The sequence below is a fragment of the Peribacillus sp. FSL K6-5616 genome, assembly GCF_038008245.1.
GTDB lineage: Bacteria > Bacillota > Bacilli > Bacillales > DSM-1321 > Peribacillus > Peribacillus frigoritolerans.
The window spans coordinates 5,065,001-5,122,671 of record NZ_JBBOYT010000001.1 but is presented as its reverse complement, the minus strand read 5'-3'; the positions used below and the strand labels follow the sequence as shown (position 1 = coordinate 5,122,671).

Below are 57,671 nucleotides of genomic sequence, written 5' to 3'. Positions count from 1 at the left end.
GATTGACATAAAAAAAATGTTCCTCCTTAGAAATGTTAAAAAAATCTCTTCACCCTATATTATAACGAAAGTAAAAAAACAGTGTCAATATTAGTCACTATCTTCCTTCCCTTTTGGAAGGGTAAAAATGATTTCACCCTTTTCAGACAAGAAATAATCCCGTCTTGCTATTTTTGCTATATAATCGTCGTCATTAAGCTTTACGATTTCTTCCTTAAGAAGGGTCTCGTCTTTTTTCAATTCAGCTAACTTTCCCTTCAATTCTTGCTTTTGCTGAACTTTCTCATCCAGTGCAACATTTTGCGTTATGAGGGTGGAAACGGCAAAAATCAAAAAGACAGCGGCGAAAACTGAGTAAAGAGTTAATCTACGCATTAGACCACGCTTCTTTTTTTCTACGGTTTGTACTTTTTTCTCTTGTTGAGCGACGTAGGGATTTTCTATTTTTGCCACTTTCCTTTTACGCAGGCTACTCATTTTTTATCGCTCCTCATTTCTTTTTATTTTTCCATCCATTTAGCGTTCTAAATATAGAATTCTTTATTTTCAATAAAATCCCTTTTCCTTTATTATAAAACTTCCCGACGTTTTTCGTAACAAAAACCGGCAATAAATTCCATATATAAGTCAGAATCCATTTTAATGGTCTCCAGAATATATTCAAAATAAAGAGAAGTATTTTCCCCGCCCATTTCAATAAGGTCAAAACGAACTTACCTATCCCGATGATGATGGCTAATATGGATACTATTACCCACTTTATCGGTAGAAATATCAGCATGTGAACCGAATTTGCTATAAATCTCGCCAACTTTATCACAAGTATTATCAAAAACTCCAAAAAACGTTGATAGAATCCTTTGAAAAGTGCTTGATAAGCTGAAAAACCGCATAATAAGGCCAAAAATAAATAGAGGCGAAACTCTCCCTCATTCACTAAAAACAAAACATAAAAAATAAGGAGACCCTGAATGATCCAGAAAAGGAAGTCATGGATGAATACAATCCATCTTTTCCTTTCTGAACGATTCAGGAACCGGCTATACGTATCCAGGGCAGCTCCAAAGCCACTGCCCATGCCTATCATTGCAAGCAACGTATAAAATTGGATCGTTAAAGTCATTTGAACAACTTGCCAAAGAATCCTTTAGCTTTCTCCCCTGATTGCTCATCTAAATAAACAAGGTCGAAAATCTTTCCCTTAATGGAAACGATGCCTTTATCCACGTCCAAATTCTTCATTTGCAAGTTTTGGCCCCGGATAGATAAGAATCCCATTGACGTTTCGAGCAGAAACTCTTCATTATCAAAGCTTTCAACTTGTTTGACACCGGTAATATCAAGTAAACGGCGGCCTTTCATCGTTACATCATGCTCTTGGGTCGTTCCCTTTGTGTAACCAGCATTCGGATCAATATATTGGCTCATTTCATCATCCCTCACAGTACCACTGATTTTGTACAAGTGTATGTCCGTAAGAGTGGAATTAGAACCAAGCCTGTCCTTACTCCTCCGCTAGCTTTTCTTCCTTTACGATGGTATACATATCTGCAGCCGCTTCTTTTTTCGTCGTTTCTTGAATTTTATCGACACGTACCGTAACAAGCTTTTGACCGAATCTGACTGTCAGCTCATCGCCATCTTTCACATTAGAACTTGCTTTGGCCTGTTGTCCGTTAATCGTGATTCTCCCTTTATCCGCAACCTCTTTCGCAAGTGTGCGGCGCTTGATCAACCTTGAAACCTTTAGGAATTTATCCAATCTCATCGACATTCAAATCTCTCCCTTAATTAAAGTCCTTTAGCTTTTGCTTCATCCCAATATGAATCCAATTCTTCCAATGTATAATCCTCAAATTTTTTGTCTGCCCTTTGAATGCACTCTTCTATATATGTAAAACGCTGGTGGAATTTCTGGTTTGCTTTGTAGACGGCTTCTTCCGCTTGTATGTCATAATAACGTGAAATGTTGACAAGCGCAAAAAAGAGGTCGCCCAGCTCTGATTTTATTCTTTCGGCATCCCTGTTCGGACTTAATATTTCCTCTTCCAATTCCTGCACTTCTTCCCTGACCTTCTTCCAGGCTTCGGAAACCTCATCCCAATCAAATCCAACCTTCGCAGCCCTTTTTTGATACTCTTCGGCCCGAAGTAAGTTTGGCAGCGATTTCTCAATACCATCCAGTATGGATTTCAGAGCTTTTGATTCGCCCCCCTTTTCACCTTCTTTGATTTTTTGCCAGTTCACCAATACATCTTCCTCACCGTTCACTTCAACATCTCCGAATACATGAGGGTGGCGCCGAATCATTTTTGCCGTAATGCCTTCAATCACATCATCTATCGTGAACATGCCCTCATCTTCACCTATTTGTGAATGAAGCATCACCTGAAGCAGGACATCCCCAAGTTCACCAACCATACCCTCATCGTCACCTTCATCGATGGAATCAATCAGCTCATATGCTTCTTCTATTAGATATTTCTTCAAGCTTTCATGAGTTTGTTTCTTATCCCACGGACATCCGTCAGGACCTCTAAGTTCTGCGATGACCCGCCGCAGCTTAGAAAACTCCCTATATCGTAAAGCTTCATCTTTAACTGGCGGAACATAAACACTCGTCAAGTTACTTAACTCCATCTGACGGTCGAGTTCGAAAAGGGCACATTTTGTCACTTTTTCCTGACTGCTGCCTGCCGCAGTTACGATATATACCTCGTAGTCATCCGGTAGCTTTTCCATCAAAGTCAGCTTCACATCGGATGCACTGAATGCGTCATATACCTGTCCGATTATCATATGCTGGGTAATGTGTAAATCATCCGGTGAAAGATCTGTTCCATCCAATAGCTGAAACCCTTCAATTGGATCGATCCTAACAGCCTGAAACAACGGGTCAAGGAAACTTTGCCCGCCTTCGAGCTTAATGGCTATTCCAAGAGCCGGACCCTTTTCAAGCAAAAGCTGTACCGTTTTTTCCGCAACCATCGGATGCCCCGGAACTGCGTATAAAACGGAACGGTTCGAGGCCTCGTCTAATAATGTTTCGGCAATTTCTTCATATACGTCTTCAAATTGGTCGTGCTTTTCATATATCCCGTCAAACGCCGTGAAATTTATTCCTTCCCTTTTCAAATCCCCGATTACCGGATGATCAGCCGTTCTGACGTAGCATTGTTCCGTTTGAACCAATTTTTTATAAATCCCTAGTGGAAGCTGCTCTAAATCCCCAGCACCAAGGCCTATTATCGTAATCTCATTCATGGTTTCGTATACTCCTATTCGTTATTATAAATCGTTTAAGCTTTGAACCTGCAGGTATAAGTGAAAGTTCTTCTTCACCGAATAAGCCTGCACGAATGGCGGTCATCAGAAACACGGCTGCACCGATCCCTACACCGATCAAAGCTTGGACCGTAGCCAACAACCGGCTTTCGCCCGAGGACATCCATTCGAATAAACAATTGAATAAAACAACCGCCGCACCCATGTAAACCGTACTCTTCAGGATTATTAGCACATGCCGCTTTTCAATTAATGTCTTTTTGATATGTACTCTCAATACCACATAAAATAATACCGTCATGATCATATACGCAAGTACTGTTGCCGAGGCTGCTCCCGCGATTTTGTAATGGGGCACCAGAACAAGGTTCAAAGCCCACTTGCTGCCCACCCCCACAATCGTGATGATCACCGGCACGAACGAATGACCTAAACTTTGAATCACTGCCGCTTCCGCCATTATGAGGGATGTGAATAAAATCGATAAAGAGAATATTGCTAAAGTAATCGTCCCTTTAACATCAGTGAACAGCATATGATTGACAGGCTTCATCGTCACCACCAGCCCGATCGCAGCAGCGACCCCGATCGTCGCACTTACACGAAGCGCCAATTTGATCTTATTCAATAATTCAAGTTGACTTTTACTCTGAACGAATCCGGATATGACAGGTACTAGCGCCAATGCAAAAGAATTAGCCACGACTGTACCTAGCTGAAGCAAAGGCTGTCCTCGATCATATACCCCTTTCCATTCTTTGGCTTCCCTTTCCCCCATCCCCGTTTCCCTTAGCAGGGAATACAGGTGCAGTGAATCGACAAACTGAAACAAGATAAGGATCAAACCAGTAATGCAAAAGGCCAACCCTTGGAAAACCAAGGCTTTGGAAATTTTGATGAAATTCACCGGTTTGATTCTCATTCGTAAAAAAAGCTTCCATTCTTCTCTTAAAATAACGAAAGCAATAAGCAGTACCAAGCCAGTAATGCCGCCTGTTATCGAACCGAGGACCGCCCCCTTGCCGACAACATATTCAGAGTAGCCCTGATGCACGAATATTGTGGAAAGGACCAGTATCGTCAATACCCGGATGCATTGTTCAGCGACCTGCGAACTTGCCGTCGGTAACATGTCGTTTATTCCTTGAAAATAGCCTCTTAATACAGAAGAAATCGGCATTAATAAATAGGAATAGGCAACGATCCTCAGCAGACCGGCTAAATGCGGATCCTTCATCCATCCTGCAATCCAATCGGCGCCAAGGAATAGTGCAGCAAACATCATGACACTTATCGAACTTAAGACGACGAATGATGTCACCAATATGTCCTTGACCGCAAAGTTATTTTTGGAAGACTCCCGTTCTGCAATAAGTTTGGATATGACTACCGGAAAGCCGATTGTCGATAATGTAAAAGCAACACCGTAGAAGGGATAAACCTGTTGATAGATATAAAACCCGATGTCACCCGCAATGTTCTGATAAGGTATGCGATAGGCCGCGCTCAAAACTTTTACGATAATCGCTGCAGCACTCAAAATCAGCGCACCTCGAAAAAGTTCATTTGATGTTTTATTAGGCTTTTCAGCCATTCTTTTTCCCCTTTTCACTCATATGTGGTAGTTATTATAGCATAATTCTAATGGTTATTTTTCAATCCCAGCAATACTGTAAATCATTTTCCATATTCACCTCGAAAAATATTCTCCCCCTCTTTATTTCCGCCCCGATCCGGTTAACCTTTTAGAAAGAGCAAAAAGGACAGCGCGAATGCTGCCCTTTCCATCTTTTAAGATATGAATGCATGTCCAAGGTTACTGTTCCATTTGTCTCGCTAGGAAGCTTGCTGCTGTTTCAACCGATTTCTGTTCCACTTCACCAATGGTGCTGTCTTTAGAGAAAATCAAGACGGCACCAATCGGGTCGCCACTCGCAATGATCGGAGCTGCAGTATAAGATTGGACCTCTTCATCATTGGAATCAACGAATGAGACTTGTCCGTTCGGAGACTCCAAAACAGGATTTCTTTCTTCCATGATCTTTTCAACTAGGTCACTAACACTTTTGTTTAAGTATTCTTTTTTGGAGCCGCCTGCCACCGCAATGTAAGTATCCCTGTCACAAATCATAACTGGGTTTCCAAGGCTATCATATAGTGCTTCTGCATATTCCCTTGCAAAATCGCCTAATTCACTAATTGGAGAGTATTTCTTTAGGATGACTTCACCATCTCTATCCACAAATATTTCCAGTGGATCTCCTTCACGAATACGGAGTGTCCTGCGAATTTCCTTCGGGATGACGACTCTTCCTAAATCATCAATTCGGCGAACGATACCAGTTGCTTTCATCTAATGTTGCCTCACTTTCATCTAATTGATTTGATAAATCCTCATTTTGTAGCAAAATCATCACCAGCTATTGTACTTAGTATTTTTCTAATGGTAAGTTCTATGCACTTTGAAAAAATTTTTCTTTTTGTTGCATTTTTTTACCATGGTACCTAAAAAAATTTCTTCAAGAGGACAATCATCAATTCTAGTTTTTAGTGGCTTGCGTCTCTTTTTTTACATACTGTAAACCCTTGGCCATCTCAAATAAGATATTGAGCCATTTGCTTTGTTCCACGCCTTTTATGTGCAGGACCAGCTTCATTCGATTGCCGTCCATACCGAAGCCCACCATACGGCCATACTTCGATCCCAGCTCGAACACTTTTTGTCCATCCACATCGCTGCTGACCTTTTCCCTAAGGAGAATGCTGATTTCCTGCTTTAATTGTTTAATGCTTTCAATTCCGGCCTTTTCTGCATATACCTTCATTTCGGCAATCATGAATAAATAGGAAACCTCTTCTGGATACTCTCCGAAACGATCGATCATTTCATCCTGTAATTCTTCCACTTCTTCAAGTGAAGCGATACCTCTGAACCTTTTATACATTTCTATTTTCTGATGTCCATCCATTATGTAGGCATCAGGGATATAAGCATCCACTTCAACGTCAATTTCCAGTGTGTTCTTCTCTTCGGCTGGTTGGTCATTGCGTTTCGCATCCACCGCTTCTTTCAGCATTTGTGAATACAGATCAAAACCAACCGAATCGATGAAGCCATGTTGTTGAGCCCCTAGAATGTTTCCAGCTCCCCTGATGGATAAATCACGCATCGCGATTTTGAACCCTGAACCCAATTCTGTAAATTCCTTAATGGATTGAAGACGCTTTTCTGCCACTTCCGTCAACACTTTATCTTTCCTATAAGTGAAGAATGCATATGCCACCCGATTGGATCGACCTACACGGCCACGCAGCTGATAGAGCTGTGAAAGTCCCATTCTATCCGCTTCATTCACGATAAGCGTATTGACATTCGGGATATCAACACCCGTCTCTATAATGGTTGTACTTACCAAAACATCATATTCGCCTTCCAAAAAGCCGAACATGACGGCTTCCAGTTCTTGCTCTGTCATTTGCCCATGAGCATAGGTAACACGGGCATCGGGCACAAGCATGGAAATTTCTTCTGCTTTTCTTGCTATATCCTCTACCCGATTGTAAAGGAAATAAACCTGACCACCCCTGGCCAATTCCCGTTCTATCGCCTCCGTTACCAATGATCCATTATACTCCATGACATAAGTTTGGATCGGAAACCGGTTCTCAGGCGGTGTTTCGATGACGGACAGATCCCTCACGCCCAGCATCGACATATGAAGGGTCCTCGGAATCGGTGTCGCAGTCAAAGTCAGTACATCCACATTAGTTTTTAACCGTTTGATCTTTTCCTTATGTGTAACGCCAAAGCGCTGTTCTTCATCAATGATAAGCAATCCCAAATCGCGGTATACGATATCTTTGGATAAAATCCTATGCGTGCCAACCACAATATCCACCGTACCGGCCTTCAATCCTTTTATCGTCTCCGTTTGCTGCTTTTTAGTCCGGAAGCGGCTCATATGGCCAATCGAAATCGGATAATCCTGAAAACGCTCCCTTAATGTTTCATAATGCTGCTGGGCAAGGATTGTGGTCGGAACTAGAAACGCAACCTGCTTCCCATCCATTATGGCTTTAAAAGCGGCCCGGATCGCCACCTCTGTCTTCCCATAACCAACATCGCCGCATAATAAACGATCCATCGGCCGTTCCCGTTCCATATCCTTTTTGATTTCGACTATGGAACGTAATTGATCTTCCGTTTCGTTATAAGCGAATGATGTTTCGAATTCCCTCTGCATATCACCATCAGGGGAAAAGGCATAGCCCTTTGCCGCTTCTCTTTCTGCGTATAACTTGATTAAATCATCGGCAATGTTCTCAACGGATGATTGAACCTTGCTTTTGACACGTTTCCATTCCGTTCCGCCTAGCTTATAAAGCTTTGGCTCTTTTCCTTCAGAACCGACATATTTTTGGACAAGATCAATTTGGTCGACAGGAACATACAATTTATCATCCGCTTGATAACGAATATTCAGGTAATCTTTATGGACCCCATTTATTGTAAGGGTTTCAATACCTAAGTATTTACCGATACCGTGGTTAACATGAACGACATAGTCACCGATCTTCAGTTCGGAATAACTCTTGATTCGCTCTGCATTCGATAGTTTCTGTCTCCGTACCGATTTCTTTGACTTCTTATTAAACAATTCCGTTTCCGTAATGATACTGAATTTTTGCATAGGCAATTCAAAGCCACTATTCAGACTGCCCCGTAAAATCTGTACTTTACCTGGAAGGATGCTGTCAGCATTAAACAGTTCTGCTGCCTCTATATCATAGTCGGCTAAAACCGAATGCAGCTTTTTTACCCGTTCTTCATCCTGTCCAAGTATGACGACTGTATATTTCCCTTTTTTCCAACGTTCCAGTTCAGCTTTGAACACATTCATCTGTCCATGGAAATTTTGCATTTGTTTACTGGCAAAATTCAGGATATTCTGAGGATTCGTATGCGGTACATGCCGTAAAAACAATGAAAGGTATACAAACGGCCTGCTGGATTTCATTATTAATTCCTGCATGGGATGGGCTAATTTAATGTCATGGATAATTTGTCCCTGACTTAAAAGGTCCGTGTACCAACCAGCCTCTTCCTTTTCCAAAGAATCATTGATTTCCTGGATTCTACTGATTTCATCTAAGAAAACCAAACCATTTACCGGTAAATAATCTATTAAACTAGCTGGATCTTCATACGCTAAACTTAAGTATTTAAAGATTTTGTCGGGTATATTCCCCATTTTCAGCTGTTCAAGTTCATAACTGATCGTTTGGACCAGCTGTTCCTTGGTTTTCTCGTCCTTAAGTTTCTTCAAGCTTTTACTTAATCCGCTCTCGAGCCTAGTTATGATTCTTTCGATATGCTCCGTCTCTAGCAAAGCCTCACTGACGGGACCGATCGTCACTTTCTTGAGTTTTTCGATGGATCGCTGATCTTCACTTGAAAAAGTCCTTATTGAATCTATTTCGGTATCGAATAATTCAATTCGTATTGGATTAGGCTCGGTGATCGGGTAAATATCGATGATACCGCCCCTGATACTGAATTCACCTGGAGAAGCAACCATTTCAGACCGGTTATAACCCATGGCAATGAATTTATTAAGCGTTGGTTCAAGCTCGATGTCTTCCCCTAGATTAAACGCTAGCTGATGCCTTTTCCAAATATCCTTTGGAGGAAGCACACGACGCACCCCAGGAATCGGGGCAATGACAATCCCTTTCTTTCCCTCTGCCCAAAAATTCAATGCCTCAACACGCTGGGCCCTTAATTCCGGGCTTGCAACACTCAAATCAGCCGCAATCAATTCATTGGCTGGATATATATACAATTCTTCCTCGGGAATGAAACTTGATAAGTCCTCATGGAATTTTTGTGCTTGCAATAAATTATGGGTAACTAATAAAATAGGCCTATTCGTCTTTTCATATACGGAAGCCAGCAATAGCGATCTCGAGGAACCTGTGAGACCAGAGACGATTTGCTCCTTAAGCCCTTCATCGATGCCGGCTATTAACGAATGAACATCATCTTGTTTGGAGAACAAGTTCTGCAATCCATTCATTTTCTTTCCCCCCTCTCTTTAACGTGCGAAAAACCATTTGCTGTATTTGAACTTGGCCATCACCAAGATCCTCTTTATTAACGGCAACTTTTATGTGCCCTGGTATTCCAGACAAACGGAAAAATGCTTTGGATTTTGTCCAAAGCCCTCTCCCGCTAATGAATAATATAATCGTTTTCATATAAATCAGGGTTTCTTTGCAGCGATTCATGGCAATCTTCACATATCGCCCTTACATGCATATCCCCTTCAGAATCATAAACGATCATCTCTTGTCGCTCTTCATCGGTAAGTTGATTAAAACCTAACTGCTCCGTACTCAGTGAGTGTGCCTCGATTGAGCCCAGCTTAGTTCCGCAATGTCGGCATCGATAATGGAGAGCCATTTGGTAACCCCCTATTTTTGTAATAGTGTTAGTATGTACAAAAGTATAGGGTTTTTATTCAGCGAAACAGGAAGATATTATTCTTTACTTATATCTACTCTCTGCTTATTGGTTATATTCGTTCATGACCTGTATAAATGGTTTTTCCAACCAAGATTCACATGAAGCTGCGCTTTTTTCGATCGTTGCCCCGACATGATCCCATTCTTCAGGCGAAAAACGCCCTAATACATAGTCAGATACCGGAATGCGGCCAATCGGGCGGCCAATGCCTATTCTGATTCGATTGAATTCCTGTGTACCCAAATGGGCAATTGAAGATTTTATCCCGTTATGACCGCCTGCACTTCCTTTTTGACGAAGGCGAAGCTTTCCTGGAGGCAAATCAAGGTCATCATATATTATGACCACATCCGCGATATCCACCTTAAAGAAATGCATGACAGCCGAAATGGATTCTCCTGACAAATTCATATAGGTTAAAGGTTTAAGCAATAAAACTTTTTCTCCCTTTACCATTCCTGAACCATATATCCCCTTATGTTTTGCTTGATCAAGAGGGATCGACCATCTCCTGGATAACTCATCTATTACTTCAAATCCGACGTTATGCCGGGTTTTTTCATATTGTTTACCGGGGTTCCCTAACCCTACAATAATTTTCATGATTCACACTCCGTCATTACGGTTATTTAGGGAGTTACACTGGGACGAAGTTTTTCCAAGATCCATCGACCTTAGAAAAATAGTACCCTAATTTCAAGCTGGACTGCAAGCGACCGGAGAACTAATTAGGTAAAATCCAAATTAAAGGATTCCATTACGAAAAAAAATCTGTCCGATTTAAATGGATGCATCCAGAGATTGAAAAGACGTAACTCGTTAAGAGCTACGCCTATTATATCATGATTCACTTGTTTAATCCCGGCATCATGACTCTGGTGATGCCTTGGTTTCCCTGCCTTCTTCATTTTCAGGGATACCGCCATCCTGCTGTTCGCCCGTACTTATTTCCTCTTCCTGGCGAGGAGCCAAAACAGATGCAACAACTTCTTCACCATCGTGGCCGATTGTAACTTGCTTATTCGTTTGGATATCGGATATGTAGATTGTATCCCCTACCTGAAGTTCGGTAACGTCAACATCGATGGAGTCAGGAATGTCATTAGGTTTAGCCGTGACCGTCACTTCATGAAGAGACTGCTGGAGGACCCCACCGTCTTTCACGCCTTTACAAACACCGACAAGGTTAATGCGAACTTGTGCCTGTAATTGAGCGGACATATCCACAATTAAAAAGTCTGCATGATAAATGGAGTTTTTTAGTGGATCCTTTTGATAGTCAGAGAGCATGACTTTATAACTCTTACCTTCCAAGTCCAAAGAAATGATCCCATTACGGCCTATTTCCTTGATTGTCTTTTGAAGCTCGATATTATTGACGGAAATGGCCGTACTGTCATTTTTATTGCCATATACTATCGCAGGGATTTCGCCGCTTTCCCTCAAATTCCTTAAATTAGAGTGTTTTGAATCCGTACGTTCTTTTGCAGCTAATATATTACTCATACATCCTCCGCCTTCCTGAATATGAATTACAAGTTTCTCTATATTTAACATTTCCCTAAATGTTGAATCATTAAACATGAAAGGTAAAATCCGCTGGGAGCAAGAAGGCGATAAACATATGGTAAACATAGGAATTCTCTGCAAAATCTTTTTTCATTCTTTTTTCTCTAATTCAAGCGTGAATCGCTTTTTTTTCCATTTTTCCCTCAACTTGCATCACTCGGTCAAGGATTTGGGCTGCTAGTGATGAGTATTGAATACTATCCTTTTTCCGTGGTCTCGGCAGATTGATTTCCTTATTCATGACGACTTTTCCTTCTTCGATTAATATGACACGGTCGGCAAGCATTACGGCTTCTTCAACGTCATGTGTAACAAGTAAGGCAGTAAAATCCCTTTTCCTCCATAGTTCTTCAATCAGCCTTTGCATGCCAATTCTCGTCAAAGCATCCAATGCCCCTAGCGGCTCATCCAGGAGGAGAATATCAGGTTGGTTAACCAATGCCCTCGCTAATGCAACCCTTTGTTTTTGCCCCCCAGATAAAACGGACGGCCAATCATTTGCTCGATCTGCAAGGCCCACTTGCTCCAGTAATTCCATAGCGTTCGACTTCCAATCCCCTTTCAAGCCTACACCAATATTTTGAAGGATTTTTTTCCAAGGAAAAAGCCTGCCATCCTGAAACATCGTCCGTGATGATTTATTTAATCCATTCAATGGTTTTCCATTCACCAGTATCTGCCCGCCCGTCGGCTTTTCCAGTCCTGCCACAAGACGAAGCAAGGTGCTCTTTCCACATCCGCTCTTACCGACAATGGCTATGAATTCTCCCTTTTTAAATGTCAGGTCCATCCCCTTTAATACTTCAAACTCCCCAAAATCCTTTCTTACACCCTGCAACTCCAACGAATTACCATTTTTCATGTTAATGACCTCCTCATTGGTATGACGGATGCCACTTTAAGCATCTTTTTTCAATTATTTTGGCCGCAACGTCCGATATTTTCCCTAATAAGGCATATAAGAGAATACTAAGAACAACAATATCCATCCTCATGAATTCACGGGCATTCATAGCCATATATCCAATTCCGGAATTAGCGGATATTGTTTCTGCGACAATTAATGTTACCCACATGATTCCAAGTGAGAAGCGGATTCCCACCAAAATGGATGGAAAGGCTGCAGGGAGAATCACATTCCAGAATAAAGAAAAACCACTCAACCCATAAACCCTCGCCGCTTCGATTAATCCCTTATCCACCGATTTAACACCATGAAATGTATTTAAATAGATAGGAAATAGAACCCCTAAAGCGACAAGGAAGATTTTCGCTTCTTCATCTATACCAAACCATAGAATCACCAGTGGTATTAAAGCTAAATGCGGAATATTACGCAACATCTGAAGCGAGGTATCGAATAAGGTTTCAGCAATGGATGATAATCCATTTAATAAACCAAGTACAAAACCAATGATCCCGCCTATTAAAAAGCCGATGAAGGCACGCTGAGCACTGATGCCGATATAATCAATAAGTTCACCCGTCCCCAGTAATGCAACACCTGCTTGAAACACTTCAGTCGGGGCAGGCAATATCCGTTCCGATAGAATCCCCCACAAGGACAGCAGCTGCCAAGTTACCAAAAGGAGAATGGGCACAAGCCATGATATAAGGTGGAACTTATTGAACTTTTTGTTTAACTTCATCTTCAATTTCACTTCCTTTTGTAGGGTAGTGGTCATTAGCCAATATTTCCCCGAATGGGCTCGTAGCTTTTGAAACGGGTCCTTGCAGCCTCTCAACAGGGAGTAAAGGGAATAATAATTCTGCAACTCTGTACGCTTCTTCAAGATGAGGGTATCCAGATAAAACAAAGGATTCTATTCCGATTTCTTCATATTCCTTCATTCTGGCAGCAACATTTTCTGCACTTCCGACTAGTGCCGTACCCGCTCCCCCGCGCACAAGACCTACACCTGCCCATAGGTTAGGGCTGATTTCAAGCGAATCCCTGTTTCCGTTATGGAGCTGCGACATCCGCTTCTGGCCCACTGAGTCAAATCTTTCGAAAATCTTTTGTGAATTTTCAATCATTTCGTCATCCACATACTTAATGAGTTCCTCCGCTGCCTGCCAGGCTTCTTCTTCCGTTTCTCTCACAATGACATGCATGCGAATGCCGAATCTGACTTCACGTCCGTACTCTGCTGCTTTTTTACGTACCTTTTCAATTTTTTCAGCCACTTGCACCGGCGGCTCACCCCAAGTCAAGTACACATCAATATGCTTTCCCGATATATCGATGGCTGGATCGGATGAACCTCCGAAATAGAGTGGTGGGTACGGTTTTTGTACAGGTGACAACAGAATATTTCCACCTTCAACCTTTAGGTGCTCCCCTTCATAGTCCACACTCTCACCAGACATTTCCTTTCTCCAGATATCGAGAAATTCATTTGTTTGCTCATAGCGTTCCTTATGATTTAGAAACACGCCATCACCTGCCAATTCGACGGGGTCCCCCCCAGTTACAACATTTTCATTTCCCCCTTATTGTTTTTTAAGATCTGCTGAAGCATCCAGGATATTAATCTTGCTTGGGATTAATTTAAGATGGTAAAACGTATCGGCAATCTTTTGTTGATCATCCAAAACCCCATTGGAAATCTCCTCAAGTCCATATTCTTTTCTATTTAATGTTTTTTCCAATGCCTCCACACTCATTCCAATTTCCGGAGATAGAAACTCAGCGACGTCCCTTGGGTTTTCTTCAATCCATTTATCAACTTTTATCAGTTCTTCTTTGATAATCTTCAAAGCCTCTTCATTCCCGGCAAATGAATCAGTTGCCAAAAAGAATTCCCGATTCGCCACCAGTCCTTCTCCATCCTGAATCGTTTTCGTTTCAAGTTCCAATTCCGCCGCTGATAAAAATGGATCCCATATTACCCAGGCATCTATTTGGTTTCCTTCAAAAGCAGCCCTCGCATCAGCCGGTGGCAAGTAGACGGGCTGAATGTCATCAAGAGCAAGACCTGCTTCCTCTAACGCTTTGACCAATAAATAATGAACATTGGAACCTTTATTCAAGCCAACCTTCTTTCCCTTTAAATCTTTCACATTTTTAATGGGTGAATCCTTTTGTACAACTATAGCCTCTCCTGATGGGTTTGCCGGCTGATTGGCAATATAGACAAGCGGAGCATTGGCTGCTTGTGCAAATATCGGCGGTGCCTCCCCTGTGTGCCCAAAATCAATACTGCCGACATTCAAGGCTTCAAGCAGCTGAGGTCCTGCAGGGAATTCAGTCCAATCGACTGTATATCCCACTTCCTTTAAATGTGTTTCCAGCTCCCCTTTTGATTTTAAAATATTTAATGTCCCGAATTTTTGATAACCGATTCGAATGGTCTTATCCGATTCTTTTGCATCAGCAATTGTGGAACTGTTCTTTTCCTGCCCGCATGCACTTACTATCAGCATGATGATGCTGAAGATGGACAGCAGCCATATCTTTCGTTTTTTCTTCATATTCTGCACACCCTTCTTAAACTATTTATATAAAAATAAAAGGCTCCTTTTCTTTACCAATAGGACAATAGGGCAAAAAGATGCCTAATGTTCAATGGTAAGTGAAAAGGAGCCTTCGGTAGTCCGATCGGCGTTAACCAGTATTAACTTTCATAGTTTTTCATTCCATGAATATGAATTGTATTTTGTATGGTTATTTTATTATTACTATTCTCATCTGTCAACTAAGAATTAAATATTTTCTGAAACTTTTAAACAAAAACACGGCGAGCCCGAAAAGGCCCGCCGTGTTTTCGTTTTATTTTGTTATCAATCGAATAATGTACTGACTGATTGTTCCTCATGCACACGAATGATTGCCTCTGCAATCAAAGGTGCTACAGAAAGACCAACAATTTTATCGATTTTCTTATCTTCAGATAGGGCAATCGAGTTAGTCACGACCAATTCCTTGATCGTTGAATTTTGAATCCTTTCGATGGCAGGACCTGAAAGGACTGGGTGTGTACAACAAGCGTACACTGCTTTAGCACCATTCTCCACAAGGGCATTGGCCGCTAATGTAATAGTTCCTGCAGTATCGATGATGTCATCAATCAGTATTGCTGTCTTCCCTTCAATATTACCAATGATGTTCATGACTTCAGCCACGTTCGGTCTTGGACGGCGCTTATCGATAATGGCGATCGGTGCTTTTAGGCGATCGGCCATTTTACGGGCACGTGTTACACCACCATGATCCGGGGAAACGATGACGATATCACTTAAATCTTTTTCCTTGAAGAAATCAGCTAAAATCGGAACGGCAACAAGGTGATCGATCAGAATATCGAAGAAACCTTGAATTTGAGGTGCGTGAAGATCTAATGTGATTACACGGTGGGCACCAGCCGTTTCTAAAAGATTTGCGACAAGTTTAGCTGTAATTGGTTCACGCGCACGCGCTTTGCGATCTTGGCGGGCATAACCGTAATATGGCATTACAATATTGATCGTTTTAGCTGAAGCACGTTTAAGAGCATCGATCATAATTAAAAGTTCCATTAAATTTTCATTGACTGGTTGGCTTGTTGATTGGATTACGAATACATCACAGCCACGGATACTTTCTTCAATATTAATTTGAACTTCACCGTCACTGAAACTTGTTACGCTACATTTTCCAAGTTCAACACCGATTGCTGCAGCAATTTCCTGAGCTAAATCGAAGTTTGAATTTAAAGAGAATACTTTTAAATTAGGATCTAAATACTGATTTGACATGATGACCTCCGTCGGTTATTTATTAAATTTCAAATTCTTGACATAATCTTCTTTGTTAACTTGACGAGCCCGGGCAACGGATAGGGCTTGCTGCGGTACATCTTGCGTGATGGTTGAACCAGCAGCTACATATGCCCCTTCTCCTACTGTCACAGGTGCAACCAGATTAGAATTGCAGCCTATGAAGACATTGTCTTCAATCTTCGTCAAATATTTATTTTTCCCGTCGTAATTCACGGTAATAGATCCACAGCCTATATTAACATTCTCCCCAACCTCTGCATCACCAATATAACTCAAATGTGAGGCCTTGCTTCCTTTGCCAAAAACGGTCTTTTTAATTTCGACAAAATTACCGATCTTAACGGAATCCTTAATATCTGATTGAGGTCTAACATGTGCGAATGGACCGATTTTAACAAAACTTCCAATACTGCTTTCGTGCACAACCGATTGGAGGACTTCCGTTCCATCACCAATTTCACAATTACTGATTTCCGTATTCGGGCCAATCAAGCAGTCCTGCCCGATGATACTTTTTCCTTTAATGAATGACCCAGGGTTAATGACTGTATCCTGTCCGATTTGTACATCCGCTTCAATGAAAGTTGTTAGCGGGTCGATGATCGTTACACCGTTCCTCATATGCTTTTCATTGATGCGTTTCCGTAAAATTTGCTCAGCCTGCGATAAAGCCACACGGTCATTCACACCCAATGTCTCCTCGAATTCACTGGATTGGAAAGCCGTCACCACTTCGCCTTCTTCTTTTAAGATTTCAATAACATCCGGTAAGTAATATTCTCCCTGGACATTTTCATTCGAAACCTTTTGCAGCGCGCTGAATAATGCTTGGTTGTCGAAGCAATATGTACCGGTATTTATTTCCTTAACATATCTTTCTTCTTCCGAAGCATCCTTATGCTCGACGATTTTTTCTACAAGTCCGCCTTCACCGCGGAGGACCCTTCCATAGCCAGCAGGGTTATCTGCATATGCTGTTAAGATTGTAGCTTTCGCCTGACTTTGCTCATGTAAGGCTATAAGCTCTTTCATTGTTTCCGCTTTAATCAGAGGCGTATCACCGCAAATAACAAGGGTCGTGCCACTTTTTGCGGATAAAACGCTTTCCGCTTGCATTACAGCATGTGCCGTACCTAATTGCTGTTCTTGTAAGGCATACTTGCATGAATCACCAAGTTGCTCTTGAACCTTTTCAGCACCATGGCCGATGACTGTTACAATATCTTCTATTTGAAGTTGATTGACTTGATCGATAACATGTTGTACCATTGGTTTCCCGCAAACAGGGTGCAAAACCTTATAAAGCTTAGATTTCATCCTAGTACCTTGCCCAGCGGCCAATATTATTGCATAGCGATTACTCATAACAGGCCTCCATTTTCACCTTTTTATCCACTAAAAATATTATCTCAAATAGTGATTCTTTTCAAGGTAACAATTAAAAGTACATATAATTGTCAACCAAACGGGTGAAAAATTTCCGTTATCCGACAGCTTACAAATGTCAGCATTGGGACTTGGAGCATTATTTGACATCATGAAATGAATGATATATGCCCGGTCAATGTACAGAAACATGTCTCCTCCCCTTTATCCCAAAACTCTGCCACGACCGCGCCATGCCCTATGTACAAGCCACCTGGCAGCACTGCACCCGTTGTTAACTCCCATTCCGAGATCAGGTTACCGATTCATGTCATTAGAGAGATCCCCTTACAGGAATTTCAATTTCCGGTTGATCAAAAAGGTTTTAAAAATAAAAAGGATGGGTACTTAAACTTTAGATAACACCGTAAGTTTTACAGCAAATATCTGTATGATGAGCGGATGAGTTCTAAACTTATCTGTTTTTGAATAAATAAAAAAGAGCACTACTTATGAAGTAGGCTCTAGATGCACGAATTATAAATTTAAAGTTTAAAAGTAAGGTTATTTTAAGAAGCACCTGCTCCAGCTTCCTCTAATTCAGTTTCAAGTTCTCCCAATCGATGATATTCTGTCAAGACAGCTTCTTGAATTTTCCCGCGTGTCGAGGAATTGATTGGATGAGCGATATCCCGGAATTCTCCATCTGGAGTTCGTTTACTTGGCATTGCTACAAATAAACCATTGTTTCCGTCGATCACACGAATATCATGAACCACAAATTCATTATCCAGTGTAATTGATGCGATAGCTCTCATACGACCATCCGTATTCACACGGCGTAATCTTACGTCAGTTACTTCCATTTAAGCTCACCATCCCTTTTTGTTGTTGTTAAAACTTAAAGTACATATTCAACAAAAAAACGTGAACTCCTTCTATTATCTGTAATTTTTTTAGAAAATTCAGCCTAGTTTTTAAAAACATTAAAAATCACCCATATATTACAGGGAAATTACCCATTACGAATGCCCTGAAAAATAAAAAAAAACGCCCGTTTATTTAACGAGCGCTACCACTTCTATTTCCACTAGTGCATCTTTAGGAAGGCGAGCAACCTCTACACAAGAGCGGGCAGGTTTGTGAGCAGAAAAATATTCTCCGTATATTTCATTAATCGAACCGAAATCGTCCATACTTTTAATGAATACTGTAGCTTTAATGACAGTTTCCAATGAAGCCCCAGCTTCTTTCAATACGGCTTGGAGATTCTTAAAGACCTGGTGTGTTTGTTCCTTGACATCCCCTGTCACCATTTCACCAGAAGCAGTAAGCGGGATCTGTCCAGAACTGAAAAATAACGTATCCACGATCACGCCTTGTGAATATGGTCCGATCGCTGCCGGTGCTTCATCAGTATGTATCGTTTTCATGAAATCATTCCCCCTATTCCTTTTTCGTAAAATAATTCCCACGGCTGACCTTGATTTTCTTGTCTCTTTCGACCACCTGTGTCAACTTGATTAAAGAAACATAGTCCTCGACAAGGCACTCCTCCGTATGTTCGGATTCGACCAGCACCGCAATTCCGGCAACTGTTGCCTTAAATTCATCCAATAGACTGACCATACCGTTAATGGTACCCCCAGCCTTCATGAAATCGTCTACAATCAATACATTCGAACCCTCAACCAAGCTTCTCTTAGAGAGTACCATAGTCTGGATCCTCTTTGAAGAGCCAGAAACATAATTGATGCTCACTGTAGAACCTTCCGTTACTTTATTATTCCTACTTACAATGACAACTGGAACATTCAAATAATTTGCCACGGCGTATGCTAATGATATCCCTTTGGTTGCCATCGTCATGATGACTGAGACATTTTTCTTGGCATACATTGAAGCGATTATCCTTCCAACCTTATTCACGGTTTGCGGATGTCCTAATATGTCTGTCATATATAGATAACCGCCAGGAAGTAGCCTTTCGGGACTAGCGATCGTATCGCATAATCCGTCAATGAAGGCATTGACCTCTTCTTCCTTGATGGAAACAATATATTTCACTCCACCGGCCGCACCTGGAACGGTTGTTAAAGAACCTATTCCCCGTTGTTCAAAGGTATCTTTGATGATGGTCAAATCTTCACTGATCGAGGACTTTGCCGAACTATATCTTTCAGCAAAATAAGTCAGCGAAACTAATTCCCCTGGATGTTCTAATAAATAATTGGTCATATCGACTAGCCTCTCGCTGCGACGAAATTTCATTGAGACACCCCCTTTGTGAATTCCGAATATTATATTGCAACTATACCACTAATGTACGTTTCTATTCAAGATTGTTTCGATCACCCAACAAACGGACCGCATAGACCTGATCACAGAATCCGCGAAGACCATTGTAAATCCTCTGCATGCGCGAATCATGTTCCACCAAACCAAAAACGGTCGGACCGCTTCCGCTCATCAAGACCGAATCTGCTCCAAATGTCTTCATTTGATCTTTAATGTTCGCAACCTCCGGGTATAACTGCAATGTCACTTGTTCAAGAACATTCCCCAACCCTTCACATACATCGTGATAATTGTTTTCCATAATAGCCGAAATCATTCCAGGTACATCCGGATGCTCCATTTTTGAAGTTTGGAGCCTTTTGTATATATCGGCAGTCGAAACGCCGATCGTCGGTTTGGCCAAGATGACCCAGCACTTTGGCGGTGCAGGAAGATGCGTGATTTTTTCCCCGCGCCCTCTGGCCAATGCCGTACCTCCATATACACAAAATGAAACATCAGAACCAATTTCAGCTCCGATTTCCGCAAGTTCATCCATGGAAAGACCAAGCTTCCACAGTCTATTTAAGCCTCTTAAAGTTGCTGCGGCATCACTGCTGCCACCAGCAAGTCCTGCGGCTACAGGTATATTTTTCTCTATAGTTATGGAAACACCTTTATTGATTCCAAAACGTTCCTTTAGAATAAATGCAGCTTGATAAGCCAAATTCCGATGATCATCCGGAACAAATCGATTATGGGATAGAATTTGAATATGATTTCCCTTTATTTCCTTTAGTTCAATTCTATCGGCAAGGTCGACTGTCGTCATGATCATTTCCACCTCATGATACCCATCAGGCCGTTTGAAAAGCACATCCAAAGCCAAATTAATTTTAGCCGGGGCTTTTTCCATAAGCTTCAATATGTCCACCTACTTTAACGTTCTTAAAAGTTCTTGTCCTATTCTATCATATTTGTTTATATTCTAAAGGTTTTTTCATCGTAATTTCAATGTAATGAAGCTAAGATTGGCCCTTAGAGGAGAATAGACACATGTAGGCACATTGGGGAGCAGCCACTTCCTGCATCCCAAAAGACTTGCTACATATCCATATAGCATTCACCGATACATAAAAAAACCAGACTCCTTAACTACAATGTAAGCAAAAATGAATAGAGCTATACATTGTATAAAGAGTCCGGCTTCCATCAACATGACGGCATGATACAATTAAGTGTTTTATCTTACTCTTTGTTCACCAATTGACGTTGTGCTTTTTCGATAGCAAGTTTTACCATGTTTCCTGCGTCCCTGGCCCGGATTCCTCCCCAGCCTTCTTTCTGGACAACATCGTAAAATCCAAGTTCCTTAGCCAATTCCTCTTTAAGATCATTTGACATAATCCCTTTTTTCCTGCTCAAGCGAAGCAACCCCTTTCACATGCCGTCACATGCCTAGTGTTTGCAACATACGCTATTTCATTACATCCTTTTTAAGCCTTTATTGGGACTCACAGGATATTTTATGCAAAACAAAAAGCAGCAAACAAAATTGTTAGCTGCCTCGTCTAAGTTACATCTCTTGTTGTTTGTTTAAAAATGTTAGTTCTACGGTTTCCGTTAAAACATCCGCATAGCTGTAAGATACTCTTTCAAACGCATTTTCATCTTGGTCGAGCTCAATTACAAAAACAGCCGGATAAGTTTCCGCCAAAGTTCCAAATCGTTCTACAGTCTTTCTTCTTCCACCGTTTGCTTTTAAGAGCAATCTTTTACCCAGGTTTGAATCAAGTGCAGTTTTAATATCAGCTAGAGTTTTTGGCATTTTCGGTCCACCTCACTAAGTTAAGTATATCACAATTTACAAATATACGCAAACAAAATAATAAATTATATCAGCACTTAAAAATGTAGTCAATATATTTTTATCTGAAATTCGGCAAAATCGCGAACAATTTTATTATATCCTGGGAAATGAAAAATTATGTAAACGAACTATTCCATTATTTATTAAGCCGAATTTTCGTAATTAAATCATTGCCTATGAACATTGCTCTACAAATAACCCATTTTTTTGTGAGGATATCCGAATTCTCCCCCTACCAAAAGCAAGCTGCATTCTTTCAAAATGCAGCTCGTTCATTCTTCCTGAAATGGCTTGAAAGGCAACCCGGTCCGTAACACCCCTTTTGTCTCAATTCCCCCCAGCCCCTTCTCTCCCGTTAATGTATTCCGAAGGACATCCCATACATGAATATGATCGGAAAATGGCGTAAAGCTTATCTTTCCGACGATATAAACCGGATCAAGAGCATGTATATTAACACGGGAAGGAGAACTTGCGAAATTTGCCCCCGCTTGGATCAGCGATTCAAAATGCGACTGACAAGCCCCGGCAAATATAATCAGTTGGTCTAAATGAGAAACCCTCCTTCGCGCTTCTCTAACTGTCTGTACAAAATCCTTTGAGTGACGGTAAGCATTAATATCGGACATCGGTCCTTTTGATTTTGAATAGGCATCATGACCGGTGACAACAAGAATGTCCGGCCGATAATGATCCAGCAACCCCCCGATCCTTTGGGGCATTTCCTTTTCATTGCAATAGATGCCATTGACCGGAATACCGAATTTCTGATATAGATCCATGCATTTCCTCAAGTAAGATGCATCCCCATCAACATGGAGCACCCTCCCTGGTATTTGGAAATATTCACCGCTATACCGATAGCCATTACTGGATTGATAGCCGTTTTTTTGTTGTTGCAGCTCTAGATCTTGCGTTAATAAGCGGTCAGATTGTTCTTGTAGTACTTCATTCGACCTTTGTCGATCATTTCTTTCATTATCATTAATAATCATTAAATCTTGAAAAGGTGCATCTGCAATCAGTCGGATATCTTCCCCATAAAGAATAGCTTCACGCCTTCCGTCAATATCACGGATATCAATTACCCGGAACAACACGTCGCATTTATAAGAAACCCGACCAACAATATCGTTTATTTGAATATTCATGGCCCCACCCCATGAGAAGACTTATTTTCAGCCCGCCCTAGTTTATTTTCATTCTTAAGTTATGCGAACCAATCTTGAATGGTGAAAGGTGGATATTGGTTACATTTTCGGGTATGTTCCATCATGATGGGCCAATTTCAAAATAAAAAAAGCCGGAAGCTGGGAGTGACCCCATTCCGACTTGAATCTTTCACGTTTTCTTTATTTGAAATTCGGCAATAACGCATCACTTAAGCGGCCAAATTCTTTGATGCTCAGTGTTTCGCCCCGTCTGGAAGGATCCACTTCCGCGGCTTCGAGAGCGGCAAGTATGTGTTCCTTTTTCGATTTACCATCTGGCATCTGACTGGTTAAGTTATTTAAAATCGTTTTCCGACGCTGTGCAAAGCACGCCCGGGTCACAGTGAATAGGAAATCCTCATCCAGGACCTCGACGATTGGCTTCACGCGCCTAGTAAGGCGGATTACAGCTGAATCAACATTAGGCTGAGGCATGAATACCGTTTTTGGTACGATCATCACTGTTTCGGCTTCTGTATAATATTGAATGGCAATGGATAAAGAACCATATTCCTTTGTCCCAGGTTTTGCGGCAATTCGGTCAGCCACTTCTTTTTGCAGCATGCACACGATGCCTCTAATGGGCAAGTCCTCGGACAATAGCTTTAAAATGATCGGCGTCGTGACATAGTATGGCAGGTTTGCAACAACCATCAAGTCCGAGAATCCAGCAAATTCATCCTCGATGACCTTCTTGACATCAGCCTTAAGAACATCCCCGTGAATGATGTTTACATTGTTATAAGGAGACAGTGTATCCGATAAGATGGGCAGTAGACGCTGATCAATCTCAAAGGCCGCAACCTTTTTGCTGCTTTTCGCCAGTTGTTCCGTCAATGCCCCGATTCCCGGCCCAATTTCGATGGCGCCGCTTTCCTCTGTCAAATTGGCATGTTCGACAATACGTTTCAAGATATTCGTATCGATTAAAAAGTTTTGGCCTAAGCTCTTTTTAAAGGAGAATCCGTACTTCTTTAATATTTCTTTCGTTCTGACAGGGGTTGCAATATCCTTATTCATTTTTTTCCTCCTGAATTATCTGTACCATCGCTTTCTCAAAAGCCTCAGTTGATATTTGGAACATTTTTAGTCTCTTATATAACTGTTTACCATTGGTAAACCCGATTTTTAACATAGATCCAAGTTTTCCCCTTCGTTCCTTGGCACCGGATCCCCCGATTAAACCTGCATCTATTAAATCCTGCTGTGAAATCTCTTCCGAAGCCTCTTCGTCCATTATTTGGGCATCCTTTAAAGCATTACGAATTGCCTCAGGAGAAGCATGCTCCACACCAATTCCTCTACCTGACTTAGGAAGGGCTTCCTTCTTCGTTAAAAAAGCGTGTTTACACCCTTTTACTTGTTCTGAAATGATATTCCTGATTTTTTGACCAGGAAAATCAGGGTCAGTGAAAATGATGGCTCCACGTGTCTTTTGTGCAAGCCTCACCTGTTCAATACAGGACTCATTCACCGCTGATCCGTTGGTTTCTATTGTATCAGCATTAACAGCCCTTTTTATCGCCACCGTATCGTCTTTTCCTTCTACAACAATAATTTCTTTAATCTTTTTCATGGTTTCCTCCATACAGAAAAGCGCAAGCGCTTTGATTAGCTCTTGGATAAACGTAACCGATCCCCCGTAAAAAACTTTTTTGGGTAGAGAATCCAGTCTAGATCATTTATGAAAGTTTACACGCATATATTGAAATCTTATGGAATGGCGAGACGTCTATCTTATTAAAACAGTTTTACATGGGGTTTTTCAACAAATGGAAAATAAAACGCAAAAAACAGGAGACGAATTCATCTCCTGCGAGAGAAACCTTATTAGTCCAATACGCGAATCTTTACTCTCTTTACACCCCAGCGATAGGCATCATTTTTTGAAGAAAAGAAGACGTCAATCCTATTTCCCTTTATTGCTCCGCCTTTATCAGCTGCTACAGCATAGCCATATCCCTCTACATATACTTTCGACCCCATGGGAATCACGCTTGGATCGACAGCAATGATTTTCGCACCCGGATTACTCTTTAGATCTACTCCTGTGGACGTGACTCCGGAACAGCCCTTACAACTGGCAGTATAAGCTGTTGAAGATACGTATATTTCTTTTCCACTTGAAGAACTAACGTTAGTTACTCCCCGTGATGCCTGCGCAACAGTCGTTCGAGTTCCGACCGTTACAACTTTATCCTGCTTTTTATTAACTACTTTTTCTGAAAGTAATTCTCTTTTGACCTCTTTGCCATTTTCTTTAACAACTTCATATTTCTTGGAAACGAGTCCGTCTTTTCCTTCTTTGACAATTTTCTCTTTCCCTTTTGATAAGGAGTCATCTTTTTTAGTTATGACAGCAAAGTCAACTGGTTCTTCCACTACATCGGTGACTTTTTCAATTCGAACTACGTTTACCGTATTCTCAGCTTTAACTTTTTCGGTTAATTCTGGCTCAACTCGATCCAAATCATTGAGTTTTACTCCTTGTTGCTTTAAAAAGTCAGCGACAGTAGTCGAAGTTGACCATACCTGCTTTTCGTCTCCACCCACCACTAATTTCAGTGAAAAGGCTTTGTCTATGGCAACTTCCATATTCGCTTTCAGTTTCGTACTTTTTGAAGGGGTGATCTTATCCTGTTCCTTCACACTTAGGTTTTGGTCTTTTAAAAGTTCATCTACCGTATCTGCGGTGGACCAGACTCCCTTCTTCTTACCATCCTGTACCATGACGATTTTTTGTGCAGGCTTCCAAACCACCTCCAAATCACCATCAACCTTTGTGGTTCTTGATGGGTGGACATAATCTGCGGCTTGAACGTTAATCTCTAAATCTTCCAACATATCATTTACAGTAGCCGCGTGTGTACGCACTACCTCTTTTTTTCCATCTAGCATGATTGTTACTGTATCCTTTGTTCCTTGATATATAAGTATTCCCAATGCTGTAGAAACAAGAATAGCACTGCAAATGGCCATTGCCATTCTCTTCTTCCCAAAAGGTTTGGGAATAAGGTTTTTCATAGTTTTTAATAGAATGAAAAACTCCTCCTTCCTCCCGGTGATTATATAGACTTAGTTATCAAGCTGTCAACCCATTCACTTCTCATTCAGGAAATTACTACCTATTATGCATATTCCATAATGAAAAGGAAAGGGCGACTTCTCGACATAATAAGCCTATAGTTGGAGTGAAATTTGTAGAAACCTTAAAAAATTGCGATTTTAGCTAGCAAACCCCGGGAGATATTGTAAAAAAAAATGTCAGTTAATGCCGAATAATTTCTTGGCATTCTCCGTTGTTGCCTGGGAAACTTCCTCTATTGTAAGTTGTTTGATTTCTGCAATTTGTTCAGCGACAAGTTTCACATATGAAGGTTCATTACGCTTCCCTCTATAAGGATGGGGAGCCAAGTATGGACAATCGGTCTCAATCAGTAAACGGTCTAAAGGTACGGCTGCTGCCACTTCCTTTGGTTTTTTTGCATTCTTGAAGGTCACAGGGCCTCCCAATGAAATATAAAAATTCATATTGATGCAATCCAAAGCCGTTTCTGCACTTCCGCTAAAGCAATGCATGATGCCCCCAACCCTTGATGCCTCTTCTTCCTTCAGTATGTTCACGATATCCGCGGTCGCTTCCCGATTATGGATGATAATGGGCAGCCCCACCTTTTTTGCCAATCGAATCTGCTTCCTGAACACCTCCATTTGAACATCTTTCGGAGATTTATCCCAATGATAATCCAGGCCCATCTCCCCAATGGCCACAACCTTTGGATGATTGGATAATTCCTCGATCCATTGTAAGTCGTCTTCCGTCATATCTATAGCATCCACAGGATGCCATCCGACTGCGGCATACATGAAATCATAAGTTTCTATTAATTCCATTGCCCTTATAATGGTAGGCCGGTCAAAACCAACGACTACCATATTATCGACCCCTGCTTCCTTAGCTCTTTCTATTACGTCTTCGAGATCCTCGTTGAATTGTTCCGCATTAACATGTACATGTGTGTCAAATAACATTATTTTTCTTCCTTTCTAGCACTATTTTATAAAAAAATGAAAGTTTTATGTTTCACATTTAGGTAACAAACTGATTACAAAAGAGGCTGTATGCCCAATTAATAAATGTAGAACCAAAAACTAAACCTATATTACGTTACTTTTTCCAAAAGCATAAAGAAAAAAACATAAAAATGTTTCATATGAAACACCTTTATGTTTTCATCCGTTTATTTCACTTTTGAACCATTTGGAATCGATGAATCTATTGTAGCGACTGAGAGCACATCATCCTGGCTTCCCGCCAAAATCATTCCTTGAGAGAGCTCGCCACGAAGTTTAACAGGTTTCAAATTCGTGACGCATATCACTTTTTTGCCTACTAAATCTTCTGGTTTATAGTGCTGTGCAATGCCTGATACGACTTGCCGTTTCTCATAACCCAAATCAAGCTGAAGTTTAAGAAGCTTATCCGCCTTCTTTACAGGCTCAACTGCCATTACCTCAGCAACACGCAGCTCCACTTTTGTAAAGTCATCAATAGTGATTTCATCAACCTCGGGAATCGTCTCTTCCACTTTTTCCTCGGCCTTAGGGGCATCCCCCTGCATTTGTTCTTTAATATATAAAACTTCCTCTTCCATATCCAAACGAGGGAAGATCGGGTCTCCCTTCAAGACTTTTGTTTCAGCAGGAATTTGACCGAACTCCGCTAAACTGTCCCAGGATTTTAACACATCATCTTTGATGCTAAGCTGAGCAAAGATCTTTTCCGGTGTTTGCGTCAAGAACGGTTTCAAAAGGATTGCCGTCCTGCGTAATGATTCCGCCAAATGAACCATGACACTGGCAAGGTCTTCTTTCTTGGATTCATCTTTAGCAAGAGTCCATGGCTGGGTCTCATCAATGAATTTATTAGTTCTGCTCACGAGTTGCCAAATGGATGTCAGTGCAACTGAAAATTCCATATTTTCCATTGCTTCCTCATACTTGCCAACCGTTTCTTGGTTCATTTCAAGCAAAGCTTTTTCGAATTCACCATTGGATCCTTCATAATTTGGAATCACACCATCAAAATATTTATTGACCATTGCAACTGTTCGATTTAATAAATTCCCTAAATCATTGGCCAGGTCAAAATTGATTCGTTCCACAAACCCTTCCGGTGTAAATACCCCATCGGAACCAAATGGTACTTCACGCAATAAATAGTAGCGTAAAGAATCCAACCCGTAACGATCGATCAATGTAACGGGATCCACTACATTTCCTTTTGATTTGGACATTTTACCATCTTTCATGAGAAGCCATCCGTGGGCGAAGACTTTCTTTGGAAGCGGCACGTCAAGAGCCATTAACATGATCGGCCAATAAATTGTATGGAAACGAACGATTTCCTTTCCGACCAGATGTACATCGGCCGGCCAATAATTCAAGTATTTAGAATCATTGTCCGTTCCATACCCTAATGCCGTTATATAATTGGTCAGAGCATCAATCCATACATAAATGACATGCTTTGGATCTCCCGGCACCTTGATGCCCCAATCGAAAGTAGTACGTGAAACGGCCAGATCTTCCAATCCAGGCTTGATGAAGTTATTGATCATTTCGTTTTTGCGGGATTCCGGCTGAATGAAATCCGGGTTTTCCTCATAAAACTTAAGTAACCGATCCGCATATTTACTCATCTTAAAGAAATAAGATTCCTCTTTCACCTTTTCGACAGGCCTGCCGCAATCAGGACAGTTTCCATTGCTCTCTTCGACTTGACGTTCCGTGAAGAAAGATTCGCAAGGTGTACAATATAATCCTTCATATTGGTCTAAATATATATCACCCTGGTCCAATAACCTTTTGAAAATCTTGGCTACGACCTCTTTATGGCGATCTTCCGTCGTCCTGATGAAATCATCATATGAAATATCAAGCTTTTCCCAGAGTTCTTTGATCCCTGATACGATATTATCTACATATTGCTGTGGAGTGATTCCTTCCTCAGCCGCTTTACGCTGGATTTTTTGGCCATGTTCATCAGTTCCTGTTAAATACATGACATCGAAGCCACGCATCCTTTTATAACGAGCCATGGCATCCCCTGCCACTGTCGTATACGCATGCCCTATATGTAAATTGCCACTCGGATAATATATGGGTGTCGTGATATAGAATGTTTTTAATTTATCTTGCACTTCGTTCCCTCCTCATCATTTGAAAAACCGGCTATGGGACTGGCCCAAGCCAAAAGAATATATTTAAGCTATTATCTCTATTTTAACGCTATATACAATTCTGTGCGACAATAATCACTAATCTAATCATCATGTTAATAGAATAAAAAAATAATAAGTAGACTCAACTTAAAAATAAGGGTACTTCCCTTCTGTCAGCATTACCTCTTACCTGAACAAAATATACCTAAATTTCCTTTTTTGTGCAACAACTCACATATTCGCAAACTTTTTCAGAAAATTATCCTTAATTCAGAACTTTTGTTTTGAAACTAAAATATATTTAATCATATAATAGGGAAGTATGTTTTCATATGCATACTTTGTCGAAATGTGGTGAAGTGAGCAGTTCTTTGTATCCTGAATTTCTTTACTTTTAAAGGCATAACCGATTTTTTCTCTTTAAAAGCCATTTTGTTACACGAAGTGGACCCTGCTATTTCTTACAAAAAAATGAAAATAAATCATTGACGAATTTGGGAATGGCTGGTATTATAAATTTATAAAAAAATTTGTCGAATAATGGCGAAAAAAATAGAAATAGGGTACTAGATTGTAACTGAGAGGAGAATTTTTTAAATGAAATCTACAGGTATTGTTCGTAAAGTTGATGAGTTAGGCCGGGTGGTTATTCCAATCGAACTTCGTCGTACATTGGGTATCGCTGAGAAAGACGCTCTTGAAATCTATGTGGATGATGAGCGCATCATCTTGAAAAAATACAAACCAAACATGACTTGCCAAGTTACAGGTGAAGTTTCCGATAACAACCTTACACTTGCCAATGGCAAATTGATTCTTAGTCGTGAAGGTGCAGAATTACTTATTCAAGAAATTCAACAAAACTTCACTGCTTCTAAATAAATGATAAAAAAACTTCCGTTCTTCGGAAGTTTTTTTATGCTCATTATTCTTGTATATCTATGTGAAACGCTTGATAAACATCGCGTTTTTGCATATTGCGATCTTTTGCGACCTGCTTGATTGCGTCCTTTGAAGTGAACTGCTTGGTTTCTATATAATGATTAACATGGCCGACGATATCAAGGTCCATCCACCAAGCCTCTTCCGATTCATCCTCCGACCATTGCCCGCCTTCTATTATTAAACAGAACTCACCGCGAATTTCGGATTCCACCGCCCATGTCAAGGCCTCACTCACAGTCCCTCGAATGAACTCTTCAAATTTCTTGGTTAACTCCCGGCATAATACTATACGACGGTCACCTAAAATTTCATGCATATGTTTCAATGTTTCTTTCAATCGATGTGGCGATTCATAAACGATCCAAGTTGATTCCATTTTTTTTAATTTTTCCAGTTCCTGCTTTTTTTCTTTTGCTCCCCGTTGCAGAAAACCATAGAAGTAAAAAGGCTGGGGAACCAGTCCAGATGCGATCAATGCAGTTAATGCAGCATTTGCCCCCGGCAACGGAATGACTTTAAACTGTTCGGCAATGGCATCTTTGACCAGTTCATATCCCGGGTCGGATATCGTCGGCAAGCCAGCATCACTTACCAATGCGATGACCTCTCCAGATCGAAGCCTCTCAAGCATTTGCTTCCCGCTATATTCCTTATTATGTTCATGGTAGCTGACGATAGGTGTCGAAATTTCAAAGTAGTTGCATAATTTCTTCGTATTTCGCGTGTCCTCAGCAGCAATTACATCCGCTTCCTTTAAGATTCTTAAAGCCCGGAAACTCATATCCTCAAGGTTTCCTATCGGTGTAGGAACCAGATATAGAGCCGGCTCCAATCCTTCTTTTTCAAAACTCTTTTGCTGCCACATATCATGTATCCTCCTTTGCCATCCACTTTTCCTTTTGTTTTCTTGTTAATTGCTTAAATTTATATTCAGCCTGCATGGCCAATGTCCGTGTTTCGAATATTTCATGATAAATCAGTTCAACCGGTGTCCGGCCACGTGTATACTTAGCGCCCCTGCCTTGATTATGAACATCAATCCTACGGTGCAGATCATTGGTATACCCAGCATAATAACTGCCGTCCCTGCACTTTAAAACATAAAAATAATGCTTATTCCTCTCCATATAGAATCCTTCTGATTTCGGGATTATACTCATTTTGATCATTATATACAACAAGCGGGGGAAGAATCTTCAAATCAGGGTTGCCGTCCTTTATCCCTTCTATAAGAATCGTATTCGCTTCTTTTGAACTCTTAGGATAAACGAATTGCAGTCGCTTCGGTTCAATTCTGTACATCCTCATGAAATGCAGGATATCCATCAGACGGCCCGGTCTATGAACGAATGCGGCTTTCCCACCTTGACGCAGCAATTGGCTTGAAACACGCATGACATCCTCAAGATTACACATGATTTCATGTCGGGCAATTGCAAAGTGCTCATTTTTGTTAATTTCCTCCATGGATGGCGTCGGGAAATAGGGTGGATTGCAAGTAACGACGTCATATTTGCTATACCCTATCTGCTTTGGAATTTCTTTTATATCTCCATGAATCATCTCGATTTGGGAGGTTACGCCATTATAGTCCATGCTCCTCTGGGCCATGTCATATAACCGCTCTTGAATTTCAACACCGGTAATTGTCCCTTTCGTTCTTGTACTCAGCAGCAAAGGTATGACCCCATTGCCTGAGCAAAGATCGACGATTTTCCCTTTTTGGATCGGTACATTCACGAACCTTGATAATAAAACGGCATCTAATGAAAAAGAGAACACCGATGGGCTCTGAATGATCCTTAAATTCTCAGCCAAAAGATAATCCAGGCGCTCATCTCCATTAAGTTCTACCATTGCTGTTACCCTCCTAACCATGTATGGAAAAAGCATGTTTAGGGACCATGCTTCTATGTTACTGTCGTACAAAAAGGGGCCTGACTCATAGTATGCGTCAGACCCCGAATCACTATATATTGTAAACGGTCTATCTATCACGTAAAAGAGATGGAACATCTTTTATATTATCCATTATCACTTCTTGTTTAAAAAAGATAAACAGAACAGGCAATCCCCTTCTTTTCGTAAACTGCCAAAATGCAGATTGCAAATATGAAAGCCTTCTTGATAGATACGGGCTAAGTTATCATAGCCTTCCCCGATATCCATAACCTTTTCCGCACTTGGAGTACGGTTTTTCACTTTTTGTTTGACCTTAACTGCAGCAGGCGCACTTTCGACTTCCACAAGGCCCAACCGATGGCGCAAATGCTCGTTTTCCAGCTTGATCGACTGATTTTCCTCAAGTATTTCAGCTAAGTTCTGCTTCAATTCTCCAAGCTGCTTATATAATTGGCCTATCTGGGTTTCCATATTGGTCACCGACTCAAAAATATCTTTCTTATCCACGCTCTCCCACCACCTTAATAATCTGTGGCTTGAATAGAAACGGCTCCCTCTTTTAGAATCTCATCTAGAGTATACTCTAATACTCTTTCTTGCCCGATTAGTTCAATCTGAAGTACGCGTTCTAGAATATTAAGCCCCACTACCTTGCCTTTGCCACCAGGCGTATTAATCATTTCACCTAAATCAGGAAGCATTTCCTTCGCACTTTCATACTCATCATTTTCATATTTCAGACAGCACATCAATCGACCGCATAAACCTGAGATTTTTGTAGGGTTTAATGATAAATTCTGATCCTTCGCCATTTTGATGGAAACCGGTTCAAAATCTCCAAGAAATGTGGAGCAACAAAGCATTCTGCCACAAGGTCCGATGCCACCAAGCATCTTTGCCTCATCCCTTACCCCGATTTGGCGCAGTTCTATGCGAGTTCTGAATATGGCAGCTAAATCTTTGACTAAATCACGGAAATCCACGCGACCATCCGCTGTAAAATAAAACACGACTTTATTTCTGTCGAAAGTATATGACACATCAACAAGCTTCATATCCAGCTTATGTTCCACAACCTTTTGACAACATATAGTGTAAGCCTCTTCTGCAGCCGCCTTATTCTCGTCTACAATCAGCTTATCTTTTGCATCAGCGACCCGAAGTACTTTTTTCAATGGCAGGACAACATCGTTTTCATCTACTTGTTTACGGGCTGTAACGACTTTACCGAATTCAACACCGCGGACAGTCTCCACTATTACAAAATCGTCCTTAGGAATTGCGAATTCACCCGGATCGAAGTAGTATATTTTGCCCGCCTTTTTAAAACGGACACCTACAACATCATACAAATCATGATCCCTCCTGCAAATTCAGCACAAGCTGTTCCATCAACAGCTGTGGATTCGTGTTGGACATCAGCTTCCTTTTTGCTTCCAAAATGCAACCCATATGTTCAGCAAGGCGTCTTGGGGAAAGATGAAGAGCGTGAGTTTCAAATTCCTTCAGTTTATTTTGGAACACAACGAAGTCCTTTTTGTCCAACTGAATGTATAATAAATCCTTATATATAAGAAGTAACAAATCAAGACCTCTGTCAACCTGTTCTCTTTCTTTAAAGTGTGTGAACCAATCCGTCTGAAGGTACAGCATCGCCTTCAAGGAATTAAGTTTTAACACTTCATATAATTTTACCACTATTTTTTGAGCTTGTACAAACCATTCATCATGGCTAAGCTCGATTCCAGCTTCCACATTCTGTGTGATGTGGGCAATAACCGAGGCCAGCTGTGGTTCTAACTCCTGTTCTATCAGCTTCCGTTTCACATTCTCCGGAGATAATGGCTTGAACGAAATCACTTGGCACCTTGATAATATAGTTGGCAGAATCCTCTGAAGCTGTTCGGTCATCAATATTGCTACCGTATCAGCCGAAGGTTCTTCTAAAAATTTCAATAGACTGTTGGCTGCCCCCACAGACATTTTGTCAGCATCGGCAATCATATAAACCTTCCGATCTGCCTCTACGCTCTTTTTCGAAAATTCTTCCTGAAGCCCCTTGATTTGCTCTTTCTTTATTGAGAGACCGTCCTTTTCTATCAAATGGACATCAGGATGATTCCCACTTGAAATCCGTTTGCAATTCCGACAAAGTTCGCATGGCTCATAACCTGCTGTCGGGGCTTCACATAGTAAGCTTTTGGCAAAGGCATAGCTTATCTCTTGCTTGCCTGTCCCTTTTTCCCCTTCAAATAAATACGCATGAGCCACCCTGTTTTTCGTTATGCTATTTTGCAGCATCGTCATTACCTGCGGCTGAATTTCACTCATGTCCTGCCATGTTTTATCCAAAACCATCAACTCACTTAAGTATATAAATTAATCAGAAGACCTTTAATCTCGCCTATCATTTCCAATATTTCAAGCGAACTCTTCTCTTTATTAAGAATTTCCTCGCTTAACTCAACTAATTTTGCATCTATCGTTTCCACGGTTTTCAATGGCCGGCTCTGTCCATATTCATTCCAGCTCGTTGATTGCTTCAGTTCCAGTCCATATTCAACCGCTTCTTTAACAAACCGTTTCACCAATGCTTTATATTTTGCCAATTCCCTAAAAGTACGTGACCTTACTAAACGCTGACCCGCCCCTTCGATATCGCCTATCAAACGGTTTAATGTTTGGATTTGCATCTTTTGATCCTGTGTCTGGACCATTTGTTGGAAACTTCCATTTCCGGTTTGGAATTGTTTGGCATCCTGTCGCGATTTATCCAGCTTAATAGGGATATCATGGTTGATTTTCATAATGGACCTCCCTGAAACTAACCGTTAAAATTGTAAAAAGTTTTCAACCGGCAGAACAAAAATGGTCGCACCGCCCACTTGAATCTCCACTGGGTAAGGTACATATGACTCGGCATTCCCGCCCATCGGTGAAACCGGTGATACTAATTGGGATCGTGACTGACAATTCTGTTTGATGATCTGGATGGCTTGGTCAACACGTTCATCCTCTGTTCCAATCATAAAAGTCGTATTACCTGATTTTAAAAACCCGCCAGTGCTGGCTAACTTGGTCGTTCCGAAATTATTTTCCACTAATTGATTCAGCAGGCGATGACTATCCTTGTCTTGAACGACAGCAATGATCATTTTCATTCTCATCATCCTCCGGTTACTCTGAATTTTTACTAACTACATTATATCAAATAGTATTGGTTGAATAATATGGAAACCTATATAATCAGTTTCCCGCTTTCGCTAAAAAATCCAATAGGCTGGCTTTCGATTCCTCAAAGACTTCATCTATTGTCCTGCCTGCATCCACGATAATGAAACGTTCTTTCCATCTATTTATAATGAACTGATACCCTTCACAAACTTTTTTATGAAAGTCGAGTGCTTCAAGATCCAGCCGGTTCACTTCCCGTTCCCCATTGGACTGGATGCGTCTCAATCCCTCTTCTGGGTCGATATCAAAAAAGAGCGTGGCATCTGGCATCATATCTCCAATTGCAAATTTATTGATATTGTAAACTTCTTCTATATCCAAACCCCTTGCATGACCCTGATAGGCTAATGAGCTATCTATAAACCGGTCACAGAGGACAATTCCCCCTCGTTCCAGCTCAGGCATGACCACTTCCACTAAATGCTGACGCCTTGCTGCTGCGTATAATAAAGCCTCTGTCCTCGAGTCCATGGCTGTATTATCTTTATTAAGGATCACTTCCCTAATTTGCTCCGAAATGGGAACTCCCCCTGGCTCTCGGGTTAATAGAACTTGATAGCCTTCTTGTTGCAGAGCCTTGCCAAGCATTTGGGTAATGGTTGTTTTCCCGGCACCCTCAGGCCCTTCCATTGTTATAAAAATACCACGTTTCATCGATGTACCTCCAAGGTTCTTTGTATGTAGTATATCATTTTAACCAGTCTGCCCGCTTTCATAAACGATTAATTCTCCGTTTGAAAGGGAGGAACCACCATGAAACCTTGATCCCATTTCCAGCAGTCTCCGCAAATTGGATATATGTTCAGGAGTAATCATTTCCCCGGACATAATTAGAGGGATGCCCGGCGGATAAGGAATGACCATCTCGGCGGATACCTCTCCGACTGCTTTCCGTAATTCGACAGGTCTTGCTTTGCTATGCTTCATGACGGAGTAGGGCATTTCAAGCCCTGTCATTGACCTTCCATCAGGCCAGAGGACCCGAAGATCTGCTTCCTTGTTTCCAGTTCTGTCTTGAGTGGCACTTTTTATAGTTTGTATGATTTCATGAAAAGGAAAATCGGTACCCATTTTTAATAAGGGTAAAATCATTAATAAATTATCAGGATCAGCCAACTCCGTAAAAATGCCTTCGGCTTCACATAGCTGCTGTAACTCAAATCCGCTTAAACCATTTGTTGATTGAATGACTACTTTTAACGGGTCTGCCAAGGTGCCTGGCGGCGCCTCCAGAACCCTTACTGTCTGCAGGGCACCTAATTCTCCTCTGAAGTCCGATATCTTTTCAATAAGGAATTTTTTATCTTCTGATGTAAAAGCGGCTAAGTAGGCCCTGGCCAAGTCGAGCGAACCCATAATTGGGTAAGATGGACTGCTGGACTGAAGCATTTGTAAATAGAATGATGCTTGATCGACATCAATTAAGGATGAATTCACATGAAGAAATGACCCCATCGTCATGGCTGGCAGTGTTTTATGCGCTGAATGGACAACGGCATCTGCCCCTGCCGAAATGGCCGACTTGGGAAACGGACTTCCTAACTGAAAATGAGCGCCATGTGCCTCGTCCACCAGCACAGGAATCCCCTTTTGATGTGCGAGTCTTACCATTTCCGTCAAGTCTTCACCAATTCCATAATAATTAGGATAGGTAACAATGATGGCTTTTGCATCTGGATGTACACTCAAGGCTTCTTCAATTAAATTTGATCCCACACCGCCGGCAATGCCCCATTTCTCATAATAATCCGGTTGCAAAAAAATCGGTTGTACATTCGCTAACATCAATCCATGTAAAATTGATTTATGGCAGTTTCTTTGGACAAGGACCTTATCACCTTCCCTGCAGGCAGCAAGAATCATGGCAATGTTGCCTACGGTTGACCCATTAACGAGAAAATAACTCCGCTTTACCCCATATAGATCAGCGAGTAGTTGCTCGGACTTTAGAATGGCGCCCTCTGGAGCATGCAGGTCATCTAAACCGCTTATTTCCGTGGCATCAATACCAAGCAGGGGGTTGTATAAGGCTTGGCCCTTTTTATTAAACACCCATCCATTTTTATGCCCTGGGACATGCAGGGATATGGAGCTTTTTTTATGAAAAGCACTCATTGCATCGAACAATGGTGTCTGTGATTGATTCATTTTTCTCTTCCCTCATATCATAGTATTTTTTCATTTTATCAAATAAGTACAATTTTATCTCATATTGCGCCGACAGAAAGGCAATTATGCATCTCTGAACAGTCTGTTTGGAGGGAACATACGGCAACATGGGAGCATGTTGCCAAGCATTCTTCTAAAGTACCAAAAAAAGAATCAGAGACTAAAGAAACACACATTTCTTTTATCTCTGATTCTTTAACTTTCCACAAACTATTTTTTCATGATAATATTTCAGGATTAGTGATTTTTCTTAATTTCTTTAAGTAATATTGGTACTTGGGATCGTTCGTATCCGTCCCGATCATATCCCTTTCGCATTCCTCACAGATAAAAGTCGTATATAGATGTATACCCATCCCTTTTACTTGTTCACAAACCGCGCACGTTTCCCCTGCCGTTGTTTTGGTTGTTGTTGTCCCCAACATCTCCACCTCCATACCTGCATTCTCCCCAAAAACCATTGTTCGCATACATTGATTTAAATAGTTTAAGAGAACCCGGGGATGCTTTTAACAATGTATGATGAAGAATTTCAATACGTGTATGTCTTCATAAAAGTTTCCATAATTGATAATCCCTTTATATCCAATGATTTTCCTTTGCATTAAGCAAAAAAGACCAGCCGGATGGCTGATCTTTTTAAATGGCTTGGCGGCGTCCTACTCTCACAGGGGGAAACCCCCAACTACCATCGGCGCTGAAGAGCTTAACTGCCGTGTTCGGAATGGGAACGGGTGTGACCTCTTCGCTATCGCCACCAAACATAAAAGGAACGTTGTTCCTTCAAAACTAGATAATAAGAAGGTATTTCATTTTTTAAAAAGCGTTGGTTAAGTCCTCGATCTATTAGTATCAGTCAGCTCCACATGTCACCATGCTTCCACCTCTGACCTATCAACCTGATCATCTTTCAGGGATCTTACTAGCTTGCGCCATGGGAAATCTCATCTTGAGGGGGGCTTCATGCTTAGATGCTTTCAGCACTTATCCCGTCCGCACGTAGCTACCCAGCTATGCCTTTGGCAAGACAACTGGTACACCAGCGGTGCGTCCATCCCGGTCCTCTCGTACTAAGGACAGCTCCTCTCAAATTTCCTGCGCCCGCGACGGATAGGGACCGAACTGTCTCACGACGTTCTGAACCCAGCTCGCGTACCGCTTTAATGGGCGAACAGCCCAACCCTTGGGACCGACTACAGCCCCAGGATGCGATGAGCCGACATCGAGGTGCCAAACCTCCCCGTCGATGTGGACTCTTGGGGGAGATAAGCCTGTTATCCCCGGGGTAGCTTTTATCCGTTGAGCGATGGCCCTTCCATGCGGAACCACCGGATCACTAAGCCCGACTTTCGTCCCTGCTCGACTTGTAGGTCTCGCAGTCAAGCTCCCTTGTGCCTTTACACTCTACGAATGATTTCCAACCATTCTGAGGGAACCTTTGGGCGCCTCCGTTACTCTTTAGGAGGCGACCGCCCCAGTCAAACTGCCCACCTGACACTGTCTCCCACCCCGATAAGGGGCGCGGGTTAGAATTTCAATACAGCCAGGGTAGTATCCCACCAACGCCTCCACCGAAGCTGGCGCTCCGGCTTCTCAGGCTCCTACCTATCCTGTACAAGCTGTACCAAAATTCAATATCAGGCTGCAGTAAAGCTCCACGGGGTCTTTCCGTCCTGTCGCGGGTAACCTGCATCTTCACAGGTACTATAATTTCACCGAGTCTCTCGTTGAGACAGTGCCCAGATCGTTACACCTTTCGTGCGGGTCGGAACTTACCCGACAAGGAATTTCGCTACCTTAGGACCGTTATAGTTACGGCCGCCGTTTACTGGGGCTTCGGTTCAAAGCTTCGCTTGCGCTAACCTCTCCCCTTAACCTTCCAGCACCGGGCAGGTGTCAGCCCCTATACTTCGCCTTGCGGCTTCGCAGAGACCTGTGTTTTTGCTAAACAGTCGCCTGGGCCTATTCACTGCGGCTTTTCTGGGCTATTCACCCTAAAAAGCACCCCTTCTCCCGAAGTTACGGGGTCATTTTGCCGAGTTCCTTAACGAGAGTTCTCTCGCACACCTTAGGATTCTCTCCTCGCCTACCTGTGTCGGTTTGCGGTACGGGCACCTTACATCTCACTAGAGGCTTTTCTTGGCAGCGTGGAATCAGGAACTTCGGTACTATATTTCCCTCGCCATCACAGCTCCGCCTTAATGGAAACGGGATTTGCCTCGTTTCCGGCCTAACTGCTTGGACGCGCATATCCAACAGCGCGCTTACCCTATCCTTCTGCGTCCCCCCATCGTTCAAACGATGTATAGGTGGTACAGGAATATCAACCTGTTGTCCATCGCCTACGCCTTTCGGCCTCGGCTTAGGTCCCGACTAACCCTGAGCGGACGAGCCTTCCTCAGGAAACCTTAGGCATTCGGTGGAAGGGATTCTCACCCTTCTTTCGCTACTCATACCGGCATTCTCACTTCTAAGCGCTCCACCAGTCCTTCCGGTCTGACTTCAACGCCCTTAGAACGCTCTCCTACCATCGACACCATACGGTGTCAATCCACAGCTTCGGTGATACGTTTAGCCCCGGTACATTTTCGGCGCGGAGTCACTCGACCAGTGAGCTATTACGCACTCTTTAAATGGTGGCTGCTTCTAAGCCAACATCCTGGTTGTCTAAGCAACTCCACATCCTTTTCCACTTAACGTATACTTTGGGACCTTAGCTGGTGGTCTGGGCTGTTTCCCTTTCGACTACGGATCTTATCACTCGCAGTCTGACTCCCAAGAATAAGTATTTGGCATTCGGAGTTTGACTGAATTCGGTAACCCGTTGGGGGCCCCTAGTCCAATCAGTGCTCTACCTCCAATACTCTCATCTTGAGGCTAGCCCTAAAGCTATTTCGGAGAGAACCAGCTATCTCCAGGTTCGATTGGAATTTCTCCGCTACCCACACCTCATCCCCGCACTTTTCAACGTGCGTGGGTTCGGGCCTCCATTCAGTGTTACCTGAACTTCACCCTGGACATGGGTAGATCACCTGGTTTCGGGTCTACGACCTCATACTCATTCGCCCTATTCAGACTCGCTTTCGCTGCGGCTCCGTCTCATCAACTTAACCTCGCATGAAATCGTAACTCGCCGGTTCATTCTACAAAAGGCACGCCATTACCCATTAACGGGCTTTGACTACTTGTAGGCACACGGTTTCAGGATCTATTTCACTCCCCTTCCGGGGTGCTTTTCACCTTTCCCTCACGGTACTGGTTCACTATCGGTCACTAGGGAGTATTTAGCCTTGGGAGATGGTCCTCCCTGCTTCCGACGGGATTTCTCGTGTCCCGCCGTACTCAGGATCCACTCAGGAGGGAACGAAGTTTCAACTACAGGGTTTTTACCTTCTTCGACGGACCTTTCCAGGTCGCTTCATTTACCCCGTTCCTTTGTAACTCCATGTTGAGTGTCCTACAACCCCAAGAGGCAAGCCTCTTGGTTTGGGCTAATTCCGTTTCGCTCGCCGCTACTCAGGAAATCGCGTTTGCTTTCTCTTCCTCCGGGTACTTAGATGTTTCAGTTCCCCGGGTCTGCCTTCAGTACCCTATGTATTCAGGTAAAGATACTGTTCCATTACGAACAGTGGGTTTCCCCATTCGGAAATCTCCGGATCAAAGCTTACTTACAGCTCCCCGAAGCATATCGGTGTTAGTCCCGTCCTTCATCGGCTCCTAGTGCCAAGGCATCCACCGTGCGCCCTTTCTAACTTAACCGTTAAAAAAGATCTTACAGATGCTTTGAAAAAAATTAATTGCCTTCTATCTATTATCTAGTTTTCAAGGAACAAGCTGTCCCAATCACAACGTGATTGTTTCATTGGTGGAGCCTAGCGGGATCGAACCGCTGACCTCCTGCGTGCAAGGCAGGCGCTCTCCCAGCTGAGCTAAGGCCCCGTATCGGGAAATGGAATGGTGGGCCTAAATGGACTCGAACCATCGACCTCACGCTTATCAGGCGTGCGCTCTAACCAGCTGAGCTATAGGCCCATTCACATAAATAATAAGCTTCTGCTTCCCAAGCTTATCGCGGGATTGCTATTTAATTGAATGAATCACTCATTCAAAACTGAACAAAACAAAAGCGCCTCGTAATTATCCTTAGAAAGGAGGTGATCCAGCCGCACCTTCCGATACGGCTACCTTGTTACGACTTCACCCCAATCATCTGTCCCACCTTAGGCGGCTGGCTCCATGAAGGTTACCTCACCGACTTCGGGTGTTACAAACTCTCGTGGTGTGACGGGCGGTGTGTACAAGGCCCGGGAACGTATTCACCGCGGCATGCTGATCCGCGATTACTAGCGATTCCGGCTTCATGCAGGCGAGTTGCAGCCTGCAATCCGAACTGAGAATGGCTTTATGGGATTCGCTTACCTTCGCAGGTTTGCAGCCCTTTGTACCATCCATTGTAGCACGTGTGTAGCCCAGGTCATAAGGGGCATGATGATTTGACGTCATCCCCACCTTCCTCCGGTTTGTCACCGGCAGTCACCTTAGAGTGCCCAACTGAATGCTGGCAACTAAGATCAAGGGTTGCGCTCGTTGCGGGACTTAACCCAACATCTCACGACACGAGCTGACGACAACCATGCACCACCTGTCACTCTGTCCCCCGAAGGGGAAAGCCCTATCTCTAGGGTTGTCAGAGGATGTCAAGACCTGGTAAGGTTCTTCGCGTTGCTTCGAATTAAACCACATGCTCCACCGCTTGTGCGGGCCCCCGTCAATTCCTTTGAGTTTCAGCCTTGCGGCCGTACTCCCCAGGCGGAGTGCTTAATGCGTTAGCTGCAGCACTAAAGGGCGGAAACCCTCTAACACTTAGCACTCATCGTTTACGGCGTGGACTACCAGGGTATCTAATCCTGTTTGCTCCCCACGCTTTCGCGCCTCAGTGTCAGTTACAGACCAGAAAGTCGCCTTCGCCACTGGTGTTCCTCCAAATCTCTACGCATTTCACCGCTACACTTGGAATTCCACTTTCCTCTTCTGCACTCAAGTTCCCCAGTTTCCAATGACCCTCCACGGTTGAGCCGTGGGCTTTCACATCAGACTTAAGGAACCACCTGCGCGCGCTTTACGCCCAATAATTCCGGACAACGCTTGCCACCTACGTATTACCGCGGCTGCTGGCACGTAGTTAGCCGTGGCTTTCTGGTTAGGTACCGTCAAGGTACCAGCAGTTACTCTGGTACTTGTTCTTCCCTAACAACAGAACTTTACGACCCGAAGGCCTTCTTCGTTCACGCGGCGTTGCTCCGTCAGACTTTCGTCCATTGCGGAAGATTCCCTACTGCTGCCTCCCGTAGGAGTCTGGGCCGTGTCTCAGTCCCAGTGTGGCCGATCACCCTCTCAGGTCGGCTACGCATCGTCGCCTTGGTGAGCCATTACCTCACCAACTAGCTAATGCGCCGCGGGCCCATCTATAAGTGACAGCGTAAACCGTCTTTCCATCTTCTCTCATGCGAGAAAAGAACGTATCCGGTATTAGCTCCGGTTTCCCGAAGTTATCCCAGTCTTATAGGCAGGTTGCCCACGTGTTACTCACCCGTCCGCCGCTAATCTCAGGGAGCAAGCTCCCATCGATTCGCTCGACTTGCATGTATTAGGCACGCCGCCAGCGTTCGTCCTGAGCCAGGATCAAACTCTCCGAAGAAATGTTTGACTTGCTCATTTGCTTTTTTGATAGTGTGTGCTCACTTAAAATTTAACGTTGGCGCTTTGTTCTGTTCAGTTTTCAAAGAGCGATTTTTCGTCGTTACTTCGTAAGCGACTTTATTATCTTATCATTTACCAAACCTGATGTCAACAACTTTTTTTCATATTGTTTTTCGGTTAAGCAATGTATGATGTCGTTATTGGCGACTCCTAATATATTATCAGGTTGATCAGTAATCGTCAATGGTTAAATTAGTTTTTTTCAAAAAAAACAATAGCATGATAAAAACCCCAAGGAGATATCCATGAGGTTTTCATAAGATGACTTCGACGCACTATCCTTTAAATGATCCAATAACCAATGGCCGCCAATGCGGCAACTCCCGGTATTCCAAGCAAGCCGGCGACTGCCGAGGTAACAGGGTTGATGGGGACATGAATGCCCGCCTGATTCCCAAGTGTATTCAAAAAGAACAAAAATGCTGCACCGATAATGACCTTTATAATGCCCTGCCCTATAAACCGGACAGGTCTTAATGGCGCCCCGATAATGAGGAGCATTAAAATCAAGCCGCCAACTATGGCAACAAAGACAACTGGTTCCAAACTCATTCCTCCCCGCAAGCTTGTACTAAACTTATATGAAGGAAACGCTGGATTAAGAACCGAAAAAAATGGCCATGAGGATCAAACAATCCTTCACAGCCATTTCCTTATCATCTTTTTAAGCGAACATTCCTTCTTTTGACTTCCCTGAATAAGTAGAAATATTTCACTTCCGCCAGTCTCGTTTGGGCGATTACTTCCTCAGATGGATCAACGCTTTTTTCAAGTAATGATTTTTGATTATGCCAATTCCATTTCAATTGTTCAAGCTCTTCGATTAATGAATCATTGAATTCATTCCGAAGTTTCTTTTTTTTACGAAAGAACAAGTGAAGTCCTCCCAGCTATCTTATATTTCTCTTCTTCCTTCTATTGCTTTTGATAGCGTCACTTCATCCGCATACTCCAAATCTCCGCCAACAGGAAGTCCGTGGGCAATTCGGGTCACTTTGATGCCTGATGGTCTAAGCAACCGGGAAATATACATGGCTGTCGCTTCACCTTCAATATTAGGATTAGTAGCCAAAATTACCTCCAGCACTGTTTCATCTTGCAGGCGCTTTAATAAATCAGGAATATTTATATCTTCAGGACCAATTCCGTCCATCGGGGAAATACTGCCATGCAGTACATGGTATAAACCATTGAACTCTCTCATCTTTTCCATAGCTATAACATCTTTCGGGTCCTGTACCACACAGATCAAACTTCTGTCCCTCTTTTGATCTTCGCAAATATAGCAGGGATCTTGATCTGTAATATGACCACAGACTGAGCAATACATAAGATTCCGCTTAGCATTAACAAGTGCTTTTGCAAAATCCAAAACAGTATCTTCCTTCATGCTTAATACATGAAAGGCTAATCGAGCAGCCGTTTTAGGACCAATCCCCGGCAATTTCATAAAACTGTCAATGAGCTTGGAAATTGGTTCTGGATAATGCATCGAATTCCTCCTAAAAATTTCAAAAGAAACCCCCTGAAAGGAAGTTTCTTTTGAACTTGCTTAAAACATACCCGGAAGGTTCATTCCCTTAGTGAATTGTCCCATCGTTTGGTTTGTCATTTCTTCCGCCTTTTTCAAAGCATCGTTAGTAGCAGCCAACACTAAATCCTGAAGCATATCGATATCATCCGGATCGACAACTTCCGGTTTGATGACTACATCGACTATTTCCTTATGTCCAGTCACGATGACCGTTACCATTCCGCCGCCGGCAGTTCCTTCAACCCTTTTTTCACCTAATTCTTCTTGTGCCTCTGCCATCTTCTTTTGCATCTTTTGCATTTGTTTCATCATATTCTGCATATTACCGCCGCGCATACCCATTTTCCTTACCTCCAATTATTCTTTAATTTCAAGTAAATCATCGCCGACTAATTTTCTAGCCTCTGCTATAAAGGGGTCTTCTTCTTTTGATTCCGTTTCTTCTGGACCGTCGAACTGCTGTGTTGAGATGAAATCCTCCCGCAACCTTTGCCACTGGCTTTCCGGAACTCCAGCTATCTCCATTCGGTGTCCGGTCAATTGCTGCATGATCGAGGCTATCACTTCCACGAAACGGTTATTTTCCATTGCCATTTGACAATGAATATCATATTTGAATTTTACCACAAAAGCTTCAGTTGACGCAGCAACAGGTTCCGCCTCCGTTAATAAAGCTGCCAATGACTTTTGGTTTTGCTGACCTAACTGTTCAAGCACTTCCCCCCACTTACTTTTCACAGCATTAAGACCTGGCTTTGTAGCTTGTTTCAAAACTTGATTGATCTTTCCGGCAGGTGCTTTATATGACTTTTTAACGGCCCTTTGCGCCTTAGCCTGCTCTGCAGGTTTTTCTGCCATGGCTGCCGGAATGCCGTTTTTCTGCATTTCGAGTAATTTCTTCTCTAAATCTTCTATTTTCTGCTGCAGCTGTTGAAGCTGCCCGTTATCCATTTGATTTGGCCTTTGCTCATTACATAACTTCACAAGTGCCACCTCAAGGAAAATCCTTGGATGATTTGTCCATTTCATATCCTGCTGTGTTTGATTGAAGCTTTCAATTATGGAGTAAATCGATTCAGAAGAAATCACTTCTGCCAATTCCTTGAATTGGGGATCTATCAAAACACGCTCGAAGGATTCTGCCAGTGCCGGTGCCGTTTGAAACAACAGCATGTCACGGAAGTAATAAATCATGTCTTCTATGAACCTAGCCGGGTCTTTTCCCATGGCCAGCAATTCTTCAAGGACTTCAAGTGCCACCGCTACTTCTTTATCATATATAGCTTTTGCCAGCCGGCTTAAAAACGCTTGCGAAACAGATCCGGTGACAGTCAATGCATCTTCCACTGAAACTGTCTCCGAACTGAAGGATATCGCTTGATCAAGAAGGCTTAGTGCATCCCGCATCCCGCCTTCGGCTGCCCTCGCAATGATATGCAGGGCTTGTTCATCACAAGAAACACCAGTTTCTGCAATGATTTGTGACATCCGGCCAACTATATCTTGAGGCTGGATCCGTTTAAAATCAAACCTTTGGCAACGGGAAATGATCGTTAGTGGAATCTTATGGGGCTCAGTCGTCGCCAATATGAAAATCACATGCTTCGGAGGTTCTTCCAATGTCTTTAAAAGCGCATTGAACGCCCCTTGTGAAAGCATATGTACCTCATCAATGATGTAAACTTTATATGTAACCGCGTTAGGTGCATATTTGACCTTATCACGAATGTCACGGATTTCCTCGACACCATTATTGGATGCTGCATCAATTTCTATAACATCTGATATGGAGCCATCGGTGATTCCGCGGCAGGTAGCACATTCGTTACAGGGCTCACTTGTCGGGGCATGCTCACAATTCACTGCTTTTGCTAAAATTTTGGCAGCACTTGTTTTCCCTGTTCCACGTGGACCGGAAAATAAATAGGCATGTGAAACCTTTTGCCCGACCAAAGCATTCTGCAACGTTTTCGTCACATGTTCCTGCCCGACTACATCAATGAATTGTTGCGGCCGCCATACCCGATATAATGCTTGATACCCCACGGAAATCCCTCCTTCTTTTCTCCATCTTGTTTATTATACATTACTGATTTCCTTAATATCAAAGTCTAAAATGAAATTTCATCATTGCCTCATTTTTTTCAAAAACACCAAGCACTTTACCTTCTTGGCATAAAAAAAAACCCACCCGATACGAATGAGTTTTTTGTTTATGTAAAATAACTGCCGTGCACCTTCTGTCGATTAGCAACCATAAGCGTTACTTAAGCAGTTAGCTCGGCCCAGGCAACCCTGCGGCACATGAGAACTTCCACTTAATGCTGCTTCCTTCCGGACCTGACATGGTTCATGGAGTCCCATTGCGCAGGACCCGGGCGTCAACACCACTTACTTAAGGCAGGCCCTACAGAATGCTAACCTCGAGAAGGGATTCAACCTCGCTAGAGCGGATTGCGAGTACAGGGCACCGCTACCTCCCCGTCTAGCACGGCAAAAGTAATACCAATTTCATAGCGTCATGTCGACGCATAATTCATTATACTAAGGTAACAAAAAAAACGCAAGTGTTGTTCTTGGACAGTTCAATTCCAAATTTACCAAATGAAGCAAAGATTCATCTTCAACATTCGTTTTTCACTTATTATTTTCTTCAACAAGCTTGAGTGCCTGCTCTCTTTTCAACATTTTCTTTCTATCCCTTAGCTCTTTAAAAAAAGAAGTCAAAATCCAGCCGCACTCTTCCCCCAATACACCACTGGTTACATCACATTGATGGTTAAAGCGTTCATCTCGAAGTAAATCCATGAATGTGCCTGCACAGCCAGCCTTTGGATCATGCGCTCCAAAAACGACCCTTTTCACCCTTGATTGCAAGATGGCACCGGCACACATCGGGCAAGGTTCCAGCGTTACATATAATGTCGCATCTTCAAGACGCCAACTGCCAGTAGCACGGCAAGCCTCATTGATTGCAAGGAGCTCCGCGTGTGCCGTCGCATTCTGTTCCGTTTCCCTCAGGTTATGCCCCGTCGAAATAACTTGATCATCTATTACGATTAAAGCGCCAATCGGCACTTCATTCAATTGCCGCGCCTTTTTTGCTTCCTCTAAGGCTAAATTCATGTAATGAACATCATCCTTCAAAAAAAAACCCCCTCATATTAAATAGGAGTAAACAGACAAATATAAGACAAAATAAAGGTCATACTACTTGTTCTAATGAATAGTAACGCATGCGGCATATGTGCTGCAAGTAAATTCTCACAATACAGGAGGATATACCATGAATCGACCTGAATCGCCTTCTTTTGCATTGCTTATCATTGATATGATCAATGACTTTGACTTCAAATACGGGAATATGCTCCTTGCACATACGAAACTTATCGTCAATCCGATCTTGAAATTAAAGAAGCAAATGAAAGAAAAAGGTTTTCCAATCATTTATATCAATGATCATTATGATTTATGGCAGGCTGACTTCGATAAAATCATTGATATATGTAAAAATGAAGGTAATGCCTCATTAATCGAAAGAATAAAACCTCAACAGGACGAGTTTTTTCTCATCAAGCCGAAGCATTCCGCATTTTATGGGACGGCACTCAATACACTGCTTAAACGATTAAACGTGGATACCCTGATCATTACTGGCATAGCTGGCAACATCTGCGTGCTATTCACGGCCAATGATGCCTATATGCGGGAATATAAATTATGGATTCCGAAGGATTGCATAGCTTCTGCATCAAAGGAAGATAATCATTACGCATTAAAAATGATGAACCATGTTCTCAAGGCATCCATAAAACAAGGTGAAGACATGTAAGCATTCAATCGAACAAGGCATTAATCTACATACCTCCCCAATTAACACTCTTTCATTCTCTTTCTTTATCAACCTGACAAAAATGTCACTAAAGTCCCAAGTCTGTGATACAATATCTCTTGGCGAAAATCCTATGACCGGGAATTTTAGCTTGATACCTCATGAAGGAGGACAGATTGGATGAAATCCACCCCATTTATCACTGTCGAAGGTCCAATCGGCGTGGGAAAAACATCACTTGCAAAAGTTATCGCAGATCATTTTCAAATTTCATTATTAAGGGAAATTGTCGATGAAAATCCATTTCTCGGGAAATTCTATAAAGATATTGATGAGTGGAGCTTTCAAACAGAAATGTTTTTTCTATGTAACCGTTATAAACAGTTGGATGATATCGAAAAAAAGTATCTTACTAATGACCAAGCCGTAGTGGCTGATTATCATATATTCAAGAACTTGATATTTGCTGAAAGAACGTTAAAGAACGAACAATACAATAAGTATCTTGAGATATTCAATATTTTAACACGGGATATGCCTGAACCTAATATGGTGATTTATTTAAACGCAAGCCTTGATACTCTTCTCTCCCGAATCGGTAAAAGAGGTCGTGAAATCGAAGAAAATATATCCTCCATTTATTTAGAGCAGTTATCCGCGGATTATCGAACATTCATGGAAACATTCGAGAAACAGCACCCTGACATCCCTGTTCTTACATTCAACGGAGATGAGCTGGATTTTGTCGGGAACAAGGATGATTTGAAAACGATAATAAGCCAAATAGAGAATGCCCTGCACAAAGGAGTAACGTCAAATGAACTTACGAAAGAAATATAATATTCCAAACAACGCCGTCATTACGATAGCAGGGACGGTTGGCGTAGGAAAATCGACCATGACCAATGCGTTAGCTGATGCCCTTCAATTCAGGACATCATTTGAGAAGGTTGATACGAACCCCTACCTGGATAAGTTTTACGATGATTTTAATCGTTGGAGTTTCCACCTGCAAATCTATTTCCTCGCTGAACGATTTAAAGAGCAAAAAAAAATCTTTGAATACGGCGGCGGTTTTATCCAAGACCGTTCCATTTATGAAGACACCGGGATATTTGCAAAAATGCATTATGAAAAAGGCACGATGAATGAGGTGGACTACGAAACGTATACAAGCCTTTTCAATGCCATGGTAATGACGCCATACTTCCCGCACCCTGATTTACTTATCTATCTTGAAGGTTCGCTCGATGATATCCTCAACCGGATCCAAGAGCGCGGCCGTCCAATGGAACAGCATACCCCAATTGAATATTGGCAGGAAATGCACGGCCGTTACGAAGAATGGATCGATCAATTCAACGCCTGCCCTGTCCTTCGATTAAATATAAACGAATATGATCTTATGCAGGATGAAGCAAGTATCGAACCTCTTATAAAACGGATTGCCGAATATATGGAGCAAACCAAGTTGTTGCGAAATGTGTAAAACAGAAAAACCACCGGTTATCCGGTGGTTTTTTAATATATTAGAAAACAAAAATTCCGTTACATAACTGTAACGGAATTCATCGATATCCAATTTATGCGCTGTGGTTATTAATAAGTTATGGAGGAGGTAGAGGGATTCGAACCCCCGCGGGATTTGACTCCCCTGTCGGTTTTCAAGACCGATCCCTTCAGCCGGACTTGGGTATACCTCCGTATCAACATTTATTATATTACATGGAATCAAAATCAAAGTCAAGCCCTCTATAAAGTTTTTTTAAAATAATTTTCAAACTTTGATAAAAAGGGGAATCAGCCTCTTTAACCAGAAGCTGATTCCCTTTGACTTACGGTTTAATGACTTCCGCACCGCGCATATATGGACGTAATACTTCAGGAATGATAACACTGCCATCTTCCTGCTGGTAATTCTCCAAAAGGGCAGCGACTGTACGGCCGATTGCCAAGCCTGATCCATTTAGGGTATGGACGTGTTCCGGTTTGCCTTTTGCATCACGCCTGAAGCGAATATTGGCCCGTCTAGCCTGGAATGCTTCAAAGTTACTGCAAGAAGAAATTTCGCGGTACGTTCCATAGCTCGGGATCCAAACCTCGATATCATACTTTTTAGCAGCTGTGAAACCAAGATCTCCCGTACACATGCTTAGCACTCGGTATGGAAGACCCAGCAATTGGAGGACCTTTTCGGCATGACCTGTGAGGTTTTCCAACTCTGCATAAGAATCTTCCGGCTTCACGAACTTCACTAGTTCAACTTTATTGAACTGGTGCTGACGAATTAGCCCGCGCGTATCACGACCCGCAGATCCTGCCTCTGAACGGAATGAAGCACTGTATGCCGCATAGCTTATCGGCAGATCGTCCGTGCTCATGATTTCATCACGATGGAAATTTGTCACCGGCACTTCAGCTGTAGGAATCAAGAAGTAATCATCACTTTCAATACGGAAAGCATCCTCTTCGAATTTTGGCAATTGACCTGTCCCGGTCATGCTTGCACGGTTCACCATATATGGTGGCAGCATTTCTTCATATCCGTGTTCCTCAACATGAAGGTCTAACATAAAGCTAATTAGTGCACGCTCTAATCGAGCACCAAGACCCCGATAAAATACAAATCGGCTTCCGGTCACTTTTGCTGCCCGTTCAAAATCCAGGATGCCTAGATCTCCAGCTACATCCCAGTGTGGTTTCGGTTCAAACTTGAATTCAGGTAACTCCCCCCATTTACGGATTTCGACATTATCGTCTTCCGTCTCACCAACAGGCACGCTTTCATGCGGTATATTAGGAATGGAAAGAAGTAATATTTCTAATTGTGCTTCCACTTCACGAAGCTCATCATCGAAACCTTTTATACGGTCACCGACTTCACGCATTTCCGCAATCAACTGATCTGCATCTTTTTTCTCCCGTTTCAATATGGCCACTTGCTGTGAAACTTCATTTCTTTGGCTTTTCAACTTTTCCGTTTCAGCAATCAAGGTCCGGCGCTTTACATCCAGTTCCTCGAATTTTCCTAAATCGGTTAAATCTTCCCCTCTGAATTGCAATACACGCTTCACTTCTTCAAAATTATTTCTTACATATTTCAAATCCAACATTTCAATTCCTCCTTAATGTTTTTGATGATTTATCAAAGAACGCAAAAAACTCCCGTCCCCTGAAGAAGGGACGAGAGTTAACCCGCGTTGCCACCCTAGTTGAAGGCCTATGAAAAACGCCTACCACTTATCACGATAACGGCTTTTAACCGAAAGTATTTACTGACCCAAAAGGCTTTCCATACTCTGCTCCAGGAGGGATTCACAAAACTCTCACACCGATTTCCACCAGCCACCGGCTCTCTATAGAAAGAAATACTTGTTACTATTTCCTGTCATTGCTTTCTTATATAATCAGATTGTTTTCCATAATGTACTATAATTTTATACATTACGCAACCGTTTTATACACGAAACTTAAAACCAGCCTTTAACAGTGGAAGCTACACTGCTCCAAACGTCTCCAAAGAATCCGCCAACCGCCCGCATTGATAATACGAACCAGTTTGCCTTTTCAACAGATTCAGCAGCTACGACGTTAACCTTAACTGGATCTCCGTTGATGTACCCGTAATCTTCTCCTTTTTTAGGAGTGACTGTGATGTAGCCTAGCTTTTCACCTTTTTTGATTGGTGCAGTCAGCTTACCATCTTCATTCAATTTGTTTTTATCAATCACTAAATCAGTTTTATAGTTGTCTTTCCCACCATTTTCAACAAGTAGCTCGATTGCTTTTTCAGATTGGATCTTAACGTCTTTTTCCTTGCCTTTCACTACTGAAAGTGTTTCTTTCCCTTTCACCTGGTAGTTGGCTGGAAGGACTTTTTCCTTTTTAAATGTTGCATAAGCATAGTTCATAAGCTTAGTGCTATCTGCAAAACGTTCGTTTTTATTAGTGGACTTCATGACCACCGTGATATAGCGCTGACCGTCCTGGATAACCGTCCCTGTATGGCCATAACCAGCAAAGTCGGTAGATCCCGTCTTTAGTCCATCTACGCCTTTATATTCAAAAATCAGGCCAGGCAGCATCCAGTTGAAGTTCGGATATTCTTTTCCATCACGGAACTTCAATTTAGGAATGCTGGCGATTTTTAAAACTTCCGGATAATCATTTATTAAACGATAAGCAAGAAGTGCAGTATCTTTTGCTGTCATGATATTTTCATCATCTTCATCACCTGAAGGATATTGCCCTAATAAATCGGAGTTATTCAAACCGCTGGCGTTAACGAATTTATGATTTTTCAAGCCTAATTCCTTTGCTTTTTCATTCATTAACTTAACGAAGCTCTTTTCACTTCCGGAAACTAGCTGTGCTAAAGCTACTGTTGCCGCATTTCCTGAATAGACGGCCATAGCTTGATATAGTTCCTTAACTGTATAATCTTCACCTTCCGTTAACCCAACATTCGACAAATTGGGTGCTTTTGAAAGGTCATGTACATATTTATTTATTTTTACTTTTTGATCCCAACTGATTTTCCCATTTTCAATTGACTCCATTATGATGTACTCGGTCATCATTTTAGACATGGATGCAATCCCTAATACTTTATCGGCATTTTTTTCATACACGATTTGTCCTGTTTCACCATCGATTATGATGGCTGCCTCTGCCTTTAAACCTAAATTATCAGATTCAGCAACAGCTTCCCCCGGTTGATAGGCAAATTGCGACATAACAAGAACAAAAACAAAAGTGAAAATGAGGGTCTTGCTGATTTTTTTCAATTTCCAATACCTCCAACTTTTAAGCTAATCTCTATAACAAAGAAGAAACTTTATGTAAATCCCTTGACACCTTGTCTAGTTTATCACAGAAAAAATAAAAAAAATAGACAGAGTAATCGCAGACTCTGTCTATTTTAACAATAAATTTTAATGACGATTATATGTTAAATTCATTACATTGAGTAGTTCGGTGCTTCTTTAGTAATTTGGACATCATGAGGATGGCTCTCCCTTAATCCGGCACCGGTCATTTTGACAAATTGAGAGTTTTCTCTCAACTCTTCCAATGTGGCTGTACCGCAATATCCCATACCTGAACGAATGCCGCCAATCAGTTGGAAAATGGTATCTGATAGAGGTCCTTTGTATGGAAGGCGCCCTTCGATGCCTTCTGGAACAAATTTCTTGTTATCTTCCTGGAAGTAACGATCTTTAGATCCTTTTTCCATTGCAGCAACAGATCCCATACCCCGATACACTTTAAAACGGCGACCTTGGAAAATTTCCGTTTCGCCAGGGCTTTCAGTTACACCTGCAAGCATACTACCAAGCATTACTGCATGTCCGCCTGCAGCCAGCGCTTTAACGATATCACCTGAATATTTAATTCCGCCATCAGCGATAATCGTTTTACCATGTTTTCTTGCTTCTGTTGCACAATCGAAGACTGCCGTGATTTGTGGAACACCTACACCGGCTACAACCCTTGTCGTACAGATTGACCCTGGTCCGATTCCCACTTTCACTACATCGGCCCCCGCTTCAATCAATGCTTTCGTCCCTTCAGCCGTTGCCACATTACCGGCAATGATCGTCAATTCAGGATAAGTCGCGCGGATTTCCTTCACCATTTCAAGGACGCCTTCTGAATGACCGTGAGCAGTATCAAGTACAATTGCATCGACATGGGACTTAACAAGCATTTCAACACGCTTCATTGTATCCTTAGTCACTCCGACTGCAGCACCTGCAAGCAATCTCCCTTGCTTATCTTTCGCCGAATTCGGAAACTCAATGACTTTCTCGATATCCTTGATCGTAATAAGTCCTTTAAGAACTCCATTATCGTCTACAAGAGGAAGCTTTTCAATTTTGTACTTTTGAAGAATCTTCTCTGCTTGTTCCAAGTTAGTTCCTACTGGCGCTGTGACGAGATTCTCAACAGTCATGACACTGGAAATCTTCAAGGAAAAATCGGAAATAAATCGCAAATCACGGTTTGTAATGATACCCACAAGTTTTTGATCCTCAATATTGTTGACTACAGGAACACCCGAAATGCGATATTTACCCATTAAATGCTCTGCATCGAATACCTGGTGATCTGGCGTCAAGAAAAATGGATCGGTAATTACACCGCTTTCTGAACGTTTTACTTTATCCACCAGTTCAGCTTGTGCTTCAATGGACATATTTTTATGAATGATACCCAATCCGCCTTGACGAGCCATGGCAATCGCCATCTCTGCTTCTGTCACGGTATCCATTCCTGCACTGATGATAGGAAGGTTGAGCTTTAAGTTTTCAGCTAAGTTGACTTGAAGGTTGACATCTTTCGGCAAAACCTCTGATTTCGCTGGAATTAATAGGACATCATCAAAGGTTAAACCTTCTTTTGCAAATTTATTTTCCCACATTATTTTCCCCTCCTGCTTAAAAATATTATTTGTAGGTTATCAATAGGACATACTACTGTCAAGAAGAGAAATAAATGTTTGATTATTCTATTAATTCGGAGGATAGCTGCAATGCCTGAAAACAATGATAATTTCGATAAATATACACCTTTTTTTTCCGCATCTTCCTCTCAACTTTTTTTACAAAAATGTTACACACAAGAAAAAATAGCAGAAGCGGAAATCAAAAGTTATGATAATTGTTATCCATTTATTTACCATCTTGAACATGCTAAAACTTATTATAATCAGGCAGCCATTGCACCACTTTCCATTCAACCAATCCTGACATTTTATGGATTCGCCCAATTATTAAAGGCTTGTCTGCTCACGATTGATCCTAACTATCCGGAATCAACTTCGATGCTTGCCCATGGGGTAACTACGAGGAAAAAGAAAAAACAGCAATATGAATTTCTGAAGGATGAAGTGAAAACGCAAAAAAATGGACTTTTCACCTGCATCGCCGAGAAATTATTTCATATCAAGCATCTGGAAGGTGAAAAGTTTTCCATGGGTACACTTATGAAAGAAATCCCGGATATGCAAAACTTTACATGGTCCATTTCCAAGAAAAATTTCGTTGCCCTGCTCCCCTCCTCCAATGGTTTTCAATTGCCTTCATCCATATTGGATAGCTATCAAATGTCCAGCAGTCGATTGGAAGAATTTTTGAAAGCTAAAACGAATCAAATTTACAGTATTTCGGAAGCTCCTGGAACACTGCATTTAAAAACAGAGGGTGTTCCTATTCATAATGCCGCATCTCCAATACGGTATAATTTAGAAGAGGGGAAATTCATGCTATCTCTAAATAAAGAATCGTCCGCTTTTTCATTACCTGAGCTTTTGATTCATTATTTGATTTCTTATAACCTTAGCATAATAGCTCGTTATGAAACAGAATGGTGGGCAGAGCTGATGAAAACCATGCCTAATGACGATTACCCTTGCATTGTGCAATTCCTTAAAATAAGCCAAGCTAAGGTGCCATTTTTAATATTTGAATGGATTAAGTCGGAAAGGTTCCACATCTGATCCTTCCAACACCCTATTTGTGAATAAATCTGTCCTGAAACGACAAAAAAAGACCAGCCGGATGGCTGATCTTTTTAAATGGCTTGGCGGCGTCCTACTCTCACAGGGGGAAACCCCCAACTACCATCGGCGCTGAAGAGCTTAACTGCCGTGTTCGGAATGGGAACGGGTGTGACCTCTTCGCTATCGCCACCAAACATAAAAGGAACGTTGTTCCTTCAAAACTAGATAATAAGAAGGTATTTCATTTTTTAAAAAGCGTTGGTTAAGTCCTCGATCTATTAGTATCAGTCAGCTCCACATGTCACCATGCTTCCACCTCTGACCTATCAACCTGATCATCTTTCAGGGATCTTACTAGCTTGCGCCATGGGAAATCTCATCTTGAGGGGGGCTTCATGCTTAGATGCTTTCAGCACTTATCCCGTCCGCACGTAGCTACCCAGCTATGCCTTTGGCAAGACAACTGGTACACCAGCGGTGCGTCCATCCCGGTCCTCTCGTACTAAGGACAGCTCCTCTCAAATTTCCTGCGCCCGCGACGGATAGGGACCGAACTGTCTCACGACGTTCTGAACCCAGCTCGCGTACCGCTTTAATGGGCGAACAGCCCAACCCTTGGGACCGACTACAGCCCCAGGATGCGATGAGCCGACATCGAGGTGCCAAACCTCCCCGTCGATGTGGACTCTTGGGGGAGATAAGCCTGTTATCCCCGGGGTAGCTTTTATCCGTTGAGCGATGGCCCTTCCATGCGGAACCACCGGATCACTAAGCCCGACTTTCGTCCCTGCTCGACTTGTAGGTCTCGCAGTCAAGCTCCCTTGTGCCTTTACACTCTACGAATGATTTCCAACCATTCTGAGGGAACCTTTGGGCGCCTCCGTTACTCTTTAGGAGGCGACCGCCCCAGTCAAACTGCCCACCTGACACTGTCTCCCACCCCGATAAGGGGCGCGGGTTAGAATTTCAATACAGCCAGGGTAGTATCCCACCAACGCCTCCACCGAAGCTGGCGCTCCGGCTTCTCAGGCTCCTACCTATCCTGTACAAGCTGTACCAAAATTCAATATCAGGCTGCAGTAAAGCTCCACGGGGTCTTTCCGTCCTGTCGCGGGTAACCTGCATCTTCACAGGTACTATAATTTCACCGAGTCTCTCGTTGAGACAGTGCCCAGATCGTTACACCTTTCGTGCGGGTCGGAACTTACCCGACAAGGAATTTCGCTACCTTAGGACCGTTATAGTTACGGCCGCCGTTTACTGGGGCTTCGGTTCAAAGCTTCGCTTGCGCTAACCTCTCCCCTTAACCTTCCAGCACCGGGCAGGTGTCAGCCCCTATACTTCGCCTTGCGGCTTCGCAGAGACCTGTGTTTTTGCTAAACAGTCGCCTGGGCCTATTCACTGCGGCTTTTCTGGGCTATTCACCCTAAAAAGCACCCCTTCTCCCGAAGTTACGGGGTCATTTTGCCGAGTTCCTTAACGAGAGTTCTCTCGCACACCTTAGGATTCTCTCCTCGCCTACCTGTGTCGGTTTGCGGTACGGGCACCTTACATCTCACTAGAGGCTTTTCTTGGCAGCGTGGAATCAGGAACTTCGGTACTATATTTCCCTCGCCATCACAGCTCCGCCTTAATGGAAACGGGATTTGCCTCGTTTCCGGCCTAACTGCTTGGACGCGCATATCCAACAGCGCGCTTACCCT

At 42.4% G+C, this 57,671-nt stretch carries 54 protein-coding genes, 3 tRNA genes, 5 rRNA genes, 1 other RNA gene, 1 pseudogene and 1 other annotated feature (2 of these 65 running past the window's edge); of the genes and pseudogenes, 5 read left to right on the top strand and 59 right to left on the bottom strand.

The annotated features are described in order from the left end of the window. The 30 genes and pseudogenes from MHB45_RS24905 to metG form a co-directional block, all read right to left on the bottom strand. On the bottom strand, positions 1 to 9 hold the beginning of the coding sequence (locus MHB45_RS24905; RefSeq protein ID WP_034316303.1) for a S1 domain-containing RNA-binding protein. It extends 447 nt beyond the left edge of the window; the window shows 9 of its 456 coding nt (coding positions 1–9); its start codon is at positions 7 to 9; its stop codon lies off the left edge, out of view. Positions 10 to 90: 81 nt separating this feature from the next. Further along, positions 91 to 477: an FtsB family cell division protein gene (locus tag MHB45_RS24900; protein WP_034316305.1), complete on the bottom strand. Its 387-nt coding sequence runs from the start codon at positions 475 to 477 to the stop codon at positions 91 to 93. Positions 478 to 490: 13 nt separating this feature from the next. After that, a complete protein-coding gene (yabQ, locus tag MHB45_RS24895; RefSeq protein WP_048690026.1) occupies positions 491 to 1,123 on the bottom strand; it encodes a spore cortex biosynthesis protein YabQ in 633 nt (210 codons plus the stop codon). Continuing rightward, on the bottom strand, positions 1,120 to 1,428 hold the full coding sequence (gene yabP, locus MHB45_RS24890) for a sporulation protein YabP (RefSeq protein ID WP_034316308.1): 309 nt from the start codon (positions 1,426 to 1,428) through the stop codon (positions 1,120 to 1,122). Before yabP ends, yabQ begins: the two co-directional genes overlap by 4 nt. A gap of 76 nt (positions 1,429 to 1,504) precedes the next feature. Next, positions 1,505 to 1,768, bottom strand: a complete 264-nt coding sequence (locus MHB45_RS24885) for an RNA-binding S4 domain-containing protein (RefSeq protein WP_034316386.1) — start codon at positions 1,766 to 1,768, stop codon at positions 1,505 to 1,507. Positions 1,769 to 1,791: 23 nt separating this feature from the next. Further along, positions 1,792 to 3,264, bottom strand: coding sequence for a nucleoside triphosphate pyrophosphohydrolase (mazG, locus tag MHB45_RS24880; protein WP_048690024.1), 1,473 nt, complete (start codon positions 3,262 to 3,264; stop codon positions 1,792 to 1,794). Then, positions 3,257 to 4,879, bottom strand: coding sequence for a putative polysaccharide biosynthesis protein (locus tag MHB45_RS24875; RefSeq protein ID WP_072273917.1), 1,623 nt, complete (start codon positions 4,877 to 4,879; stop codon positions 3,257 to 3,259). The genes mazG and MHB45_RS24875 overlap by 8 nt, the downstream gene beginning before the upstream one ends. Positions 4,880 to 5,101: 222 nt before the next feature. After that, complete coding sequence (gene spoVT, locus MHB45_RS24870) at positions 5,102 to 5,638, bottom strand: stage V sporulation protein T (RefSeq protein WP_034316314.1); 537 nt, start codon at positions 5,636 to 5,638, stop codon at positions 5,102 to 5,104. Positions 5,639 to 5,825: 187 nt separating this feature from the next. After that, positions 5,826 to 9,362 (bottom strand): transcription-repair coupling factor, encoded by a 3,537-nt coding sequence (gene mfd / locus MHB45_RS24865; RefSeq protein WP_048690019.1) that lies wholly within the window; start codon positions 9,360 to 9,362, stop codon positions 5,826 to 5,828. Positions 9,363 to 9,517: 155 nt separating this feature from the next. Further along, positions 9,518 to 9,748, bottom strand: coding sequence for an anti-sigma-F factor Fin family protein (locus MHB45_RS24860; protein ID WP_034316319.1), 231 nt, complete (start codon positions 9,746 to 9,748; stop codon positions 9,518 to 9,520). Between the two features lie 105 nt (positions 9,749 to 9,853). Next, entirely contained in the window at positions 9,854 to 10,414 is a 561-nt protein-coding gene (pth, locus tag MHB45_RS24855; RefSeq protein WP_048690016.1) for an aminoacyl-tRNA hydrolase, read from the bottom strand. A gap of 264 nt (positions 10,415 to 10,678) precedes the next feature. Then, entirely contained in the window at positions 10,679 to 11,317 is a 639-nt protein-coding gene (locus tag MHB45_RS24850; RefSeq protein WP_034316323.1) for a 50S ribosomal protein L25/general stress protein Ctc, read from the bottom strand. Between the two features lie 172 nt (positions 11,318 to 11,489). After that, positions 11,490 to 12,242, bottom strand: coding sequence for an ATP-binding cassette domain-containing protein (locus MHB45_RS24845; RefSeq protein ID WP_048690014.1), 753 nt, complete (start codon positions 12,240 to 12,242; stop codon positions 11,490 to 11,492). A 13-nt stretch (positions 12,243 to 12,255) separates the two neighbouring features. Further along, the gene (gene ssuC, locus MHB45_RS24840) at positions 12,256 to 13,029 is read right to left on the bottom strand and encodes an aliphatic sulfonate ABC transporter permease SsuC (protein WP_202808332.1); all 774 of its coding nucleotides are present in this window, start codon (positions 13,027 to 13,029) and stop codon (positions 12,256 to 12,258) included. Then, positions 13,004 to 13,861: pseudogene (locus tag MHB45_RS24835) on the bottom strand (LLM class flavin-dependent oxidoreductase); the annotation flags it as partial. The gene ssuC and the pseudogene MHB45_RS24835, both read right to left, overlap by 26 nt. A gap of 12 nt (positions 13,862 to 13,873) precedes the next feature. Continuing rightward, the gene (locus MHB45_RS24830) at positions 13,874 to 14,854 is read right to left on the bottom strand and encodes a sulfonate ABC transporter substrate-binding protein (RefSeq protein WP_048690011.1); all 981 of its coding nucleotides are present in this window, start codon (positions 14,852 to 14,854) and stop codon (positions 13,874 to 13,876) included. A gap of 309 nt (positions 14,855 to 15,163) precedes the next feature. Beyond that, positions 15,164 to 16,117: a ribose-phosphate diphosphokinase gene (locus MHB45_RS24825; protein WP_034316329.1), complete on the bottom strand. Its 954-nt coding sequence runs from the start codon at positions 16,115 to 16,117 to the stop codon at positions 15,164 to 15,166. A gap of 15 nt (positions 16,118 to 16,132) precedes the next feature. Beyond that, positions 16,133 to 17,506 (bottom strand): bifunctional UDP-N-acetylglucosamine diphosphorylase/glucosamine-1-phosphate N-acetyltransferase GlmU, encoded by a 1,374-nt coding sequence (gene glmU, locus MHB45_RS24820; protein ID WP_048690007.1) that lies wholly within the window; start codon positions 17,504 to 17,506, stop codon positions 16,133 to 16,135. A 569-nt stretch (positions 17,507 to 18,075) separates the two neighbouring features. Next, positions 18,076 to 18,372 (bottom strand): septation regulator SpoVG, encoded by a 297-nt coding sequence (gene spoVG, locus MHB45_RS24815; protein ID WP_034316332.1) that lies wholly within the window; start codon positions 18,370 to 18,372, stop codon positions 18,076 to 18,078. A 192-nt stretch (positions 18,373 to 18,564) separates the two neighbouring features. Continuing rightward, positions 18,565 to 18,939, bottom strand: coding sequence for a RidA family protein (locus MHB45_RS24810; protein ID WP_034316334.1), 375 nt, complete (start codon positions 18,937 to 18,939; stop codon positions 18,565 to 18,567). 13 nt (positions 18,940 to 18,952) lie between these two features. Continuing rightward, entirely contained in the window at positions 18,953 to 19,777 is an 825-nt protein-coding gene (gene purR / locus MHB45_RS24805; RefSeq protein WP_048690004.1) for a pur operon repressor, read from the bottom strand. Positions 19,778 to 19,838: 61 nt separating this feature from the next. Beyond that, positions 19,839 to 20,708, bottom strand: coding sequence for a 4-(cytidine 5'-diphospho)-2-C-methyl-D-erythritol kinase (ispE, locus tag MHB45_RS24800; protein ID WP_048690002.1), 870 nt, complete (start codon positions 20,706 to 20,708; stop codon positions 19,839 to 19,841). Between the two features lie 323 nt (positions 20,709 to 21,031). Next, positions 21,032 to 21,208, bottom strand: coding sequence for a small, acid-soluble spore protein, alpha/beta type (locus MHB45_RS24795; RefSeq protein WP_034316340.1), 177 nt, complete (start codon positions 21,206 to 21,208; stop codon positions 21,032 to 21,034). A 151-nt stretch (positions 21,209 to 21,359) separates the two neighbouring features. Further along, positions 21,360 to 21,611 carry a biofilm formation stimulator Veg gene (veg, locus tag MHB45_RS24790; RefSeq protein WP_034316343.1) on the bottom strand — a complete coding sequence of 84 codons (252 nt, stop codon included), beginning with the start codon at positions 21,609 to 21,611 and terminating at the stop codon, positions 21,360 to 21,362. 314 nt (positions 21,612 to 21,925) lie between these two features. Next, positions 21,926 to 22,804 (bottom strand): sporulation peptidase YabG, encoded by an 879-nt coding sequence (gene yabG / locus MHB45_RS24785; RefSeq protein WP_048689999.1) that lies wholly within the window; start codon positions 22,802 to 22,804, stop codon positions 21,926 to 21,928. A gap of 201 nt (positions 22,805 to 23,005) precedes the next feature. Further along, the gene (gene rsmA, locus MHB45_RS24780; RefSeq protein ID WP_034316346.1) at positions 23,006 to 23,884 is read right to left on the bottom strand and encodes a 16S rRNA (adenine(1518)-N(6)/adenine(1519)-N(6))-dimethyltransferase RsmA; all 879 of its coding nucleotides are present in this window, start codon (positions 23,882 to 23,884) and stop codon (positions 23,006 to 23,008) included. After that, the gene (gene rnmV / locus MHB45_RS24775) at positions 23,877 to 24,440 is read right to left on the bottom strand and encodes a ribonuclease M5 (protein ID WP_340878258.1); all 564 of its coding nucleotides are present in this window, start codon (positions 24,438 to 24,440) and stop codon (positions 23,877 to 23,879) included. The genes rsmA and rnmV overlap by 8 nt, the downstream gene beginning before the upstream one ends. A 254-nt stretch (positions 24,441 to 24,694) precedes the next feature. Then, entirely contained in the window at positions 24,695 to 25,849 is a 1,155-nt protein-coding gene (locus tag MHB45_RS24770; protein WP_237766657.1) for a G5 and 3D domain-containing protein, read from the bottom strand. 279 nt (positions 25,850 to 26,128) lie between these two features. Continuing rightward, complete coding sequence (locus tag MHB45_RS24765; RefSeq protein ID WP_048689988.1) at positions 26,129 to 26,896, bottom strand: TatD family hydrolase; 768 nt, start codon at positions 26,894 to 26,896, stop codon at positions 26,129 to 26,131. A gap of 209 nt (positions 26,897 to 27,105) precedes the next feature. Further along, positions 27,106 to 29,067: a methionine--tRNA ligase gene (gene metG / locus MHB45_RS24760; RefSeq protein ID WP_034316354.1), complete on the bottom strand. Its 1,962-nt coding sequence runs from the start codon at positions 29,065 to 29,067 to the stop codon at positions 27,106 to 27,108. A 618-nt stretch (positions 29,068 to 29,685) separates the two neighbouring features. Between metG and MHB45_RS24755 the strand changes: the two genes are divergently transcribed. Further along, complete coding sequence (locus MHB45_RS24755) at positions 29,686 to 29,970, top strand: AbrB/MazE/SpoVT family DNA-binding domain-containing protein (RefSeq protein ID WP_048689982.1); 285 nt, start codon at positions 29,686 to 29,688, stop codon at positions 29,968 to 29,970. A gap of 43 nt (positions 29,971 to 30,013) precedes the next feature. Here MHB45_RS24755 and rsmI read toward each other — a convergent pair whose 3' ends face one another. The 23 genes from rsmI to tadA all read right to left on the bottom strand — a co-directional run bounded on the left by rsmI (position 30,014) and on the right by tadA (position 47,779). Continuing rightward, positions 30,014 to 30,898 (bottom strand): 16S rRNA (cytidine(1402)-2'-O)-methyltransferase, encoded by an 885-nt coding sequence (gene rsmI / locus MHB45_RS24750; protein WP_048689979.1) that lies wholly within the window; start codon positions 30,896 to 30,898, stop codon positions 30,014 to 30,016. A gap of 1 nt (position 30,899) precedes the next feature. Then, positions 30,900 to 31,160: a GIY-YIG nuclease family protein gene (locus MHB45_RS24745; RefSeq protein ID WP_034316360.1), complete on the bottom strand. Its 261-nt coding sequence runs from the start codon at positions 31,158 to 31,160 to the stop codon at positions 30,900 to 30,902. Next, a complete protein-coding gene (locus MHB45_RS24740; RefSeq protein WP_048689974.1) occupies positions 31,147 to 31,890 on the bottom strand; it encodes a tRNA1(Val) (adenine(37)-N6)-methyltransferase in 744 nt (247 codons plus the stop codon). The genes MHB45_RS24745 and MHB45_RS24740 overlap by 14 nt, the downstream gene beginning before the upstream one ends. 177 nt (positions 31,891 to 32,067) lie before the next feature. Then, positions 32,068 to 32,406, bottom strand: coding sequence for a DNA replication initiation control protein YabA (gene yabA, locus MHB45_RS24735; RefSeq protein WP_207117975.1), 339 nt, complete (start codon positions 32,404 to 32,406; stop codon positions 32,068 to 32,070). A gap of 50 nt (positions 32,407 to 32,456) precedes the next feature. Beyond that, a complete protein-coding gene (locus MHB45_RS24730; RefSeq protein ID WP_048689969.1) occupies positions 32,457 to 33,287 on the bottom strand; it encodes a PSP1 domain-containing protein in 831 nt (276 codons plus the stop codon). Position 33,288: 1 nt separating this feature from the next. Next, positions 33,289 to 34,293: a DNA polymerase III subunit delta' gene (gene holB / locus MHB45_RS24725; RefSeq protein WP_141236117.1), complete on the bottom strand. Its 1,005-nt coding sequence runs from the start codon at positions 34,291 to 34,293 to the stop codon at positions 33,289 to 33,291. An 8-nt stretch (positions 34,294 to 34,301) separates the two neighbouring features. Then, positions 34,302 to 34,742 (bottom strand): YaaR family protein, encoded by a 441-nt coding sequence (locus MHB45_RS24720; RefSeq protein ID WP_072273922.1) that lies wholly within the window; start codon positions 34,740 to 34,742, stop codon positions 34,302 to 34,304. A 24-nt stretch (positions 34,743 to 34,766) separates the two neighbouring features. Further along, positions 34,767 to 35,096, bottom strand: coding sequence for a cyclic-di-AMP receptor (locus MHB45_RS24715; protein ID WP_034316369.1), 330 nt, complete (start codon positions 35,094 to 35,096; stop codon positions 34,767 to 34,769). An 85-nt stretch (positions 35,097 to 35,181) separates the two neighbouring features. Further along, positions 35,182 to 35,823: a dTMP kinase gene (gene tmk, locus MHB45_RS24710; protein WP_063595536.1), complete on the bottom strand. Its 642-nt coding sequence runs from the start codon at positions 35,821 to 35,823 to the stop codon at positions 35,182 to 35,184. Between the two features lie 39 nt (positions 35,824 to 35,862). Further along, a complete protein-coding gene (locus MHB45_RS24705) occupies positions 35,863 to 37,317 on the bottom strand; it encodes an aminotransferase class I/II-fold pyridoxal phosphate-dependent enzyme (protein ID WP_072273923.1) in 1,455 nt (484 codons plus the stop codon). Positions 37,318 to 37,556: 239 nt separating this feature from the next. Then, positions 37,557 to 37,775 (bottom strand): sigma factor G inhibitor Gin, encoded by a 219-nt coding sequence (locus MHB45_RS24700; protein WP_081088802.1) that lies wholly within the window; start codon positions 37,773 to 37,775, stop codon positions 37,557 to 37,559. Between the two features lie 209 nt (positions 37,776 to 37,984). Then, positions 37,985 to 38,100 (bottom strand): 5S ribosomal RNA (gene rrf, locus MHB45_RS24695). 64 nt (positions 38,101 to 38,164) lie between these two features. After that, positions 38,165 to 41,097: ribosomal RNA gene (locus MHB45_RS24690) — 23S ribosomal RNA — on the bottom strand. A gap of 104 nt (positions 41,098 to 41,201) precedes the next feature. Then, positions 41,202 to 41,277: transfer RNA gene (locus MHB45_RS24685), tRNA-Ala, on the bottom strand. 16 nt (positions 41,278 to 41,293) lie between these two features. Then, positions 41,294 to 41,370: transfer RNA gene (locus tag MHB45_RS24680), tRNA-Ile, on the bottom strand. A 115-nt stretch (positions 41,371 to 41,485) separates the two neighbouring features. Beyond that, positions 41,486 to 43,036: ribosomal RNA gene (locus tag MHB45_RS24675) — 16S ribosomal RNA — on the bottom strand. The 16S, 23S and 5S rRNA genes sit together here with 2 tRNA genes alongside, the layout of an rRNA operon. A gap of 344 nt (positions 43,037 to 43,380) precedes the next feature. Further along, complete coding sequence (locus MHB45_RS24670; RefSeq protein WP_370019689.1) at positions 43,381 to 43,650, bottom strand: pro-sigmaK processing inhibitor BofA family protein; 270 nt, start codon at positions 43,648 to 43,650, stop codon at positions 43,381 to 43,383. A gap of 104 nt (positions 43,651 to 43,754) precedes the next feature. Further along, the gene (locus MHB45_RS24665; RefSeq protein ID WP_034316261.1) at positions 43,755 to 43,973 is read right to left on the bottom strand and encodes a YaaL family protein; all 219 of its coding nucleotides are present in this window, start codon (positions 43,971 to 43,973) and stop codon (positions 43,755 to 43,757) included. Between the two features lie 20 nt (positions 43,974 to 43,993). Then, entirely contained in the window at positions 43,994 to 44,590 is a 597-nt protein-coding gene (gene recR, locus MHB45_RS24660) for a recombination mediator RecR (RefSeq protein ID WP_034316264.1), read from the bottom strand. Positions 44,591 to 44,650: 60 nt separating this feature from the next. Continuing rightward, positions 44,651 to 44,968, bottom strand: a complete 318-nt coding sequence (locus MHB45_RS24655; protein ID WP_048688709.1) for a YbaB/EbfC family nucleoid-associated protein — start codon at positions 44,966 to 44,968, stop codon at positions 44,651 to 44,653. A 21-nt stretch (positions 44,969 to 44,989) separates the two neighbouring features. Next, complete coding sequence (gene dnaX / locus MHB45_RS24650; protein WP_048688689.1) at positions 44,990 to 46,678, bottom strand: DNA polymerase III subunit gamma/tau; 1,689 nt, start codon at positions 46,676 to 46,678, stop codon at positions 44,990 to 44,992. A gap of 183 nt (positions 46,679 to 46,861) precedes the next feature. Continuing rightward, an RNA gene (ffs, locus tag MHB45_RS24645) (signal recognition particle sRNA large type) lies at positions 46,862 to 47,126 on the bottom strand. Positions 47,127 to 47,269: 143 nt separating this feature from the next. Then, positions 47,270 to 47,779: a tRNA adenosine(34) deaminase TadA gene (gene tadA, locus MHB45_RS24640; RefSeq protein ID WP_260089152.1), complete on the bottom strand. Its 510-nt coding sequence runs from the start codon at positions 47,777 to 47,779 to the stop codon at positions 47,270 to 47,272. A 139-nt stretch (positions 47,780 to 47,918) separates the two neighbouring features. On the opposite strand from tadA, the gene MHB45_RS24635 reads away from it, so the two are divergent. The 3 genes from MHB45_RS24635 (at position 47,919) to MHB45_RS24625 (ending at position 49,953) form a co-directional block, all read left to right on the top strand. Beyond that, complete coding sequence (locus MHB45_RS24635; RefSeq protein ID WP_048688692.1) at positions 47,919 to 48,464, top strand: isochorismatase family cysteine hydrolase; 546 nt, start codon at positions 47,919 to 47,921, stop codon at positions 48,462 to 48,464. 180 nt (positions 48,465 to 48,644) lie between these two features. Next, positions 48,645 to 49,304, top strand: coding sequence for a deoxynucleoside kinase (locus tag MHB45_RS24630; protein ID WP_048688695.1), 660 nt, complete (start codon positions 48,645 to 48,647; stop codon positions 49,302 to 49,304). Further along, positions 49,282 to 49,953 (top strand): deoxynucleoside kinase, encoded by a 672-nt coding sequence (locus MHB45_RS24625; RefSeq protein ID WP_048688698.1) that lies wholly within the window; start codon positions 49,282 to 49,284, stop codon positions 49,951 to 49,953. Before MHB45_RS24630 ends, MHB45_RS24625 begins: the two co-directional genes overlap by 23 nt. Positions 49,954 to 50,074: 121 nt before the next feature. Here MHB45_RS24625 and MHB45_RS24620 read toward each other — a convergent pair. From MHB45_RS24620 to guaB, 4 genes are all read right to left on the bottom strand, one after another. After that, a tRNA-Ser gene (locus tag MHB45_RS24620) sits at positions 50,075 to 50,167 on the bottom strand. A 132-nt stretch (positions 50,168 to 50,299) separates the two neighbouring features. After that, a complete protein-coding gene (gene serS, locus MHB45_RS24615; RefSeq protein WP_048688701.1) occupies positions 50,300 to 51,577 on the bottom strand; it encodes a serine--tRNA ligase in 1,278 nt (425 codons plus the stop codon). Positions 51,578 to 51,640: 63 nt separating this feature from the next. Further along, positions 51,641 to 51,865: a binding site (T-box leader), on the bottom strand. Positions 51,866 to 51,934: 69 nt separating this feature from the next. Further along, complete coding sequence (locus MHB45_RS24610; RefSeq protein WP_081088479.1) at positions 51,935 to 53,251, bottom strand: D-alanyl-D-alanine carboxypeptidase family protein; 1,317 nt, start codon at positions 53,249 to 53,251, stop codon at positions 51,935 to 51,937. A gap of 173 nt (positions 53,252 to 53,424) precedes the next feature. Continuing rightward, positions 53,425 to 54,888: an IMP dehydrogenase gene (gene guaB / locus MHB45_RS24605; RefSeq protein ID WP_048688703.1), complete on the bottom strand. Its 1,464-nt coding sequence runs from the start codon at positions 54,886 to 54,888 to the stop codon at positions 53,425 to 53,427. Between the two features lie 111 nt (positions 54,889 to 54,999). Between guaB and MHB45_RS24600 the strand changes: the two genes are divergently transcribed. Further along, positions 55,000 to 55,965 (top strand): YaaC family protein, encoded by a 966-nt coding sequence (locus MHB45_RS24600; RefSeq protein WP_072272170.1) that lies wholly within the window; start codon positions 55,000 to 55,002, stop codon positions 55,963 to 55,965. Positions 55,966 to 56,046: 81 nt separating this feature from the next. Here the strand turns inward: MHB45_RS24600 and rrf (MHB45_RS24595) are convergent. Together rrf (MHB45_RS24595) and MHB45_RS24590 are read right to left on the bottom strand one after the other, a co-directional pair. Beyond that, positions 56,047 to 56,162 (bottom strand): 5S ribosomal RNA (gene rrf, locus MHB45_RS24595). Positions 56,163 to 56,226: 64 nt separating this feature from the next. After that, positions 56,227 to 57,671 (bottom strand): 23S ribosomal RNA (locus MHB45_RS24590) (it continues 1,488 nt past the right edge of the window).

Coding starts and splice junctions, on each gene's coding strand:
- MHB45_RS24900 (WP_034316305.1), bottom strand. CDS start 477: ATGAGTAGCCTGCGTAAAAGGAAAGTGGCAAAAATAGAAAATCCCTAC.
- yabQ (WP_048690026.1), bottom strand. CDS start 1,123: ATGACTTTAACGATCCAATTTTATACGTTGCTTGCAATGATAGGCATG.
- yabP (WP_034316308.1), bottom strand. CDS start 1,428: ATGAGCCAATATATTGATCCGAATGCTGGTTACACAAAGGGAACGACC.
- MHB45_RS24885 (WP_034316386.1), bottom strand. CDS start 1,768: ATGAGATTGGATAAATTCCTAAAGGTTTCAAGGTTGATCAAGCGCCGC.
- mazG (WP_048690024.1), bottom strand. CDS start 3,264: ATGAATGAGATTACGATAATAGGCCTTGGTGCTGGGGATTTAGAGCAG.
- MHB45_RS24875 (WP_072273917.1), bottom strand. CDS start 4,879: ATGGCTGAAAAGCCTAATAAAACATCAAATGAACTTTTTCGAGGTGCG.
- spoVT (WP_034316314.1), bottom strand. CDS start 5,638: ATGAAAGCAACTGGTATCGTTCGCCGAATTGATGATTTAGGAAGAGTC.
- mfd (WP_048690019.1), bottom strand. CDS start 9,362: ATGAATGGATTGCAGAACTTGTTCTCCAAACAAGATGATGTTCATTCG.
- MHB45_RS24860 (WP_034316319.1), bottom strand. CDS start 9,748: ATGGCTCTCCATTATCGATGCCGACATTGCGGAACTAAGCTGGGCTCA.
- pth (WP_048690016.1), bottom strand. CDS start 10,414: ATGAAAATTATTGTAGGGTTAGGGAACCCCGGTAAACAATATGAAAAA.
- MHB45_RS24850 (WP_034316323.1), bottom strand. CDS start 11,317: ATGAGTAATATATTAGCTGCAAAAGAACGTACGGATTCAAAACACTCT.
- MHB45_RS24845 (WP_048690014.1), bottom strand. CDS start 12,242: ATGAAAAATGGTAATTCGTTGGAGTTGCAGGGTGTAAGAAAGGATTTT.
- ssuC (WP_202808332.1), bottom strand. CDS start 13,029: ATGAAGTTAAACAAAAAGTTCAATAAGTTCCACCTTATATCATGGCTT.
- MHB45_RS24830 (WP_048690011.1), bottom strand. CDS start 14,854: ATGAAGAAAAAACGAAAGATATGGCTGCTGTCCATCTTCAGCATCATC.
- MHB45_RS24825 (WP_034316329.1), bottom strand. CDS start 16,117: ATGTCAAATCAGTATTTAGATCCTAATTTAAAAGTATTCTCTTTAAAT.
- glmU (WP_048690007.1), bottom strand. CDS start 17,506: ATGAGTAATCGCTATGCAATAATATTGGCCGCTGGGCAAGGTACTAGG.
- spoVG (WP_034316332.1), bottom strand. CDS start 18,372: ATGGAAGTAACTGACGTAAGATTACGCCGTGTGAATACGGATGGTCGT.
- MHB45_RS24810 (WP_034316334.1), bottom strand. CDS start 18,939: ATGAAAACGATACATACTGATGAAGCACCGGCAGCGATCGGACCATAT.
- purR (WP_048690004.1), bottom strand. CDS start 19,777: ATGAAATTTCGTCGCAGCGAGAGGCTAGTCGATATGACCAATTATTTA.
- veg (WP_034316343.1), bottom strand. CDS start 21,611: ATGCCAAAAACTCTAGCTGATATTAAAACTGCACTTGATTCAAACCTG.
- yabG (WP_048689999.1), bottom strand. CDS start 22,804: ATGAATATTCAAATAAACGATATTGTTGGTCGGGTTTCTTATAAATGC.
- rsmA (WP_034316346.1), bottom strand. CDS start 23,884: ATGAATAAGGATATTGCAACCCCTGTCAGAACGAAAGAAATATTAAAG.
- rnmV (WP_340878258.1), bottom strand. CDS start 24,440: ATGAAAAAGATTAAAGAAATTATTGTTGTAGAAGGAAAAGACGATACG.
- MHB45_RS24770 (WP_237766657.1), bottom strand. CDS start 25,849: ATGGCAATGGCCATTTGCAGTGCTATTCTTGTTTCTACAGCATTGGGA.
- MHB45_RS24765 (WP_048689988.1), bottom strand. CDS start 26,896: ATGTTATTTGACACACATGTACATGTTAATGCGGAACAATTCAACGAG.
- MHB45_RS24755 (WP_048689982.1), top strand. CDS start 29,686: ATGAAATCTACAGGTATTGTTCGTAAAGTTGATGAGTTAGGCCGGGTG.
- rsmI (WP_048689979.1), bottom strand. CDS start 30,898: ATGTGGCAGCAAAAGAGTTTTGAAAAAGAAGGATTGGAGCCGGCTCTA.
- MHB45_RS24745 (WP_034316360.1), bottom strand. CDS start 31,160: ATGGAGAGGAATAAGCATTATTTTTATGTTTTAAAGTGCAGGGACGGC.
- MHB45_RS24740 (WP_048689974.1), bottom strand. CDS start 31,890: ATGGTAGAACTTAATGGAGATGAGCGCCTGGATTATCTTTTGGCTGAG.
- yabA (WP_207117975.1), bottom strand. CDS start 32,406: ATGGAAACCCAGATAGGCCAATTATATAAGCAGCTTGGAGAATTGAAG.
- holB (WP_141236117.1), bottom strand. CDS start 34,293: ATGGTTTTGGATAAAACATGGCAGGACATGAGTGAAATTCAGCCGCAG.
- MHB45_RS24720 (WP_072273922.1), bottom strand. CDS start 34,742: ATGAAAATCAACCATGATATCCCTATTAAGCTGGATAAATCGCGACAG.
- MHB45_RS24715 (WP_034316369.1), bottom strand. CDS start 35,096: ATGAAAATGATCATTGCTGTCGTTCAAGACAAGGATAGTCATCGCCTG.
- tmk (WP_063595536.1), bottom strand. CDS start 35,823: ATGAAACGTGGTATTTTTATAACAATGGAAGGGCCTGAGGGTGCCGGG.
- MHB45_RS24705 (WP_072273923.1), bottom strand. CDS start 37,317: ATGAATCAATCACAGACACCATTGTTCGATGCAATGAGTGCTTTTCAT.
- MHB45_RS24700 (WP_081088802.1), bottom strand. CDS start 37,775: ATGGAGGTGGAGATGTTGGGGACAACAACAACCAAAACAACGGCAGGG.
- MHB45_RS24670 (WP_370019689.1), bottom strand. CDS start 43,650: ATGAGTTTGGAACCAGTTGTCTTTGTTGCCATAGTTGGCGGCTTGATT.
- recR (WP_034316264.1), bottom strand. CDS start 44,590: ATGCATTATCCAGAACCAATTTCCAAGCTCATTGACAGTTTTATGAAA.
- MHB45_RS24655 (WP_048688709.1), bottom strand. CDS start 44,968: ATGCGCGGCGGTAATATGCAGAATATGATGAAACAAATGCAAAAGATG.
- MHB45_RS24635 (WP_048688692.1), top strand. CDS start 47,919: ATGAATCGACCTGAATCGCCTTCTTTTGCATTGCTTATCATTGATATG.
- MHB45_RS24630 (WP_048688695.1), top strand. CDS start 48,645: ATGAAATCCACCCCATTTATCACTGTCGAAGGTCCAATCGGCGTGGGA.
- MHB45_RS24625 (WP_048688698.1), top strand. CDS start 49,282: ATGAACTTACGAAAGAAATATAATATTCCAAACAACGCCGTCATTACG.
- serS (WP_048688701.1), bottom strand. CDS start 51,577: ATGTTGGATTTGAAATATGTAAGAAATAATTTTGAAGAAGTGAAGCGT.
- guaB (WP_048688703.1), bottom strand. CDS start 54,888: ATGTGGGAAAATAAATTTGCAAAAGAAGGTTTAACCTTTGATGATGTC.
- MHB45_RS24600 (WP_072272170.1), top strand. CDS start 55,000: ATGCCTGAAAACAATGATAATTTCGATAAATATACACCTTTTTTTTCC.